48 protein-coding genes (2 of these 48 cut by a window edge) are annotated in these 57,671 nt (G+C 46.0%); 35 read left to right on the top strand and 13 right to left on the bottom strand.

The window, feature by feature from the left end; translation table 11 throughout:
* On the top strand, positions 1–815 hold the 3' portion of the coding sequence (locus tag ACO0K1_RS04015; protein ID WP_423022939.1) for a GGDEF domain-containing protein. 436 nt of this gene lie to the left of the window's left edge; only the last 815 of its 1,251 coding nucleotides appear in the window; its start codon lies off the left edge, out of view; it ends in the stop codon at positions 813–815.
* A 104-nt stretch (positions 816–919) separates the two neighbouring features.
* Here the strand turns inward: ACO0K1_RS04015 and ACO0K1_RS04020 are convergent, their stop codons facing one another.
* The 7 genes from ACO0K1_RS04020 to ACO0K1_RS04050 form a co-directional block, all read right to left on the bottom strand.
* Complete coding sequence (locus ACO0K1_RS04020; RefSeq protein WP_423022941.1) at positions 920–1,723, bottom strand: DUF2145 domain-containing protein; 804 nt, start codon at positions 1,721–1,723, stop codon at positions 920–922.
* Positions 1,723–2,163 carry a hypothetical protein gene (locus tag ACO0K1_RS04025; RefSeq protein ID WP_423022943.1) on the bottom strand — a complete coding sequence of 147 codons (441 nt, stop codon included), beginning with the start codon at positions 2,161–2,163 and terminating at the stop codon, positions 1,723–1,725. The genes ACO0K1_RS04020 and ACO0K1_RS04025 overlap by 1 nt, the downstream gene beginning before the upstream one ends.
* A 214-nt stretch (positions 2,164–2,377) precedes the next feature.
* Positions 2,378–3,274, bottom strand: coding sequence for a sulfurtransferase (locus ACO0K1_RS04030; RefSeq protein ID WP_423022945.1), 897 nt, complete (start codon positions 3,272–3,274; stop codon positions 2,378–2,380).
* A 79-nt stretch (positions 3,275–3,353) separates the two neighbouring features.
* A complete protein-coding gene (locus ACO0K1_RS04035; protein ID WP_423022947.1) occupies positions 3,354–3,890 on the bottom strand; it encodes a GNAT family N-acetyltransferase in 537 nt (178 codons plus the stop codon).
* Between the two features lie 65 nt (positions 3,891–3,955).
* Positions 3,956–4,801: a LytR/AlgR family response regulator transcription factor gene (locus ACO0K1_RS04040; protein WP_423022949.1), complete on the bottom strand. Its 846-nt coding sequence runs from the start codon at positions 4,799–4,801 to the stop codon at positions 3,956–3,958.
* 31 nt (positions 4,802–4,832) lie between these two features.
* Entirely contained in the window at positions 4,833–5,957 is a 1,125-nt protein-coding gene (locus tag ACO0K1_RS04045; RefSeq protein WP_423022951.1) for a sensor histidine kinase, read from the bottom strand.
* A gap of 185 nt (positions 5,958–6,142) precedes the next feature.
* Positions 6,143–7,384, bottom strand: coding sequence for a CaiB/BaiF CoA transferase family protein (locus ACO0K1_RS04050; protein WP_423022953.1), 1,242 nt, complete (start codon positions 7,382–7,384; stop codon positions 6,143–6,145).
* A gap of 55 nt (positions 7,385–7,439) precedes the next feature.
* On the opposite strand from ACO0K1_RS04050, the gene ugpQ reads away from it, so the two are divergent.
* The 8 genes from ugpQ (at position 7,440) to ACO0K1_RS04090 (ending at position 17,114) form a co-directional block, all read left to right on the top strand.
* Positions 7,440–8,186: a glycerophosphodiester phosphodiesterase gene (gene ugpQ, locus ACO0K1_RS04055; RefSeq protein WP_423022955.1), complete on the top strand. Its 747-nt coding sequence runs from the start codon at positions 7,440–7,442 to the stop codon at positions 8,184–8,186.
* Between the two features lie 324 nt (positions 8,187–8,510).
* Positions 8,511–11,123: an alanine--tRNA ligase gene (alaS, locus tag ACO0K1_RS04060; RefSeq protein WP_423022957.1), complete on the top strand. Its 2,613-nt coding sequence runs from the start codon at positions 8,511–8,513 to the stop codon at positions 11,121–11,123.
* A complete protein-coding gene (locus tag ACO0K1_RS04065; protein WP_423022959.1) occupies positions 11,120–11,638 on the top strand; it encodes a GNAT family N-acetyltransferase in 519 nt (172 codons plus the stop codon). Before alaS ends, ACO0K1_RS04065 begins: the two co-directional genes overlap by 4 nt.
* Positions 11,638–12,144, top strand: a complete 507-nt coding sequence (locus ACO0K1_RS04070; RefSeq protein WP_423022961.1) for an NUDIX domain-containing protein — start codon at positions 11,638–11,640, stop codon at positions 12,142–12,144. Before ACO0K1_RS04065 ends, ACO0K1_RS04070 begins: the two co-directional genes overlap by 1 nt.
* A gap of 194 nt (positions 12,145–12,338) precedes the next feature.
* Positions 12,339–12,566, top strand: a complete 228-nt coding sequence (locus tag ACO0K1_RS04075) for a sulfurtransferase TusA family protein (RefSeq protein ID WP_423022963.1) — start codon at positions 12,339–12,341, stop codon at positions 12,564–12,566.
* A gap of 685 nt (positions 12,567–13,251) precedes the next feature.
* Positions 13,252–14,004, top strand: coding sequence for an electron transfer flavoprotein subunit beta/FixA family protein (locus ACO0K1_RS04080; RefSeq protein ID WP_423022965.1), 753 nt, complete (start codon positions 13,252–13,254; stop codon positions 14,002–14,004).
* A gap of 102 nt (positions 14,005–14,106) precedes the next feature.
* A complete protein-coding gene (locus ACO0K1_RS04085) occupies positions 14,107–15,036 on the top strand; it encodes an electron transfer flavoprotein subunit alpha/FixB family protein (protein ID WP_423022967.1) in 930 nt (309 codons plus the stop codon).
* A gap of 287 nt (positions 15,037–15,323) precedes the next feature.
* The gene (locus ACO0K1_RS04090; RefSeq protein ID WP_423022969.1) at positions 15,324–17,114 is read left to right on the top strand and encodes an acyl-CoA dehydrogenase; all 1,791 of its coding nucleotides are present in this window, start codon (positions 15,324–15,326) and stop codon (positions 17,112–17,114) included.
* A gap of 253 nt (positions 17,115–17,367) precedes the next feature.
* Here the strand turns inward: ACO0K1_RS04090 and ACO0K1_RS04095 are convergent, their stop codons facing one another.
* A complete protein-coding gene (locus ACO0K1_RS04095; RefSeq protein WP_423022971.1) occupies positions 17,368–17,784 on the bottom strand; it encodes an NINE protein in 417 nt (138 codons plus the stop codon).
* A 169-nt stretch (positions 17,785–17,953) separates the two neighbouring features.
* Here ACO0K1_RS04095 and rpsP point away from each other — a divergent pair, with 169 nt between their 5' ends.
* The 7 genes from rpsP to ACO0K1_RS04130 all read left to right on the top strand — a co-directional run bounded on the left by rpsP (position 17,954) and on the right by ACO0K1_RS04130 (position 23,081).
* The gene (rpsP, locus tag ACO0K1_RS04100; protein WP_186912892.1) at positions 17,954–18,205 is read left to right on the top strand and encodes a 30S ribosomal protein S16; all 252 of its coding nucleotides are present in this window, start codon (positions 17,954–17,956) and stop codon (positions 18,203–18,205) included.
* Between the two features lie 13 nt (positions 18,206–18,218).
* Positions 18,219–18,761, top strand: coding sequence for a ribosome maturation factor RimM (gene rimM / locus ACO0K1_RS04105; protein ID WP_423022973.1), 543 nt, complete (start codon positions 18,219–18,221; stop codon positions 18,759–18,761).
* Positions 18,762–18,786: 25 nt separating this feature from the next.
* A complete protein-coding gene (gene trmD, locus ACO0K1_RS04110) occupies positions 18,787–19,536 on the top strand; it encodes a tRNA (guanosine(37)-N1)-methyltransferase TrmD (protein WP_423022975.1) in 750 nt (249 codons plus the stop codon).
* Positions 19,537–19,777: 241 nt separating this feature from the next.
* Positions 19,778–20,161, top strand: coding sequence for a 50S ribosomal protein L19 (gene rplS / locus ACO0K1_RS04115; protein WP_186912895.1), 384 nt, complete (start codon positions 19,778–19,780; stop codon positions 20,159–20,161).
* A 330-nt stretch (positions 20,162–20,491) separates the two neighbouring features.
* A complete protein-coding gene (locus ACO0K1_RS04120) occupies positions 20,492–21,160 on the top strand; it encodes a CoA pyrophosphatase (protein ID WP_423022977.1) in 669 nt (222 codons plus the stop codon).
* A 116-nt stretch (positions 21,161–21,276) separates the two neighbouring features.
* The gene (locus ACO0K1_RS04125) at positions 21,277–22,227 is read left to right on the top strand and encodes a CobD/CbiB family protein (protein ID WP_423022979.1); all 951 of its coding nucleotides are present in this window, start codon (positions 21,277–21,279) and stop codon (positions 22,225–22,227) included.
* A 515-nt stretch (positions 22,228–22,742) separates the two neighbouring features.
* Positions 22,743–23,081, top strand: a complete 339-nt coding sequence (locus ACO0K1_RS04130; RefSeq protein WP_423022981.1) for a DUF3579 domain-containing protein — start codon at positions 22,743–22,745, stop codon at positions 23,079–23,081.
* 119 nt (positions 23,082–23,200) lie between these two features.
* Here the strand turns inward: ACO0K1_RS04130 and ACO0K1_RS04135 are convergent, their stop codons facing one another.
* The gene (locus tag ACO0K1_RS04135; RefSeq protein WP_423022983.1) at positions 23,201–24,100 is read right to left on the bottom strand and encodes a LysR family transcriptional regulator; all 900 of its coding nucleotides are present in this window, start codon (positions 24,098–24,100) and stop codon (positions 23,201–23,203) included.
* Between the two features lie 174 nt (positions 24,101–24,274).
* On the opposite strand from ACO0K1_RS04135, the gene ACO0K1_RS04140 reads away from it, so the two are divergent.
* The 4 genes from ACO0K1_RS04140 to ACO0K1_RS04155 all read left to right on the top strand — a co-directional run bounded on the left by ACO0K1_RS04140 (position 24,275) and on the right by ACO0K1_RS04155 (position 29,212).
* Complete coding sequence (locus ACO0K1_RS04140) at positions 24,275–25,009, top strand: histidine phosphatase family protein (protein WP_423022985.1); 735 nt, start codon at positions 24,275–24,277, stop codon at positions 25,007–25,009.
* A gap of 9 nt (positions 25,010–25,018) precedes the next feature.
* Positions 25,019–25,783, top strand: coding sequence for an SDR family oxidoreductase (locus tag ACO0K1_RS04145; RefSeq protein WP_423022987.1), 765 nt, complete (start codon positions 25,019–25,021; stop codon positions 25,781–25,783).
* 172 nt (positions 25,784–25,955) lie between these two features.
* A complete protein-coding gene (locus ACO0K1_RS04150) occupies positions 25,956–27,188 on the top strand; it encodes an acyl-CoA dehydrogenase family protein (protein WP_423022989.1) in 1,233 nt (410 codons plus the stop codon).
* A gap of 323 nt (positions 27,189–27,511) precedes the next feature.
* The gene (locus ACO0K1_RS04155; protein ID WP_423022991.1) at positions 27,512–29,212 is read left to right on the top strand and encodes a long-chain-fatty-acid--CoA ligase; all 1,701 of its coding nucleotides are present in this window, start codon (positions 27,512–27,514) and stop codon (positions 29,210–29,212) included.
* A 392-nt stretch (positions 29,213–29,604) separates the two neighbouring features.
* Here ACO0K1_RS04155 and pstS read toward each other — a convergent pair whose 3' ends face one another.
* Positions 29,605–30,642: a phosphate ABC transporter substrate-binding protein PstS gene (gene pstS / locus ACO0K1_RS04160; protein ID WP_423022993.1), complete on the bottom strand. Its 1,038-nt coding sequence runs from the start codon at positions 30,640–30,642 to the stop codon at positions 29,605–29,607.
* 508 nt (positions 30,643–31,150) lie between these two features.
* Here pstS and ACO0K1_RS04165 point away from each other — a divergent pair.
* Both ACO0K1_RS04165 and ACO0K1_RS04170 read left to right on the top strand, forming a co-directional pair.
* The gene (locus tag ACO0K1_RS04165) at positions 31,151–31,996 is read left to right on the top strand and encodes a serine hydrolase (RefSeq protein WP_423022995.1); all 846 of its coding nucleotides are present in this window, start codon (positions 31,151–31,153) and stop codon (positions 31,994–31,996) included.
* A gap of 542 nt (positions 31,997–32,538) precedes the next feature.
* Positions 32,539–33,684, top strand: coding sequence for an ATP-grasp domain-containing protein (locus ACO0K1_RS04170; RefSeq protein WP_423022997.1), 1,146 nt, complete (start codon positions 32,539–32,541; stop codon positions 33,682–33,684).
* Positions 33,685–33,825: 141 nt separating this feature from the next.
* Here ACO0K1_RS04170 and sppA read toward each other — a convergent pair whose 3' ends face one another.
* Positions 33,826–35,682 carry a signal peptide peptidase SppA gene (gene sppA, locus ACO0K1_RS04175; RefSeq protein WP_423022999.1) on the bottom strand — a complete coding sequence of 619 codons (1,857 nt, stop codon included), beginning with the start codon at positions 35,680–35,682 and terminating at the stop codon, positions 33,826–33,828.
* Positions 35,683–35,716: 34 nt separating this feature from the next.
* Positions 35,717–36,730 carry a S1/P1 nuclease gene (locus ACO0K1_RS04180; protein ID WP_423023001.1) on the bottom strand — a complete coding sequence of 338 codons (1,014 nt, stop codon included), beginning with the start codon at positions 36,728–36,730 and terminating at the stop codon, positions 35,717–35,719.
* A 519-nt stretch (positions 36,731–37,249) separates the two neighbouring features.
* Here ACO0K1_RS04180 and ACO0K1_RS04185 point away from each other — a divergent pair.
* Positions 37,250–38,938 carry a peptide chain release factor 3 gene (locus ACO0K1_RS04185; protein ID WP_423023003.1) on the top strand — a complete coding sequence of 563 codons (1,689 nt, stop codon included), beginning with the start codon at positions 37,250–37,252 and terminating at the stop codon, positions 38,936–38,938.
* Between the two features lie 531 nt (positions 38,939–39,469).
* Here the strand turns inward: ACO0K1_RS04185 and ACO0K1_RS04190 are convergent.
* Positions 39,470–40,228, bottom strand: coding sequence for a YoaK family protein (locus ACO0K1_RS04190; RefSeq protein WP_423023005.1), 759 nt, complete (start codon positions 40,226–40,228; stop codon positions 39,470–39,472).
* A 1,084-nt stretch (positions 40,229–41,312) separates the two neighbouring features.
* Between ACO0K1_RS04190 and ACO0K1_RS04195 the strand changes: the two genes are divergently transcribed.
* The 12 genes from ACO0K1_RS04195 to ACO0K1_RS04250 form a co-directional block, all read left to right on the top strand.
* Positions 41,313–43,976 carry a TonB-dependent receptor gene (locus ACO0K1_RS04195; RefSeq protein WP_423023006.1) on the top strand — a complete coding sequence of 888 codons (2,664 nt, stop codon included), beginning with the start codon at positions 41,313–41,315 and terminating at the stop codon, positions 43,974–43,976.
* 334 nt (positions 43,977–44,310) lie between these two features.
* Complete coding sequence (locus tag ACO0K1_RS04200) at positions 44,311–46,962, top strand: TonB-dependent receptor (protein WP_423023008.1); 2,652 nt, start codon at positions 44,311–44,313, stop codon at positions 46,960–46,962.
* A gap of 219 nt (positions 46,963–47,181) precedes the next feature.
* On the top strand, positions 47,182–47,889 hold the full coding sequence (locus tag ACO0K1_RS04205; protein ID WP_423023010.1) for a DUF6445 family protein: 708 nt from the start codon (positions 47,182–47,184) through the stop codon (positions 47,887–47,889).
* Positions 47,890–48,361: 472 nt separating this feature from the next.
* Complete coding sequence (locus ACO0K1_RS04210; protein WP_423023012.1) at positions 48,362–49,306, top strand: BadF/BadG/BcrA/BcrD ATPase family protein; 945 nt, start codon at positions 48,362–48,364, stop codon at positions 49,304–49,306.
* A gap of 40 nt (positions 49,307–49,346) precedes the next feature.
* Complete coding sequence (locus ACO0K1_RS04215; protein ID WP_423023014.1) at positions 49,347–50,081, top strand: GntR family transcriptional regulator; 735 nt, start codon at positions 49,347–49,349, stop codon at positions 50,079–50,081.
* Positions 50,078–51,190, top strand: a complete 1,113-nt coding sequence (gene nagA / locus ACO0K1_RS04220) for an N-acetylglucosamine-6-phosphate deacetylase (RefSeq protein WP_423023016.1) — start codon at positions 50,078–50,080, stop codon at positions 51,188–51,190. The genes ACO0K1_RS04215 and nagA overlap by 4 nt, the downstream gene beginning before the upstream one ends.
* Complete coding sequence (locus ACO0K1_RS04225; RefSeq protein WP_423023089.1) at positions 51,183–52,193, top strand: SIS domain-containing protein; 1,011 nt, start codon at positions 51,183–51,185, stop codon at positions 52,191–52,193. Before nagA ends, ACO0K1_RS04225 begins: the two co-directional genes overlap by 8 nt.
* Positions 52,194–52,291: 98 nt before the next feature.
* The gene (locus ACO0K1_RS04230) at positions 52,292–53,644 is read left to right on the top strand and encodes an ABC transporter substrate-binding protein (protein WP_423023018.1); all 1,353 of its coding nucleotides are present in this window, start codon (positions 52,292–52,294) and stop codon (positions 53,642–53,644) included.
* Positions 53,641–54,525, top strand: coding sequence for a carbohydrate ABC transporter permease (locus ACO0K1_RS04235; protein WP_423023021.1), 885 nt, complete (start codon positions 53,641–53,643; stop codon positions 54,523–54,525). Before ACO0K1_RS04230 ends, ACO0K1_RS04235 begins: the two co-directional genes overlap by 4 nt.
* Positions 54,522–55,349: a carbohydrate ABC transporter permease gene (locus ACO0K1_RS04240; RefSeq protein ID WP_423023023.1), complete on the top strand. Its 828-nt coding sequence runs from the start codon at positions 54,522–54,524 to the stop codon at positions 55,347–55,349. The genes ACO0K1_RS04235 and ACO0K1_RS04240 overlap by 4 nt, the downstream gene beginning before the upstream one ends.
* On the top strand, positions 55,346–56,860 hold the full coding sequence (locus ACO0K1_RS04245) for a glycoside hydrolase family 3 protein (protein ID WP_423023025.1): 1,515 nt from the start codon (positions 55,346–55,348) through the stop codon (positions 56,858–56,860). Before ACO0K1_RS04240 ends, ACO0K1_RS04245 begins: the two co-directional genes overlap by 4 nt.
* 153 nt (positions 56,861–57,013) lie before the next feature.
* Positions 57,014–57,671: the 5' portion of an ABC transporter ATP-binding protein gene (locus tag ACO0K1_RS04250; protein WP_423023027.1), read on the top strand. Its footprint extends 464 nt past the window's final position; the window shows 658 of its 1,122 coding nt (coding positions 1–658); the start codon lies at positions 57,014–57,016; the stop codon falls past the right edge of the window.

A 57,671-nucleotide genomic window follows, 5' to 3' on the forward strand; every position in this document is an offset into this window, starting at 1 on the left:
TTCTTGTGACCGTGGAGGTCTTGCTGCTTGCTATTTTTATTTTGACAGCAGTGGTCGCTATTTTGCGTCGAGACCTTGAACGTCCGATGCGTCAGTTAGCCAACTATGTCAGAAATATTCAGGCCGACCAATTATCAGGAAGCTCACAGATGGATCTGCCAGAAGCGCATGCATACAGTGAAATTGATCTGGTGCTTGAAGGCTTTCAAATTATGCAAAACAGTATCAAAAAGCACATCCTTCATCAGGACGCTTTAGTCATAGAGCGTACTATGCAGCTCGAAAGAGCAATGGAGTCGCTTAAACAATTATCGATTACGGACGGTTTGACTGGCTGTTACAACCGTTTATTGTTTAATGAACGGATGCCGGGTGAAATGCAACGTGCGAAGCGCTATGACAGAACTTTGTCCATCGTATTCTGTGATATTGATTATTTTAAATCAGTCAATGACCAATACGGACATTCTACCGGTGATAAGGTTTTGATTGCTTTTGCTCAAACGCTGAAGGACGAGATCAGAACTGATATCGATTGGATCGTTCGGTATGGTGGAGAAGAGTTCGTTGTGGTGTTACCGGAGACGCGTTTATCTTCTGCGATTGACGTCGCCGAGCGCATGCGTCGCAGTGTCGAACATGATCTCGAAGTATTGATTGGCAACGGTGAAAAATTAAAAATCACGGCCAGCTTTGGCGTTGCTCAAAAAACGGCAACCGACGATCTCGATAATCTTGTGAATCGGGCAGATGAATGGTTATATGCGGCAAAGACCGGTGGCCGCAATCAGGTTCGGCCACAGAAACCGGCGTGATGGACGTCTCATGCATGTCTTATTGTTGCCTCAAGAAGGTCATTGGTGTGACTTTTTGTGACTTTTTTTGACTTGTTCTGACCCGTTCAGGCTTGGTTGTGAAATTAAAGTCCAAGTACAATTTTATCTGTCGTGCTATCACGTCCTTCCATAAAGCGAACGATGGATTCGACCGTGACGGTATCGATCAGGCCAGACATGCGACGATCAAATGGATGGTCATCAAAGCTAACGTTGGCGCGAAACATGCGTGCGCCTAAACGCGTTAAGGTATCAATGTGCAGCACGTCAGGATGATAGTCGGCGGATGTTAACCAGGCTTGCGCTTGTTGACGGTTATTGATGTTGATGCCTTGCGCCATTGCAGCCGCAAAGACTTCTAGCGCCCATTGATTCGAATTTTGATAGCGTACAGAAAATGGATAAGCCAGCATATTGTAATGAGAATCATGCAACGCTTTTGCTTTGCCATTTTCAAGAATTGTACGAAGTTTTGATTGCAATTCCGGTTTTGGAATGAGTATCAGCGTTTCAAATGCAAACATATCATCGAGAAAGAAGTTTCCCAATCCCTCATCAAATAAGCCTGAATTGGCAGTGCCGCAGTCATTAAGTTCGTGAATCACAGACCAACGTCCATCCATCTCACGTTTTGCCAGACCAAGATGAGAATAGCGCAAATGGTATTTGGACAGATCTTGACCAACACGTGCAATGAGCGCGATATCCGCTTTACTATCGATCAGTCGTAGATTGGTTTTTTGTGCCAATTCCAGCGCTTGCATGACTTTGTGCGCATCATATGAGGGCGCTTCACAAGGGCGTCCTGCAAAACTGGCTGACGTCGAGAACAAAGCAATCGCACACAAGATTGTGCGTAAGATGATTGGCATTGATTTCTTTGGCATTATTGCACCTTGTTATGATGCAAAAGCGCGTTCCCAACTTCGTTTGGAATAAAAGCAATCGCCTTTCCCGACGCAATCAATAAATATCCTGTCGTCGTGGCGCTGACTTCCACCAAGGTTCCGCTGGCGATCGCTAATTTTTCTATCGCTTTACCTGACAACTTGATCGTCGTGCTTGCCGCTTGCCCTGACGCTTTCAGTACGACAGTCATGCCCTCTGCGGCTGTTTCTACGCTCGTCACTACAACGGCGCCTGAGCCAACGACGGTGGACATCGTGCCCGCAACGACCATTCCTGCACCCATTGACAAGGTTTCCGATGCCGTTGAGGGTGTACACGACAAGCAGTCTGCTGCGTTGGTCGCTGGTGCGTAACCAATCAGTGCTGATAGCAAACTGCATACCAGCAACGTTTGGCATTTATTTGATTTGATGAGCATGTCGTCTCCGGATTTTTGTTAATGATGCTAACAATGGCGAATAAATGTAAAAATCTCAAATAGTTTTTATCAGGTCGCATTTTTTGCAAATGAAAGTCGTAAAAATTGATGCTCCGCTGTTGCATCGATGCTGAATGGTCAAAAAAAATCGCCGCGCATTTTATTCAATGCAAGGCGATTTTTAAGTCTTAATCTGAACCTAAATCAGTCAAACTCAATTTTCTTGTGCGATGTCGTTAATTGACGATTCCGTGGATTCTTTTTTGCAGTGAGGGCAGGATTTTCCGGGTACATACCACGGTGACAATTGTTCTCGTGGTGTGACGACGGCGCGACAGGCAAAACACTGTTTGGTATCGGTGGCCTCTAATTGCGGATTCAACGCAGTGCGATAATCGAAGACGAAGCAATCGCCGTGGTAGTGATCACCACCAACTTCTTCAAAATATTTCAGAATGCCACCTTCCAGTTGATAAACACTTTCATATCCAATGTTTTGCATATGAATAGCCGCTTTTTCGCAGCGAATGCCGCCGGTGCAAAAAGTGACAACAGTCTTATCATTAAGGGCTTCACGGTTCGCTTCAATGACCGCAGGAAACTCGGTAAACTTTGTGATGCGATAGTCAATCGTATTATCAAAACTACCCACGTCCACTTCAAAATCATTGCGCGTATCCACCATGACGACAGGCTTACCATTGTCATCATGACCTTGATCCAGCCAACGTTTTAAGGTTTTTGCTTCAACAAACGGCGCACGACCTTCTTCAGGTTTAATCAGCGGCATACGCATGGTGATGATTTCCGCTTTCAGTTTGACCAATAATTTGGTGAACGGTTGGCGATCGGAAAAACTTTCTTTAGCAACAATGTCAGCAAACCGTTGATCAGCATGTAGCCAATCCATATACGCATCGACTTCATGACGCAAGCCGGCCAGGAACATATTGATACCCTCGGGGGTCAATAAAATAGTACCTTTGAGATTGAGTTCTGTGCATTTATCGATGAACGCCTGCCGCTTTTCAGCGGTGTCATTGAAGGTGATAAATTTGTAAGCAGAGATATTGACGTAGGGTGTTTCTGGAGAAAGTGTTGCTACCGGCATAATAATAAATTCAGTAAGTCATTGATTTGTCAGCATTATAGTTGAAAATGCGTACTATTTGCTCAAACCTTTTTTTGATTTATGCGGCGAGTAACATGTCGACGTGTGGAATATCATCTTCCAGGTACATGTCACTGACGGTTTTAAAGCCAAAGCTGCCGTAGAATTTTTCCAGATAGGCCTGTGCGCCGATTCGAATTGGTGCTTGCGGATAAAGTTGCCGTAAATGTGCAATGCCATTGACAAGTAACAATTTACCTATGCCTGTACCGCGCCATTTTTGTGTGCTGAGGACACGGCCTATGGAGGGTTCTGCAAAGCTTAATCCCGCTGGAACGATGCGGATATAAGCCGCGACGTCGCCATTCTCATCCCAGGCAATTAAATGATGGCAATGCGGGTCTTTGCCGTCAATATCTTGATAGACACAATTTTGTTCCAAAACAAACACAGCAGAACGTGCCGCAAAAATCCGATGAAGTTGTATATTGCTGAGTTCTGCAAAAGGTAAGCATTGCCATACCAATTGAGAAAGTTGGGCAGCGTTCGTTGTTTGACTAGTTTGCGCAGTTTGAGTGGTTTGAGTAGTTTGAGGCGCCGCAGAATCTGAAGTCATTGAATATTTTTCCTGAAGGTACAACTGTAGGTGCAGCTGGAATGAAACCTGGTCTCAATTTTAGCTTACATTTGTTTGAACAAATGTGCGTAGACCCGGCTGACGCTGAGTTTGTCGTTGCTATCCTTTAATTTTAAGGTGATTTTACCGGTTTCATCTTTATGCGCCATTTGTACCCGTTTGATATTCACCACCGTACTCCGATGTATCTGCCAGAACAGAGTGCTATCGAGTTGGGGTAAGAGATCGCGCAAGCTACTGCGAATTAACGAAGAGTTGTCGGTCGTTACTACGTTAATATATTTATCTGTGGCTTCAAAATACAAGACGTCTTCGATTGGAATCAGGCGAATAGTGTTACCTACCGCCGCACGGATAACGGCCAGTTTTTCCGCATGCGGTGCGTTACGATGAATTGGATGGTGGATGTTGATTTGCTGCAACTGACGTAATTGTGCGATGACTTGTTCCAGTTGATTCCCAGAGGCTGGCTCCTCACTTTCATGTGGTGCGAGAGCTGGTATTTTTTCTTTCAAGCGCTGTATCGTTTTAGCCAGCCGTTCTTCCGTGATCGGCTTTAAAATGTAATCTGCAGCGCATTGTTCAAATGCCTGCACCGCAAATTCGTCGTAGGCCGTAACATAGACAGTCAAAGGGAAAGCTTGGTCGGAAGGCCATTCTTCAGCTAATTCTTGCACGACTTCCAAGCCAGTTTTCCCCGGCATTTTAATATCGAGAAAGAGAATGTCAGGTAAGTTTTCGAGGGCGACTTGCACAGCTTCCACACCATTCTCTACGATGCTGCACAAGCTCAGTTGAGGCCATAACTTTATTAGCATACGTTGTAAAGTCAGCGATAAGATGGGCTCGTCTTCTGCAATCAATGCTTTTATTTGGCTGTCTTGAGTCATGTTGTCTTTTGATATCAGAGGTTCGTTTCGATTATGCTGCACTAGGAATCGATAATGTCGCTAACGCACCTTCGGGTGTATTGGGCGTAAGGTTAAAGTGTGCCGCATTACCATATAGAGCTGATAAGCGTTCGCGAATATTGGCATTGCCCAGTTGCGTAGCGCTATTTTTCTCATGGTATTTTTCTTCAAAATTAAACACTAATCCCAGACCCGTATCGCGCACTTGTAGCTGCAGTTGATCGCTCATTTTGCTGGCGCTGATGTGTATTGTGCCGCCTTCCAGTTTTGGTTCTAGTCCATGCTTAATGGCATTTTCAACCAAGGGTTGCAATAGCATCGGCGGAATTTTTTCTTGTTCTAATTCAGGGGGAAGGCTTAAGGTGTAACTCAAACGTTTTCCCATGCGGATGACCAATAAATCCAGATACGCCTGGATTAATGTGAATTCGTGTTTTAAGGTGGTATTTTCTGCACGGGATGAGCTTAAGGTGGCGCGTAGATAAACGATCAATTGTGTCAGCATGTGCTGTGCACGTTCGGTATCAATCGCAATTAGTCCCTGCAGATTTGCCAGCGTATTAAACAACATATGCGGCTCTATTTGCGCCTGTAATAACTGCAATTGGGCTTGCATTGCCTGGCGTTCTATCGACGCAGTGCGGGCTTTTTCTGCTTCCGCAGTCGCGATCAATTTCGCCATGCGAACTTTGTTCAAGAAAGACGATGCAGCGACTAAACTGACCAGGCAGGTCAGTACAACAAATGCAGTGATATAGTTAGTTTGAAACCGTAAGACGTTGGCAACAGGATAAGAAAATAGTACGGCACCTATTGCTGAACCGACGATAAAACCAAGAGGTGCAAGTAACATGCTCAATAAATAAAATAGCAACATACTTGGCGGCGAATCGCGCCATAAAAAATGAATACTGCTGCGTATCAGTAAATAACAACACCCGCCAATCGCATTTGAAAATACCCAGTTTTCAAACAGATTACTGCCATTGCGCATGACAAAAGTGACTAATAATGTGCAGATCAGATTGATGATCAGTATGCGCGGGATTTCGCAAATGATCTTCTTGAGTAAACCTGGCGACATATTCTGATAAGTTTGCTGCCATCGATGTTGGATTATTTTTGCAAAGTGCATGATCGATCAACATTTCTGTAGGTGGAAGTAAAGACTAAAGACTAAAAGCTTTACTAATCTTCATCAAACAGTTCTCGACGAGTGGCGAATGTATGTCGCCAGTCGTCACTTTTATGGCGTGAAACACATCACGCTGTCTTTGAACTAGAGAACTTACGTTTTTTGGTGATGGCGTCCGGCAAGGATTAAATCACTTTTTTTTGCTTGAGTATTTGTAAGTGCTTGTCATCGTAGTTGAGTAATCTCTGTAATACAGTATCCGTATGTTGCCCTAGCAACGGTGGTGCACCTGCATAAGTGATTGGGGTGGCGGATAGTTTCATGGGGCTGGCGACGAGTTTGACCTTGCCAGCAGTTGGGTGCGGCAATTCTATTTGCATCTGGCGGGCCTGTACTTGAGGATCTTCGAAGACTTCGTTGAGCTTGTTAATGGGGCCACATGGAACGCCAGCATCTTCCAGTAAAACCAGCCACTCCGCTTTTGTTTTGCCTCTGACCATCTCCGCCAGCAAGGGCACAAGGGTGTCACGGTGCTGTATGCGTGCCGGGTTAGTGCTAAACCGCGGGTCATCGGCAAGTTCAGGGCGGCCGCCCGCGTGAACAAACTTTTTATATTGACCATCGTTGCCAGCCGCCACGATGATGTGGCCGTCAGACGTTGCAAAGGTTTGGTAGGGCACAATATTGGGGTGCGCATTACCCCAGCGTTTTGGGGGAATGCCCGTGGTCAGATAATTCATATTCATGTTTGCCAGCATTGCGACTTGTACATCGAGCAATGCCATATCGATGTATTGGCCTTCACCTGTGCGATCCCGGTGGGAGAGGGCAGCCATTACCGCTATCGTTGCATACATCCCAGTCATTAAATCGGTGATGGCGATACCGGCTTTTTGCGGTCCGCCACCCGGCAGATCGTCGCGTTCCCCCGTTAATGACATAAACCCACCCATGCCCTGTACGATGAAATCGTAACCAGCCCGATGTGCATACGGACCATTTTGGCCAAAACCTGTGATAGAGCAATACACCAGATCGGGCTTGATTTGCTTCAGTGATTCGTAGTCCAGACCGTATTTTTTGAGTTGTCCGACTTTATAGTTTTCTAGGACGACGTCTGAGATCGCCGCTAACTCGCGGATGATAGACTGCCCTTCCGCGGTCGCAATATCCACAGTGATTGCTTGTTTGCCGCGATTGGCTGCCAAATAATAAGCGGCCTCGCTGGTATTGTTGCCAGCTTCATCGCGCAAATACGGAGGCCCCCAACTACGGGTGTCGTCACCGCTCTCGGGCCGTTCTACTTTAATAATGTCAGCACCGAGATCTGCCAGATTCTGTGCACACCACGGCCCCGCCAGTACACGCGTCAAATCGAGTACTCGAACGTGCCCTAAAGCCGTTTTAGGTAATGAAGCTGTCGTCATCTTAGTTTATCCTAATCGTTATTTATTATTTATTGATTATTTTCAGGAGATCAGTATGTGGCCGTATCCAAAAGTCATTGCCCATAGAGGTGGCGGTACCTTGTCGCCAGAGAATACACTGGCTGCAATGCAATGTGGGCTGGATTATGGCTTTTCCGCAGTGGAGTTTGATGTCATGTTATCAAAAGACGGCATTCCTGTGCTAATGCATGATCCTGAATTTGGTCGAACCGTGAGCGGTAAGGGGCTGGTTGCTGAATGCGACGCAGTGGATTTGCAAAAAATGGATGCCGGACGTTGGTTTTCAGACAAATTTATCGGCGAAACAGTGCCTACCTATGAGGAGGTGGTCCGGTTTTGTCGTGTCCACGGCATTTGGATGAACGTCGAAATCAAACCATCGCCTGGCGTGGAGCAAGAGACAGGGCGGGTTGTCGCTGAGTTGACGGCCAAATTGTTTGCGGATGTCAGCGTCACGGATGTTCAGCATTTACCATTGTTTTCATCCTTCGAATTCCCAGCCTTGCTCGCAGCAAAACAGGCTGCGCCCCAGATTCCGCGCGGTTTTTTGATGGATGAAATAAATCCCGATTGGCGCGCTGATTTGCAAGAGTTGTCTGCTGTCGCATTACACACCAATCATAAGCACTTGAATCTTGATCTGGCGCGACAAGTTAAAGATGCAGGCTATGGCTTGTTTTGTTACACCGTTAACACGACGGAACGCGCAAAAGAGATTTTATCGTGGGGCGTCGATGCTTTCTGTACAGACAGGATCGACCTTATTCCCGCCGATTTTTAAGTCATCAAACTGCATTAAACAATATCAAGCAGCATTAAACGACGCACATTAATGACTAAGCAAAATGAACCGACAATGTTGTTTAGTTGTCGGTTTGCTTATTATTGTTTGGAAACTAATAACCGAAAGATGGCATATTTTGTCAATTAGTTGTATTTTTAAGCATTGAATTGCTATGCGTTGGTATCACGATACGGTCAGGGTTAATTTACAACTATTTGCAACGATGTCCTGACCTATTTGCTGCCTCATTGCTGATGTTGTACTTAATTTATACCGTATAATCGAAAATTAGACCATTTTTCAGCTTAGCCATCTCAATTTATGAACTCGTCAGAAATCCGCGATAAATTCCTTAGTTTTTTTGAATCCAAAGGCCACAGCCGTGTGCGCTCATCGAGCTTGATTCCAGGCAATGATCCAACATTGTTATTCACCAACTCCGGTATGGTGCAATTTAAGGACGTATTCCTTGGACAAGATAAGCGCGCATATAGCCGCGCCACGACGGCGCAGCGCTGCGTACGTGCTGGTGGAAAACATAATGATTTGGAAAACGTTGGTTACACCGCGCGTCACCACACATTCTTTGAAATGTTGGGTAACTTTTCATTTGGTGATTACTTCAAAAAAGAAGCGATTCACTATGCATGGGAATTGCTCACAGTAATCTATGGCTTGCCAAAAGATAAATTGACCGTCACCGTCTACCAAGAAGATGACGAAGCCTACGATATCTGGAAAAATGAAATCGGCGTGCCAGTTGAACGGATCATTCGTATAGGTGACAACAAAGGCAGTCGCTATGCCTCCGATAATTTCTGGCAAATGGCGGATACTGGCCCATGCGGTCCGTGTACAGAAATTTTTTATGACCATGGCCCGGAAATCTGGGGTGGTCCTCCGGGTTCAGCGGAAGAAGACGGCGATCGTTTTATCGAGATCTGGAATCTGGTGTTTATGCAATTCAACAAGGATGAAGCGGGTGTTTTGCATCCTTTACCTAAGCCATGTGTCGATACAGGTATGGGCTTGGAACGTTTGTCAGCGGTATTGCAGCATGTGCATTCAAACTATGAAATTGACACTTTCCAAAATCTGATCAAAGCGGCTGCGCGTGAGACTGGCTGTACTGATTTAGAAAATAATTCCCTGCGTGTTATCGCCGATCATATTCGTTGCGCAAGTTTCCTAATCGTTGATGGTGTCATTCCTGGCAATGAAGGCCGTGGTTACGTCCTCCGCCGTATTACCCGCCGTGCATTGCGGCATGGCCATAAGCTTGGTCAGAGCCAACCATTTTTCTTCAAACTTGTTGCGGACTTGGTAAAAGAAATGGGCAGTGCGTATCCTGAGTTAGCGGAAACAGCTGATCGCGTAGCAGAAGTCATCAAACAAGAAGAAGAACGTTTCGGTGAAACGCTGGAACACGGCATGAAAATTCTGGAAACAGCGCTGGCAAAAGAAAGCAATCAGCTTGATGGCGACACGGCTTTTACTTTGTACGATACCTACGGGTTCCCTTTAGATCTGACGGCCGATATTTGTCGCGAACGTCATGTCGTTCTGGATGAAGCTGGTTTCAACGCTGCGATGGAAATTCAGCGTGAAAAAGCCCGTAAAGGTGGCAAATTTAAAATGGCCGCAGCGATTGACTACAGCGGTGATAAAACCACCTTTGTTGGTTACGATCAATTGCAATACGATGCCAAAATCGTTGCACTCTACGTCGATGGTTCCGCAGTCAACGAAGTTAAAGCTGGTCAACACGCGATTGTCGTTCTCGATACCACGCCATTCTATGCCGAGTCCGGTGGTCAATGCGGCGATTCCGGTGTTTTAATCGGTAGCGATGGTGCGGTATTCGACGTTAGCGATACGCTCAAAGTACAAGCAGACGTGTTCGGACATCATGGTGTATTGAAGTCAGGAACCTTAACGATTGTGCAAAGTGTCAAAGCTGAGGTCGCCACCGATATTCGTGCTCAGACGATGCGTAATCACTCCGCCACCCATTTGATGCATAAAGCTCTGCGTGAAGTATTGGGCAGCCATGTTGCACAAAAAGGTTCTTTAGTTGACGTAGAAAAGACACGTTTCGATTTCAGTCACAATGCGCCGATGACAGCGGATGAAATTCGTCAAGTTGAAACGATCGTTAATCGCGAGATTCTGGCAAACGTCGCGACGCGTGCGCAGGTAATGGCATTTGATGATGCTGTTAAACACGGCGCGATGGCTTTGTTTGGTGAAAAATACGGTGATGAAGTGCGTGTTCTCGATATTGGTTCGTCGCGTGAATTGTGCGGCGGTACCCACGTTTCGCGCACTGGTGACATCGGTTTATTCAAAATCGTCGCCGAAGGTGGCGTCGCAGCCGGTATCCGCCGCATTGAAGCGGTGACTGGTGAAGTCGCTTTGACTCTGGTGCAAACGCTGAATACTCGCGTCAATGAAGCGGCTGCCGCTTTAAAAGCGCAGCCAGAAGAATTGACCATGCGAATTTCTCAGGTGCAGGATCACGTTAAATCTTTAGAAAAAGAATTAGCAACATTGAAGTCCAAACTGGCATCAAGCCAGGGCGATGATTTATTAGCGCAAGCGGTCGACGTTAAAGGTATCAAAGTGTTGGCTGCGGTGTTGGATGGTGCCGATGTCACAGCGCTGCGTGAAACTATGGATAAGCTCAAAGACAAGCTGAAAACTGCGGCGATTGTGCTGGCATCCGTCACTGATGGCAAGGTAAGTTTGATTGCTGGCGTTACAGCGGATAGCACGTCAAAAATCAAAGCCGGCGAGCTCGTTAATTTTGTAGCACAGCAGGTTGGTGGTAAAGGAGGCGGGCGTCCTGATATGGCGCAGGCAGGTGGTACCGAGCCTGCTGGCTTATCTCAGGCTTTGAGTAGTGTTCATGAATGGATTAACGGAAAATTATGATCCACATACGTCGCGCAGAATTTTCTGATGCGGCCCAGATCCAACGGGTCTACGCCAGTGCCGGCACTTATGGCGGCACTTTTCAACTTCCGCACCCTTCGGTAGAAATGTGGCAAGAGCGTTTGCGACAGATCGATCCCGATGACACCATGTTGGTGGCCGTCAGTGACGGGGCTATCGTCGGCAATGCGGGGTTGAAATTAGAAAAGAAGCAGCGACGTTCTCATGTGGCGACACTCAGATTAAGTGTGGCAGACTCATTTGCCGGGCGAGGTGTGGGAACAGCCTTGCTCACTGAGTTGCTCAATTTGGCGGATAATTGGTTACATGTTTTGCGGATTGAATTGACCGTTTTTTGCGATAACGCGCCAGCCGTTCATTTGTATAAAAAATTTGGTTTTGATATCGAAGGCACGCATCGCGCTCATGCATTGCGCAACGGACGGTTTACCGATTCTTATTCAATGGCAAGATTGCATCCCCGCCAGCCATTGATACCTGTGCGAGAGACCTGATGGATTTATCATTTTGCCCTGTTTGCGCAAGTCAATTGGTCACGCGAGCAGATGATCAGGATGCACAAAAAATTCGACTCGCATGCCCCGATGGCCATTGGACACATTGGGACAATCCACTACCAGTACTTGCTGCCCTCGTTGAATACGAAGGAAAAGTTTTGCTGGCACGAAATGTTGCCTGGCCTGAAAAAACCTTTGCGTTAATTACCGGTTTTATGGAGCGCGGCGAAACACCTGAACAAGGTATTGCACGTGAACTCAAAGAAGAAACTAATCTGGATGCCACTGCGATCAGTTTGATAGGGGTCTACGAGTTCATTAAAAAGAACGAAGTCATTATTGCTTATCATGTGGTAGCAACAGGTGACATCCAGTTGTCAGAAGAATTATTAGAATACCGTTTAATTGAACCTGAAAAACTTCGCCCGTGGAATGCAGGAACCGGCCACGCGATGGCTGATTGGATGCGAAAACGTGGTTATGAACCCGTATATTATGAGTGACCAACTGGCTAAATCACGACTTTTATTAATTGGGTGACAAGATTTTGCTTTGATTTGGTGCATTTAGTTTGCAGAAAATTAAGGAAATGTTGTTAGTGTGTTGCGTTGCACCATGCAGATGAAAATTCCGGTAGAATTGGTGCATCAAATGTTTTGCAAATGAACTTACATCATTTGCTGCTACAGGAAAAATCATGCAATTCAATAAAGAACTGGATGCGCGCGGACTGAATTGTCCTTTGCCTATTTTGAAGACTAAAAAAGCACTCGCTGAAATGATCGCTGGTGAGGTATTACACGTACTCGCGACTGACCCAGGTTCAGTAAGAGACTTTAAAGCGTTCTCGAAACAAACCGGTAATGAACTGTTATCGCATCAAGAAAATACCAACGAATACGAGTATTTCATCAAGCGAAAATAAGCTAATCAAACTGCCTATCGCTGATTGGCCTCAAAATTGATCTTTGCTAAAAACCCGCAATCAAAATTGCGGGTTTTTTTATGTCCCGCATTTTTCTCCTGTAATTATTCTTTCAGGGAGTCTTGTGTGGCGCAGACTTACTCACACTGAATAATTGATTTGAGGAAGAACTATTGCACTAAAAAGAAAAAGTGTGCGTTTGGGCAATGCGTAGGGTTTGCAATGTCGGAGAAAAAATATCAAAATACTAATAATATTGATTAACACTCCCTTGATAGCGGTAAGAGGAAGGTAAATAATGCACTGCGGCAATTCTGGATTTATACTTATTTCTTCAATGGCCTTTTTTATTTGCGATGATGGCTCGTTTTCTATCGAAACGGTGCATTTTGTCACACATGAGGCCTGATTTAGGTGTTTCGCTCTAGCGTCAATTAGATTAAAAAAGGAACGATCGTGCTAAATTATGCAAAATGTTCCTCATTTCGATTTATAATCGATATGATTTACGTTAACGTCAATTTGTCCACACGCTCTACTGCTACTATGCTTTAGTGCGCGCTCGCCTGATTACAGGATAGTATGCGGAGTTGGTCAGAGGTAGCGTCAACCGGTTTCGATTTAGCTTTACACTCAATCAGCAGTACCCTCAGTATCCCCAAAATTAGCTCATAAAGGCAGAACTATGAAAGTCCTGGTACCAGTCAAACGAGTAGTCGATTACAACGTCAAAGTGCGCGTCAAATCTGATGGCACAGGGATGGATATCGCCAACGTTAAAATGTCGATGAACCCTTTCGATGAAATCGCAGTGGAAGAAGCAACCCGCTTGAAAGAAGCTGGTGTTGTTACTGAAGTTGTGGCAGTTTCTTGCGGCGTAGCGCAATGTCAGGAAACCTTGCGTACAGCAATGGCGATCGGTGCGGATCGCGGCATCCTGGTGGAAAGCGATGCAGAGTTGCAACCACTGGCCGTAGCTAAAATGCTTAAAGCGTTGGCTGATAAAGAACAACCACAACTGATTATCCTCGGCAAGCAAGCGATTGACGATGATTGCAACCAAACTGGTCAGATGCTGGCAGCCCTGCTGGGTTGGCCGCAAGCAACTTTTGCTTCTAAAGTGACTGTCGCAGATGGTAAAGCGACTGTGACACGTGAAGTCGATGGCGGACTGGAAACATTGTCGTTGACGTTGCCAGCGATCATCACCACAGACTTGCGTTTGAATGAACCACGTTATGTGACTTTGCCAAACATTATGAAGGCGAAGAAAAAGCAACTGGATAACGTTAAACCAGCTGATTTAGGCGTCGACGTGGCTTCTCGCGTTAAAACACTGAAAGTGGCAGAACCAGCAAAACGCAGCGCCGGTATCATCGTGCCAGACGTGGCAACATTGGTTTCTAAACTGAAAAATGAAGCGAAAGTGATCGGCTAAGTTTTAGCGGATTTTTAGCACATTTTTAGTTTCGCTGAAAAAATTTACGAATAATTTTTCACCGGTCCAAGTTGACTGGTGATCTACCAAGTGGAAAACATCATGACTACACTCGTCATCGCTGAACACGACAACGCTGGCCTCAAGGGCAGCACTTTAAATACCATCACTGCAGCAGCTCAATGCGGCGGCGATGTTCACGTTCTGGTTGCTGGTTTCAATGCTGGCGCAGCTGCGCAAGCTGCAGCACAAGTAGCAGGCGTCAGCAAAGTATTGCACGCTGATGCTGCGCATTTTGCTGATGGTCTGGCAGAAAACGTGGCTGAGCAAGCGCTGGCTATCGCTAGTGGTTACACACATATCCTGGCACCAGCAACAGCCTACGGCAAAAACATTCTGCCACGTGTCGCGGCAAAACTCGACGTATCGCAAATCTCTGAAATCACTAAAGTGGATTCTCCAGACACGTTCGAACGCCCAATCTACGCTGGTAACGCGATCGCCACAGTGCAATCCACTGATACAGTCAAAGTAATTACTGTCCGTACAACAGGCTTTGATGCAGCTGCAACAGGTGGTTCTGCTGCTGTTGAATCCATCACTGCTGTTGCTGATTCAGGCAAGTCTGCTTTTGTTTCCCGTGAAGTTGCCAAGTCTGATCGTCCAGAATTGACTGCTGCAAAAATCATCGTTTCCGGCGGTCGCGGTATGGGTTCTGCGGATGCGTTCAAAGTATTAGAACCATTGGCCGACAAACTCGGTGCAGCAATGGGTGCATCTCGTGCTGCGGTTGACGCAGGCTTCGTACCGAATGACTGGCAAGTTGGTCAGACAGGTAAGATCGTGGCGCCACAACTCTACATCGCTGTTGGTATCTCCGGCGCGATTCAGCATCTGGCGGGTATGAAAGATTCCAAAACAATCGTTGCGATCAACAAAGATCCAGAAGCACCGATCTTCTCTGTAGCTGATTACGGCATCGTTGGCGATTTGTTTGAAATCGTTCCGCAACTGGTTGCAGAGTTGGGCTGATAGGTCACGCTTGACCAGCTCGTGGTTCGTAATGAACTTGTCGGGCTGAACGGGGCAGAATCAGTAGTTTGTCGCTTCATAAGCAGCAATGCGTTGTAGTAGTGACACATTGCTGATTCTGTCTTTTTTTACGCGCGTAAGTTTGTTGTACGTGTGTACTGTCATCATGGCCGACACAAAATCGTTTTTTGTTCATTTTTGAGGTTGATCTTGCTATTCCCGGCTGATCAGTATCAAGTTGACGCAGAATAATTTTGTTTCTGTCATATCTATTTTGGGGAAATGCTATGAGTTATGTTGCACCAGTAAAAGACATGTTGTTTGCCATTAATGAGCTTGCAGGCTTGTCTGAAGTTAACGCCTTGCCAGGTTGTGAAGATGCAACTGCAGAAACCGTGGAAGCAGTGCTCGAAGAAAACGCTAAATTTGCTGGCGAAGTTGTTGCTCCACTGAACTGGGAAGGTGATAAAGCGCCAAGCTACTGGAAAGATGGTCAGGTATTCACTACCAAAGGCTTTAAAGAAGCGTTCAAGTTATTTGGCGAAGCGGGCTGGCAAGGTGTGCAGCATCCACAAGAGTTTGGCGGACAAGGTTTGCCAAAACTGGTTGCTACGCCATGTATCGAAATGCTCAACTCTGCCAGTATTTCTTTCGCACTTTGCCCATTGTTGACTGACGGTGCGATCGAAGCCTTGTTGACGGCCGGTAGCGATGAACAAAAAGCGATTTATCTTGAAAATCTGATCTCTGGCAAATGGACAGGTACGATGAACCTGACTGAACCCCAAGCAGGTTCGGATCTGGCGATGGTACGCAGCCGTGCCGTGCCACAAGGTGATGGTACTTACAAAATTTTTGGTACAAAAATTTATATTACCTACGGTGAACACGATATGGCAGAAAATATCGTTCACCTGGTGTTGGCACGCACGCCGGATGCACCGGAAGGCGTTAAAGGCATTTCATTGTTTATTGTGCCTAAGTTTATGGTGAATGCTGATGGTAGTCTGGGTGCACGCAATGATGCGCATTGCGTATCGATTGAACACAAGCTGGGTATCAAAGCCAGCCCAACAGCGGTATTGCAATTTGGTGATCATGGTGGTGCAATCGGTACTCTGGTCGGCGAGGAAAATCGCGGCCTGGAATACATGTTCATCATGATGAATGCCGCACGTTTCGGTGTGGGTATGCAGGGTATTGGTGTGGCAGAGCGTGCATATCAAAAGGCCGTGCAATATGCACGTGATCGCGTGCAGTCGCGTGATCTGGCGGGTTCCGCAGGTCCGGTTTCCATCATCCATCATCCAGACGTGCGTCGTATGTTGATGTCGATGCGGGCACAAACTGAAGGCGCGCGTTCTTTGGCATATGTTGCCGCAGCATTGAGCGATGTCGCACATCATCATGAGAATGCTGAAACACGAAAAGCGAACCAGGCCGTGTATGAATATTTGGTGCCTATCGTAAAGGGTTGGTCCACAGAAATGTCTTTGGATGTCACTTCAACCGGTGTCCAGGTTCATGGCGGTATGGGCTTTATCGAAGAAACTGGTGCCGCGCAACATTATCGTGATGCAAAAATCCTGACGATCTACGAAGGTACCACAGCCATTCAGGCGAATGATCTGGTCGGCCGCAAAACCGTTCGCGATGGTGGCGCAACTGCGAAGGGCTTGATTGCTCAGGTGCGTGCTGTCGAAGCCGAATTGGCAGCCGCAGGTACGCCAGATTTGCTGGCGATTCAGGCGCAATTGGCTTTGGGTTCCGCCGCTCTCGAAGACGTAGTGAACTTTGTTGTTGCCAACGTCAAGCAAGATATCAAAGCCGTGTTTGCTGGTAGCGTGTTGTATCTGAAGTTGGCAGGCATTGTTTTAGGCGGCTGGCAAATGGCGCGCGCAGCTCTGATTGCACATAAAAAATTGCAAACAGGTGAAGGCGATGCTGCGTTCTATCAGGCAAAAATCGTTACAGCGCGTTTCTTCGCGGATCATATTTTGTCTGCCGCTCAAGGTTTGCGCTCTGCGATTGTGAGTGGTAGTGCAGGGGTCTTGGGCTTATCCGAAGATCAGTTCTAAGTCGTTCTTTCGAAAAAACGCTCCAGCAACGTTGCGACGCCCGGTCGCACTAAAGTGATGTCAGCGTCGTTGCACCTTGTTAGGCCGGTTTTGCTGAAGTCTGTTGGGCTAGCCACTGAGAGGTAGTCTCAGTGGAATTGCGACGGCTTGTTGAGATCGGTTTGAGACCGTAATCCACGATTGGAATGAAAAAAAACGACCCTTGAAAATTTCAATGGGTCGTTTTTTTATTGTTCAGGCTAGTGCTGTAAATTTAACCGTAAGCCCCGCCTGTATAAAACAGATCAAAGGCGCGTGCGATTGTGCCAATTAATGCAATTGCGCCAAAGCCGACGGTGAAAACTAAAATTAAGGCGAGTGGCCACGAAGATTCACTCGGGTAGTCTGCATTGGGATTATGTTGTGCATCCCATTTCTCGTCTGGCGTTAATCCAATGATTAATGCTTCGAGCAAAGAGATTAAAAAGGACAATACGAGCGGGCAATAGATGACCAATCCTGGTTGGCCAAAGAAAAAATGGCCGATGATCAACGAAATTGGTAGTGATATAAAATGCAACCAGCCCCATTTGTCATTTTTGCCATGTAAATAAAATCGATGTCCGCCTATGCTGCCCGTCAGGACAGCGAGGAGAGTTGTGATCGTTTTGTTTTTCTGTGTCGACGTCATTGAAGCGCATTTCATCATTGATAAGAGAACTGATTGTAGCGCGATGTGCAAGTTACTGGCAAAAAGCATACGCTTATCGTCGAAATCGTTGATAATCCTTGCGTGTTTTGTTTTAGGCGGGCTATAATCTACAGCTTTTTCCGCGTTTAGAACATTTTTTGGAAATATTATGGTCGTTATTCGTTTAGCTCGTGGTGGCGCAAAAAAGCGTCCTTTTTACAACATCGTTGCAACTGATTCCCGTAATCGTCGCGATGGTCGCTTTATCGAGCGTATCGGTTTTTACAATCCAGTAGCAACTGGCAATGCAGAGTCCGTACGTGTTGCAGCTGACCGTCTGGCTTACTGGCAAGGCGTAGGCGCACAATTGTCTCCGGCAGTTGCTCGTCTGGTTGCTCAAGCTGGTAAAGCAGCAGCTTAATAGTTTGCTCGCGATGTCAGTTGGAATAGATGTTCCTGATGATTTAGTCTTGGTTGGCTATGTCTCGGGAGCATTTGGTATTCATGGTTGGGTAAAGATTCGTCCTTATTCACCAGATGCCGACGCTATGCTTTCTGCCAAACACTGGTGGATAGATAAGCCTGAATTGCAAAACATTGCACGTATGGAAGCAAAAATCCATGGTGAAGATGTGGTCGCGAGACTGGCAGGTGTCACAGATAGAAATACGGCTGAAGCACTGAGAGGTGCAACGGTCAAAATTTCGCGCAAACAATTCCCGGCTTTATCTGATGGTGAATTCTATTGGGTAGATCTGGTCGGTTTGCAAGTAGATAACTTGCAAGGCGAAAGTTTGGGTATCGTCAGAGATTTGATGGATAACGGCGCGCATCCTATTTTACGGGTGGCAGCGGCCGATATTCCTGAAGCTGAGTTGCAAAAGCATGAAAGATTAATTCCTTTTGTCGATCAATTCGTCAAAGAAGTGAATCAGGAAGCGCGAAAAATACAGGTTGACTGGGGTATAGATTATTAGTCCGATGGAATCAGAAAGCATAACAATGCAGTTTGATGTCATCACGCTGTTCCCCGAAATGTTCGCAGCGATCACCCAATCTGGTGTGACGCGGCGGGCGTTTGAACAAAAGAAGTGCGAATTAAAGCTCTGGAATCCGCGTGATTTCACTGCAGACCGGCACCGGACTGTGGATGATAGACCTTACGGCGGCGGACCAGGTATGGTCATGCTGGCGAAGCCCTTACAAGATGCGATTCAGGCAGCGAAAGCGCGTCAGAATGCCTTGGGAAAGGCTGAACCCAAAGTGATTTACTTATCGCCCCAAGGCAAGCGCCTGACGCACCATCGTGTTATGCAAATGGCAGATTTATCTGGCATGGTGCTATTGTGTGGCCGTTATGAGGCAGTTGACCAGCGTTTGCTGGATTCCTGCGTGGATGAAGAAATTAGTCTTGGTGATTTTGTCTTGTCTGGTGGGGAGTTGCCCGCCATGGCATTGATGGATTCGGTGATCCGACAAATTCCAGGCGTATTGCATGACGACATGTCGGCTGTGCAAGATAGCTTTGTGAATGTATTGCTTGATTGTCCGCATTACACCAGGCCAGAAGTTTTCGAAGGGCAGGCAGTCCCGGCTGTGTTAATGGGCGGGAATCATGCTGAGATTGAAAAATGGCGGCGTCAGCGTGCATTGGAAGCCAGTGTGCAAAAACGACCTGATTTGATTCAAGCTGCGCGTGAGGCTGGGTTACTTAGTCGCACTGATGAAAAGTTTTTGAGCAGTCTACAGTAGTCTATAGCAGGACATACGCAAAACCGCCCCAGCGGTGTGATGGCTTATACAGTACAGTTATACTGTTGTCGTCGCCATGCCTTGATCGGACAATTTTGTGTAAGTTCTAAAGTTTTCTTATCTGCGTTGCAGATAAGATTGTAAAGCGCATACCTCGGTATGCATGTTAAACCCCATCCTCTACCGGGCAGAAGTCAGACCTAGTCTGCGGCGTCGGCAAGATGGTTATCGGAGTATAAAAATGGATCTGATCCAAAAATTAGAGCAAGAAGAAATTGCTCGCCTCGGCAAAAACATCCCTGACTTCGCACCTGGCGATACAGTCATCGTTAGCGTGAACGTTGTTGAAGGTACACGTAAACGTGCACAGGCTTACGAAGGCGTTGTTATTTCCCGTCGTAATCGTGGTTTGAACTCTAACTTCATCGTTCGTAAGATTTCTTCCGGCGAAGGCGTAGAGCGTACATTCCAGTTGTATTCTCCTTTGATCGCTTCTATCGAAGTGAAACGTCGCGGTGACGTACGTCGCGCTAAGTTGTACTACTTGCGTGAACGTTCAGGTAAATCTGCACGTATCAAAGAAAAATTGCCAGCACGTAAAGTGGCAGCAGCAAAAGCAGAATAATATCTGCCTGCGTTGTTCGAAAAAAGGAATGCCTTGTGCATTCCTTTTTTTGTTTGGTGATAATGAGTTTTCGGAAGTTCTGTGACGTGTGTTTAAATCAAGAGAGGAAGTGCAGCGAGTTGTTTCCGCACAAAAATGTGGGTGTCCGGTCGGACGGCTGCAGCCCGCGAACAGAAGTTACCCTTTGTATTGATAGACTGTACTGGTAAGCCATAACTAGTTCATAATATGGGGAGCGACGCCGATGTTGACGCATTTTGATCGTAATGCGACTTGCCATGATAATGCGCACATCCTCGATCTTCCTTTTTATCATCGAATTGATACCCAGTGAGCAAACTAGCCTTTGACCCGGAAATTTTACCTATTGTCTCAGTGGCCAATGAAGATGCTGTGCCACTAGACAGGTTGACGCCAGATCGCTTAAAGCAACGATTTCAGCAGGCACCAATCTGGATGCCGGAAATACAAATGGAAGAAAGCTTTTTCACGGGTCTGTCGTTTCGACCCGCTTCCGTATTGATACCCTTGGTTTTGCGTGAGCGCGGATTAACTGTGCTACTAACGCAGCGTGCCACAGGTTTGAATCACCATGCTGGGCAAATCAGTTTTCCAGGTGGGCGATTTGAAACGAGTGACGTCAACCCGATTGAAACTGCCTTACGAGAGACGCAAGAAGAAATTGGGCTAGATCGACAGCACATTGAACTCCTTGGTAACTTACCCGATTATAAAACCGGAACGGGCTATCTCGTGACGCCCGTTGTGTCGTTGGTGCATCCACCTTTTGATTTGATGACCGATCCCGCCGAAGTTGCAGCCGTATTTGAAGTGCCGCTGACGTATTTAATGAATGGAAAACACCATCAGCGCCGGGTATTTCAACTGCCAGATGGTGGCGGTCAGCGTAATTTTTATGCGATGCCCTATGAGCAGCATTTTATTTGGGGTGCGACGGCAGGGATGCTGCGTAATTTGTTTCATTTTCTGCGTGCTTAAAGAGTTTATCTTTCCATGAAGAACAAAGCTTCATAATCTGAGCAATTGCGTTTACACTTGCCGCATTAGCAAACTATTTGACGATCGTCGTCACGACGACGTTAGCCTAGCCTACCATGACATTTCTTTCGATTCTGTTTGCGTTACTGATTGAACAACTTAAGCCTTTGCGTGCTGACAATCCGATCTACATGCAAATTCAAACTCTGGCGACCAAAATAGAGGCGTCTTTTAACGCCGGTAAGGTCAAGCACGGACGTCTGGGCTGGTGGATCATGGTTGGCTTACTGACCGTTCCCACCGCTTTAATACATTGGCTATGTCTGCGCTTTAGTCCATTTGCAGCGTTTGCATGGAACGTCATCATTGTTTATTTAACCTTAGGCTTTCGACGTTACAGCCATTATTTCACGTCAATTCAGCTCGCATTGAGTTCCGGTGACGAAGAGGCTGCTCGTCGATTTTTGGCGGAATGGACGCATCGTGATACAAGCGACATGGATGTATCGGAAATTTCGCGCATTGCGATAGAACGGGCCTTAATTGCCACCCACCGGAATGTGTTTGGTGTATTTTTCTGGTTTTTAATGCCTGTCGGCCCTGCTTGCGCAGTGATGTACCGTGTTGCTGAATACCTGGCGCGCGCATGGACCGAACCTGAGCACATGAAAAATGAAGAGTTTGGTGTCTATGCAACAAAAATATTTTATTGGATAGACTGGATTCCAGCACGTTTGACTGCCGCTGCCTTTGCGGTGGTGGGTAATTTTGAAGATGCTGTTTATTCCTGGAGAAATTATGCTGATCGCTGGAAAGATGAAGTCGTCGGTATTATTTTATCCGCTGGCGGCGGTGCCCTAGGCGTACGCCTTGGTGAGCCAGAAGAAAAAGCGATGGTCTTGCAAGCAGATGCCAGCGCGGTGGACGTCGATAGTCTGGAGTTAGAAAGTCAGCCTGGTGCAGAAGCGTCGCCGCGGGCGTTGCAAAGTGCGGTGGGCCTCGTCTGGCGGGCATTGCTCCTTTGGATGTTGTTATTGCTCTTGTTATCCTTCGCAATTTGGATTTGATTTTTCGATTTGAAAAAAGCCGCTTTTAAAGCGGCTTTTTCATATCTTGACGATCTGAAAGGCGTTTTGTGTTTTTTTGTGTTCTTTTGTGTTCTTTTGTTTTTTTTGATTAAAAGTAATAAAAATAATTGCGCGCAAGGAATGTAAAGATGAATAGAGTAGTTTTATTACTATTCAATCTGATTTTATTTTTTGTTATCTTCGGTTAAACAGACGGTTCTTGTTTTCTTTTGGATGAAGTTGTTTTCTTTACTAAGCAGCAAAATACACTATATTGAGTAGGATCATTGTAAGTCCATCATCGTTTTGACGGTAGAGTTGCGTCGGTATGTGAGTTCTGTAGATTACGCCTGCATGTTGGCTCAGTAGCATTTCGCTAAGATGCTGAATTAAAATGCATATGAGGTTTCGAACCAAGTCTTCTATAAGATATAATACTCATGTATTTTGAAAGCATCGTGTCACAGAATGATATTTTTGCTTTTTTCAATTTTGCTTCACAGCGAGCCGAGCACATGGCCGATTCCAATAAAACTCATTCAAAGCCAGTTAAAGAATTTTTCATCCAGGGCATCACCAGTGATGGGAAACAGTTTCGTCCCAGCGATTGGGCGGAGCGACTTTGTGGCGCCATGTCTTGCTTTAGTCCTGATGGCGGACGGAATTCTCATTTACAGTATTCACCCTATGTTCGTCCCATTTTATTGAATGGTGTTCGATCCGTCGTGGTTAATGAGGCGATACGTGAGATCGAGCCTTTAGCATTTCATTTTGTGCTTAGTTTTGCAAAAGATAATGATTTGCAAATTATCGATGCTTGCTTATTGCCTGATGAACCGGAAAAGAAAAAATAATCTGCATCAAAAACCTATCCTCGGGTGAATTTTTTAGTCGTCGAAATAGTCCCGCCAGTTAAGATCGACCGCCACATACTAAGTCTGGCGGTTTTTTCATTTCCAGTGTTGATAAGCCCTTACCTGAACGCCTGCATGACCTGCTCTCTGAGCCAGCGATTAGCAGGGTCATTTTCTAAATTCTGATGCCAATACAGATACACATCCCAGGACGGCATCGTTAATGGCAAGGGCAAAATTTGATTATCAAATTGCTGATTGACGATACGTGCATAAGCTTCCGGCATTGTTAGTAATAAATCGGTCTGACTGACGACCCTGCAGGCGGCAAAATAATGCTGACAACGTAATCGAATACGTCGCTGAAGCCCCAGACGGCTAAGTTCGAAATCTTCCAAGCCCATTCCTTTGCGCCGCGAACTGGCAAGGATATGTTCTGCCTGCAGATACTGCTCTAAATCTAAGGCATGCTGAACCACGGGATGGCCTTTGCGTGCCAATACGACGGTCGTATCGCGTGAGATTTGCTGACGTCGAATCTCCGGCGGTAATGGTAAAAGCATATCTATGGCAACGTCCAGCGTCCCAGCCGCGAGTTCACTCACCAGCTCACGACGCTCTACTTGAATTGCCGCCAGATTGATTTCTGGCGCCTGGCGGGTAATGCTCTCCAATAAGGGAGGTAACACTGTCGATTCCAACACATCACGTAAGGCCAGATTGAATTGCTTAGTGGCAAGTGATGGGTTGAATTTTCCATTGTCGGTCAGCGCCATCTCCAATCCACGTAAAGCTTGCCTGACGGGCTCGATGATGCTGCGTGCCAGTGGTGTTGACACCATACTATTCCCTTGCCGCACAAATAGTGGGTCATCAAACATACTGCGTAAGCGATTGAGTGCATGACTGATCGCAGGTTGCGTCAGATTGAGCTGCTGACTCGCGCGCGTGACGGTCCCCTCAGTGTAGATGGCTTCAAAGACAATAAATAAATTCAGATCAACACGTGATATATGCATAGAATTAATAATATTTGATAACAACTATTCATTTGATCAATTATAGCCCCAGACTTACACTCGTATCCTTAAATAAAGACGCCCAGGTCATATACGCTTAGTTAATATCTCCAGGCGACATCAGCAGTGATAAAAAATAGGTTTGAATAGACAAATTTGGCGGAGCAATAATTAATGGCACAACTGTATCTCATCAGACATGGACAGGCTTCATTCGGAAGCCAGAACTATGATCAATTATCTGAACTTGGTGCGCAGCAGGCGCTGCAATTAGGAAAATGGTGGGCTGAACGAGATATGGGCATCCAGCGCATCGTGACTGGCGCACTGCATCGTCATCAACAAACCGCCGTGGCTTGCGTGGCTGGTTTGCGTGGACAGGAACCGAGTCAGATTGAGACGGGCAGTTGGCATACCGACGCGGGTTTCAACGAATACCATCATCATGAAGTCTTAGCCAGACATGTTCGGGAGTTTGATGATCCTGCCGTGGTAAAGCAATTTCTAATGAGCAAGCCTGATGCCGGAAGAGCGTTTCAGGATATTTTTTCGGCGGCGATTGCACGTTGGATGTCGGGTCAGTTTGATGCCGAATATACCGAGACATGGCATGCGTTTCAACATCGTTGCGTTCAGGCGTTTCAAAACCAGCTTGCGCTGCATGATGGCGCTAAAAATATTGCCATATTTACTTCTGGCGGCACGATCGCGGCGATTTGCCAGTACGTGTTAGGCATTCCGGATGCCAAATTTTCTGAGCTGAATTGGTCATTGGTGAACAGTGGCGTCACGCGTATTCATGTGCAACCCGAACGTGACCGTTTGCCACGTCGCTTAGCGCTGGCTTATCTAAATAATTTTTCTCATCTTGAAATTTTAAATAACCCGAAGTGTATTACCTACGTATAGGAATTCAAAATGAAAGACATGTTTGATTTAACCGGTAAAGTTGCCTTGGTTACCGGTGCAAGTCGTGGTATCGGAGCCTCCATCGCTAAGGTATTGGCGGCGCATGGTGCCTTGGTGATTGTTTCCAGCCGTAAAGCAGATGCCTGTGCGGCGGTGGTCGCCGAGATTGTTGCCGCTGGTGGCAAAGCCGAGGCTCGCGCTTGTCACATTGGTGAGATGGCGCAAATCAATGCGTTGTTTGCTGACATTAGCAGCGCTCATGGACGCCTGGATATTTTGGTAAATAACGCCGCTACGAATCCCCATTTTGGTCACATTCTGGACACCGATGAAGCTGCCTTTCAAAAGACTGTAGATGTGAATATTCGCGGATATTTTTTCATGTCCTCCGGTGCAGCCAAATTAATGGCCAACCACGGTGGCGGCAGCATCATCAATGTGGCGTCGGTCAATGGCGTTATTCCTGGACCTTTACAAGGCATTTATTCGATTACCAAGGCAGCGGTCATCGCTATGACCAAGTCATTTGCACATGAGTGTGCGCAAATGGGTATTCGTGTGAATGCCTTATTACCAGGTGCGACCGATACTAAATTTGCCTCAGCCTTATTCGGAAATCCTGCGATTTTAGAAAAAGCGCTCACTCGTATCCCGATGAAACGGATTGCCGAGCCGGATGAAATGGCCGGTACCGTGTTGTATTTAGCGTCTGATGCAGCGAGTTACACCACAGGTGCATGCATCAATGTGGATGGTGGTTATCTGGTTAGTTGATAGAACGATTTAAGACAACTATTTAAGACAACTATTTACGACAACTATTTCAGACAACTATTTCAGACAACTATTTAAGACAAGGTTCTAATCGAACTATCCCTTTGTCAGCGCCTCGCTTGCATTCGTGCATAGCAGGCCATTGAAATGTATTTAACCAACGAGGTTTATCATGGATTTTCAATACAGCCCTAAAGTGATCGATTTACAGTCGCGTTTAAAAGCATTTATGGATGAACATATCTATCCAAATGAAGCGACGTTTTATGGCGAAATCGCTGCTAACCGTAAAGCGGGCGATGCGTGGATTCCAACCAAGATTGTCGAACAATTGAAAGCGAAAGCACGCGACGCAGGTTTGTGGAATTTGTTCTTACCAGAATCCGGCCATGGTGCTGGGCTGACGAACTTAGAATATGCACCATTATGCGAAATCATGGGACGCGCTTTGTGGTCGGCCGAAGTTTTTAATTGCTCCGCGCCCGATACCGGAAACATGGAAGTCTTTGCACGTTACGGCACTCCGGAACAACAGGAACAATGGCTCAAACCTTTGCTGCGCGGTGAAATTCGTTCCTGCTTCGCGATGACAGAACCTGCGGTTGCCTCATCCGATGCAACCAACATTGAAGCCTCCATCGTTCGTGAGGGCGATGAGTATGTCATCAATGGTCGTAAATGGTGGTCGTCCGGTGCCAATGACCCGCGTTGTAAAGTTTTCATTTTTATGGGCAAAAGTGACGCCACCAATCCAGATCGTCACAAGCAGCAATCGATGATTATCGTCCCTCGAGATACGCCGGGTGTGACGATTTTACGTGCCTTGCCAGTATTCGGTTATGACGATGCACCACACGGCCATGGCGAAGTGCTTTTTGAAAACGTCAGGGTTCCTGCTTCCAATATGTTGCTTGGCGAAGGCCGTGGATTTGAAATTGCGCAGGGGCGCTTAGGCCCTGGTCGCATTCATCATTGCATGCGTTTGATTGGCTTGGCAGAGCGGGCGCTCGAAGATATGTGCAAGCGATCCTTGACGCGTGTCGCTTTTGGTAAGCGCGTCGCCGAGCAAGGCGTTACCTTAGAGCGTATCGCTAATGCACGGATTTTGATTGATCAGGCACGTTTCTTGGTCTTAAACGCCGCCCAAATGATGGATACGGTCGGAAACAAAGAAGCAGCAAAAGAAATCGCGATGATTAAAGTGGCTGCGCCGAACATGGCCTGTCAGGTGATTGACTGGGCTATACAAGCGCATGGCGGTGGTGGGGTTTCTGATGACTTTGGCCTTGCCTACGCGTACGCACAAGCCCGTACCTTGCGCCTCGCTGATGGACCTGATGAAGTGCACAGAAATCAAATCGGTAAGATGGAGTTGAAAAAATACACTAGCAGCAAAACTGCTTAAGGTTGATCAAAAGGTTGATCAAAAAGTTAATCAAAAAATTGATCAAAAAGTTGATCAAAAAATTGGCTGCTACAATAAGGATAGACAATGGGTTTTAAACCTCATGTTTATCCTTGTTTTGTTTCCATGAGCATCGGTTTGATGTTGGATAACAATGGAAAATATGGGGAGTATGGTCAATAAATGTCTAAAAATTGCGTATCTGAAAGGATATTTATAAATACAATAGGGAGTATAGGTTCGGTAGACATTTTATAAATGTCGAGCAGTTGATCGGTTGTGCTTAATTTCCAAAAAAAATATCAGAAGGTCAGGAGACAAAAATGAGCGAAACACCTTGGGTCAAATCTTATCCGCCTGGCGTCCGTTGGGATGCCAATTTGCCTGTTAGCGCAATACCGAAACTGTTGCATGATGCCGCTGCGTTATGGGCAGATCAACCAGTTCTTGAGTTCATGGGCAAACGAACCAGTTATCGAGAGTTGCAACAACTCGTCGATAAGGCGACAAAAGGTTTTCAGGCGCTCGGTGTCAAGCCAGGTGTTCATGTAGGTTTATTTTTACCGAATACGCCGCATTATGTGATTTGTTTTTTTGCGATTTTGCAAGCTGGCGGTACTGTCGTTAATTATTCTCCGCTCGACGCGGAAAAAGTTCTCGCACACAAAATCGAAGATAGTCATACTGATTTGTTAGTAACATTGGACATGGTGACGCTGTATCCGCAAATGGCGAGCATGTTGTCACACACACGCTTGAAAAAAATTATCGTTGGCAGCGTTGCTGAGATGTCACCTTATCCGGATGCTGTAAACGCTAATTTACAGAAAGCAGGGCAGTTGTGTCATGTACCGGCAGACGAGCATCATCAATTATTTTCCCGTCTGATCGACAACGATGGGGATTATCAAGCCATTCCCCAGACTGACCCTGCCGATACAATCGCGGTGCTGCAATACACGGGAGGCACGACTGGCTTACCTAAAGGCGCAATGCTTAGCCACGCAAATCTGACGACTGCCTGCAGTCAGATTTTGGAAACGACGCACATTGATCCACCTATTTTAGAAGAAGGCAAAGAGCGCGTTCTGGCTGTGCTGCCACTGTTCCATATTTATGCGCTCACCGTCGATATGTTATTCGGTATCCGTATGGGGGCAGAAATTGTGTTGCACACGCGTTTTGACGTCGATGCCGTTGTGAAGGACTTAGCGAACAAAAAAATCACTGTTTTCCCTGGTGTCCCCACCATGTACGCAGCGATTATTCAACATCCTCAGATTACTGAATTTGATCTGAGTTCACTCAAGTTTTGCAACTCAGGTGGTGCGCCTCTTCCGGTGCAAATATTGCAAAAATTTCAAACTCTGACCTCGTGTAATTTATTAGAGGGTTGGGGTATGACTGAGACGTCACCGACGGGTACCTTCACACCTTCAAAGGGAATGCGTAAATCAGGTTCTTGCGGCTTACCAACACCTGGCATCAGCTTCAAATTTGAAAGCATTGATGAACGCGGAAAATACGTTGCCATTGGTGAGCGTGGTGAAATATGCGTTGCAGGTGGCAACATTATGAAGGGGTACTGGAATAAACCGGAAGCGAATAAAGATGCCTTCACAGCAGATGGATATTTCCGTACGGGCGATGTTGGTTATATGGATGAAGACGGTTTTGTGTATATCGTGGATCGCACCAAAGATATGATTTTATCGGGTGGCTATAACGTGTATCCACGTAATATTGAAGAAGCTATTTATCAACACCCTGCTGTGGCAGAGGTTAGTGTTATCGGTATTCCAGACGATTATCGCGGTCAGGCGGCAAAGGCGTTTATTAAATTAAAAAATGGTGAGAGCACTTTGGCATTGGATGAGCTAAAGGATTTTTTGCGCGATAAATTAGGTAAGCATGAAATGCCGCAAGAAATAGAAATTCGTCCTGAATTACCGAAGACCCCAGTCGGTAAGCTCTCAAAAAAAGAGTTGTATGATGAGGAAGCCAAACGTCGGGCTGCGCAATGAGTTTGAGGTTAATTGGCGGATGTTTGGATCAATAATTGTCCTCAATGCGTGTCGGTACAATTTGTGCGACACGTAAAACGGGAAAGTATCTAAATTCGCTGCGCTCAGTCAAAGATACTTTCTGATCCGTTTTCTGTTAAGCACAAATTGCTTTGTCGATAGCGGTGAAAGTCAAAAGCAATATTGCACTGGCTAAGCTTACTTAATCGTAGGACGGTTGCAACCCGCCAAATGTCAGCATTTTGTCGTTGTTGATGACCGCGCTCGCTCTGCATGCGCAATGAAAAAAAGGGATTTCACCATGAAGGTAAAATCCCTTTTTATTTTCTGATTCGCTGATTCTATTTGCTTCAATCCACAACAAGAATCACAGCAAATTACGGAAACCTAGATTACCAAACGGCTTTTCCGGAACCATCTTTGATCTGTGCTTTCCAGGTTTTTTCGATCTGGTCAACAACAGAACTTGGCATTGCGATGTAATCAAGTTCGAGTGCCATTGCGGTACCATTTTTGTAGGACCAGTCAATGAATTTCAAAGTTTCTTTAATTTTCGCTGCGTCTGGTTGAGTTTTGTGTACCAATACAAAAGTCGCACCAGTGATTGGCCAGCTTGTTTTACCTGGTTGGTCAGTTGTTACGACTGCGAAACCTGGTGTTTTATCCCACGCTGCACCAGCTGCTGCAGCTTTAAATGTATCTGCATCTGGCTCAACAAATTGGCCTTCGCGGTTTTTCAATTGTGTGTAAGACAGGTTGTTTTTCTTTGCGAATGCAAATTCAACATAGCCAATAGAACCATTGATACGCTGAACGTTAGCAGCAACGCCTTCGTTACCTTTACCGCCCAAGCCTGCTGGCCACTTAACTGCGGTACTGGAGCCGATTACTTTTTTGAACTCTGGATTTACTTTAGACAGATAGTCGGAGAACAAGAACGTTGTGCCAGAAGCGTCAGAGCGATGAACGACAGTGATGTCTTCAGAAGGAAATTTAATACCTGGATTGACAGCGGCGATTTCTGGGTCATTCCATTTAGTAACTTTACCCAAGAAAATGTCAGCGATCACTTGACCTGTCAATTTCAATTGACCTGGTTTGATACCATCAATATGCACAACAGGCACAACACCGCCCATTACAACTGGAAACTGTAGCAAATCTTCTTTATCTAATTCTTCTACTGTTAATGGCATGTCGGAAGCGCCAAAATCGACAGTATTTGCTTTAATTTGTTTGATACCACCACCGGAACCGATGGATTGATAGTTTAGGCTATTACCAGTGGCTTTTTTGTATGCTTCTGCCCATTTGGAGGCAATTGGGTATACAAAGCTGGATCCTGCGCCAGTGATTTCAGCGGCGATCGCAGATGAGAATGTCAGCAGAGTTGCTGCTGTAACGAGTGTAGTTTTCAAAAAGAATTTCATTTTCATATCCTTAAACTCCAAACTTGGAGACCCGAACGTTACATGCAATTTATGACAGACTAATGACAGCTGTTTGGGCGGCGTTAATAAAAGCGTTGATTACCTACTTCGCTATGGGATAGTGACAATTTACGATCGTAAAGAGCAGAAAAATTAGAATTGATCAACGGGTAAAATTGACCCATGAATCTGCGATGTCATCGAATTTAATACGATTTATGACATCATTGATGAGAGATAAATTATCTTTTTGTTAATTATTGATGCATGTAAAAACATTTCCTGAAAAAAATGATGTCATTGCTCTTAATTAATATGGAAAATTATTCTTAATGCGTCATAATCTCAGATCTTGTGCGTACTTAGAATCCAGCGTGACATATAGAGAGTTGGGCGCAATAGTCTGATTTCGTGATTTTTCAGATGCGTTCTGTGCATCGTTACGAATAAATCGTTCATAAGCTGGTTACGCAACATCCTTCATTTAAATTTAGTCAGGTATTGAGCAATGTTGAAACGCTTGGTTGGTCTTTGCTTAGCGCTGCAAATTGGTAGCGTTGCGGCGGTGCAGTTGAATTCACAACATGCGATCGTCGTTGAAGATGGTACTGGCAAAGTACTTCTTGAAAAAAATGCCAGTGAGGTGGCGCCGATTGCTTCATTGACGAAATTAATGACGGCGATGGTGATACTGGATAGCAAACCTAATATGGACGAAATGATTTCCATAGAGAATGCTGATCTCGATACGCTCAAGCATAGTATTTCGCATGTACCTGTTGGGGCGACTTTGTCTCGGAAAGACGTCTTACAACTCGCTTTGATGTCCTCGGACAATCGCGCCGCGGCAGCGTTGGCGCGGACATATCCAGGCGGAAATGTCGCGTTTGAAAAAGCCGTGAATGTCAAAATCAAAGCGTTGGGGATGTCGAATACAGTCATGAAAGAGCCGACAGGCCTGTCTCCCGAAAATACCTCAACGGCTGCCGATTTAGTCAAAATGGCAGTTGCCGCATCACATTATCCGCAAATCACTGATATTACAACCGACAGTTCGGACACTATCGATATTAAAGGCAGGAAACGATTGTTTCATAACACCAATCGTTTGGTCGGTAAAAAAGGGTGGGATATTTTACTCTCGAAGACTGGCTTTACTAATGAAGCAGGAAACTGCCTCATTATGCGAATTAAGCTCGCCGAGAAAAAAGCAACACTGGTACTTCTTAACGCCAGCGCTAGCTCCTCGCGTTTTGTCGATGCAATGAAACTTTCACGTTTGATCAAAGGCGAAGATATCGTTCCTACGATGAACGCAACGATGCGGCGTCGTTCACGTTCAACCAAAGTGTAAACTTCCCTGTGATTGCCAGCCAGCCCAATCTGCCACGGACAGTGTTGGGCTGGTCTTCAATTCTTCTTCGTACTCTCCGTGACAAAGTACGTTTGATTTCCTTTTTTATCACCCAAGTTGTTAAAAATCCCGAATGAATATCGAGTGGTTATGCCTTTTGACGGCGTATCGACATCGTATATGTAAAGCCCGTATTGACCTGAATTTTTCATTGCAATTGGGAAATTATTATGGGAGAACCTGATGACGGTGATCAGAGTTGAAATTTATAAAAATTTCCCTGCGATTCATTAATTTTTCAAAATTTCTAATATTTGCTGGCAAGCTTCTCTCTGTCAACGCAGTGGCGAAGTTTGCATTGGTCTATATCTTCGTTGAAATATGTGGTTTTTTTAAAAAAACTTGTTGTTAAATTTTCCACATTGTTTTTCAATATTGATGAATGATTGTATAAAAAATAATTTAATTTGCTCTATAATAAATTTATGAAAAATAAAACTTTCATAAATATTTTTAAATTATTTTATTTTTGACATTAATTTATGCGTCATTTCCGGGTCTTGATTGTTTCATTTGCGCATTGGGAAGGGTTATCCCGGCTTCCCGCCTTATTACATGAAGTAGGCTGCGAAATTAGTGTCCTTGGCGTGCAGGGAAATTTTCCTGCGTCTTCGCGCTATGTAAAACAACTCTACATTTCCCCGAATGATGTTGACGCTGTGGTCGCTGATCTGAATGTGCATTTGCAAAATCAGGCAGAGAAATATGATTGGATCGTCATTGGTGATGATCCACTTCTCTATGCGTTAGAAAAACGTCGCAAAGAGCCATGGGTTCAGCAACATTTTCCTACCGTTGGAGGTGATGCAGGAATTGATTTCATTACTTCAAAAGCGGTGTTTATTGAGGCATGTCGGGCGAAAAATATGTCCGTGCCGGATTATGATTTGTGTGAAGATCAACCCCAATTACAAGCTGCCGGGCGTCGATTGGGTTTTCCATTAGTCATTAAGGAAGCACAAGGTTTTGCCGGTTTAGCCGTTCGCGTCGTTGATAGTCACGACGCATTGAAAACCATTCAAGTTAATCAGCAGGTGATAGCGCAAAAGTTTATAGACGGACGTCTTGTAAGTGCCGCGGCGATTTACCAGGCGGGCAAACCAATTGCGTGGTTTTCGTATTATCGTTCCCGCACGTGGGGCTCGTTTGGTCCTTCCGCCGCAATTGAATTGAAGATATTTCCAGAGTTACAAGGCGTTTTGCAACAGCTAGGCGAATTATCTGGATTTCATGGATTGTGCGGCATCGATTTTATCGAGAAACATGACACTGGTGAACTGGTGTTGCTGGAGCAAAATTTCAGGCCTACGCTGACCATGAATTTGGGCAAGCGCGCCGGCGTTGATTTTGTTGCTGCTGTCAGAAATTTATTGAATATTGAACCGATAAATTACAATATTGCGTTCAAGCAAAAAAATCGACCAAAAAAAATTATCCCTCTGTTCCCGCAGGATGTTTTTCGGGCCATTGATGCGCACGACTTCGGTAACTTATTGAAGTGGTTGTTTTATCCTGTATGGTGGCTCGAAATGCGCTGGCAGGAGCCAGTTATTCTATTGATGAATTTACGTCATATCTTGCAAAAATTGCGCGGCCGTAAAAAAGTGAATCAAAGAAAATATGTCTGAATCTGAAACCCTTTCAACCGACGAGATAATGTCTGCATAAATCGCATCACAAATTGCATGGTGTACTTTTGTTTTTAGGGTCAAAGGTAAAAAAAGGGCAACTGAATGACTTCAGTTGCCCTTTTTTCTTTAACGCTTATTTTATGGTGCTGAGCATAAGCAATGCGTAATGGCTGAATATCCCTGGCCATCCTTATTGACATCTGACAACCACGTAAAGTCAGAGATGATCTGTGTTGCTACGACCGGTGGGATGCCGGTAGGTACCAAGGCAACTTTGAACTGATCCTGCAAAATGTGAGCAGTTTGCGTACCAATTAAATCGAAGAGGCGGTCGAATTTGGTTAATTCCGGTTCAATATAACTGACGCGGAAATCATTTCCCAATTTGGCACGCGTCGCGGCGGATTTAATCGCGTCAGAATAGCTGCCGACGGTGTCGATCAACCCACGTTCTTTGGCTTGCGCACCGGTCCAAACACGACCTTGTGCCACAGCATCAATTTTCTCTGGCGTAGTTTTGCGTGCTGCTGCTGCCTTGCCTGTAAATTCAGCATAAATATGATTGATGCTGGATTGAACCAAATCGCCAAATTTCGGATTCAAGGGACGCAGGGGGTTAAATGGATCTGCAAGCCAGGTTGTGGTTGTGCCACCAGTATGGATGCCCAATTTTTCAATTGCTTTATCCGCTGTTGGCAAAATCGCGAAGACGCCGATAGATCCAGTCACTGTCGCTTCATCGGCAATAACTTCATCGGATGACATCGAGATCCAATAACCGCCGGAAGCAGCCACATTGCCCATTGAAATCACGACTGGCTTGCCGGCGTTCCGTGTTAGTTCCAATTCGCGGCGAATTAATTCTGAACTAAATGCACTGCCGCCAGGCGAATCAACACGTAACACGATCGCCTTGATGCTGTCATCTTCACGCGCTTTGCGGATCAGGGCAGAGGTTGATAAACCACCGATAGCACCAGGTGGCGCTGTGCCATCACCAATCTCGCCTTCGGCGACCACAACGCCGACCGCATCACCAAATAATTTGGGCTTCTGGCGCGACAGATAATCGTCAAATGCGATTTGGCGGAATGTGTGATTTTGTTCGTCGCGCGCTGCCCGTTTAAGCATCAATTCACGTAATTCATCACGCGTTTTCAATCCATCAATTAACTTCAGATTGACCGCCAGTTTTGCACTGTCGTCACCAGCCGCTTTGAGCAGCTCGGGTAATTGATCAATACCCTGCATGATGCTACCTGCGGGCAATTTACGTGCTTGTTCAACGTTGCTTGTATAGGTCTTCCACATTGCGCCATAGAGAAAACTCTCAGCTTCGGTGGCTGCCTCGGAAGGGGCGTTGGCAATATACGGTTCAGCAAAACTTTTGTAGGTGCCGACTTTGAGCAAATTAACTGTGATGCCGACTTTGTCCAGCGCATCACGATAATAGTTTCTGTACTTGCCGAATCCAGCCAATAGGACTGAACCCATAGGATGCATATACACTTCATTCGCATGAGCGGCTAAAAAATATTGACGCTGATCGTATTTTGAGCCCCAGGCAACCACTGTTTTTCCGCTCGCTTTAAAACGATCGATGGCGGCGGCAACCTCACGCAACATTGGCAAGCCGGTCGGTCCCATTTCGTCCAGTAACAACACGGCGCTGGTGATTTTGTTGTCTTTGGCTGCACTATCGAGGACGGTTAATATGTCACGAAGCTGGGTCGATTTCTTGGCATTGCCTTGTGCTTCTGCCAATAACGCGTCACGGGCATTACCAGAATGTTGTTCAACCACTGATCCTTTAAAATCGAGAATCAGCGAGGTTTTTTCTTCCAGTTTATTCTGACCGCCGCCAAAGATGCCGATCACAATGACGATCAGAACCAGCAGCGTCAAGAAATTTAAAAATATCTTGCGACTTGTATCGAGCGCGCTCCACAACCACTTGCAGCCCTTACCTATCCAGCGAAACGGCGGAAAACTCATAGTTAATTCCTTTTTATCTTAAATATCTTCAAAATTATTCAGGCCAGATGGCTTGTAATATTTGTGCCAGATGAGCACCTGCACGTGCGAGTGCGTCTTCTTTCACATTCTGCATGGTTTTTTCATATTCGAGTGGTAAACCTATAGACCAATTGCTGCCGTACTGATTTTGCGTGCTTTTACTGAACTGAGCGCCTCCAAAAACAAGAGACGCATCGCGAATCGCGTCATCTGCCCAGAGTACCGGAAGTTGATCGATGGGTGCGTTTGCCAGCCCTAGTGTACGAGCTTTCTTGGTGAGCGTGGCATTCATGCGCCCATGTTTGAAAGGACCCGGTAAATCATCCCATAAAGAATGAAAATTTCCGTAGGGACATTGTAAGGCGTTACCACCAACAGTGTTATTACTCTTATCGTTTGCAACTTCATCCGGATTGATAATTTTGCCGTCTGCATTTAAAAAAACCGAGGCGACGTGCAAAGGTTGATGAATATCGCCAATGTAGTGTGTAATCAACGCTAACGCTTCCGCTTTATCTTTAATATTGAAAGGCGAGGGCTGCGGTTTGTCCTGTAACACCAGCGCAGCAGCGCGAATTGCGTGCACAACATCATGATCACTGGTACCTGTGTAGCCAGTTTGGTAATGAGTATGTTGTAAGCTGACGTCCGCGTAGTGATATTGTTTATGGCAGCTTTCTTCCCCCGTCGCTGGATGACAAGTACTGTTATTGCGTTTCACATAATCGACCATCGCGGCGATACCGTTCGCTGTTTCAAATGATGCACATTCAGGGTAGCGACCTGCGGAAGTGTAAGCGAAATCTTTCTCTGGCGAGACGCCTTTGACGCAATCAGCCCAGACGGAGATTTTTTCAAGGTTTTGGTCCCCTGACAAGGCTTTAACTTGTGCGCCAGCCTTAGTTCCATTCAGCAGCGAGTCGGCGATTGCCCCCACGGTTTGATGACCATCTGCACCCCATGCAAAACTGAGTTGCGGAAAAGAAGTTGCGGCAAGCAATGTGCAACAGAGGAATAGCTTTTTCATGTCAAGGAATAGGGAAGAAGAGGGGGTTGATCTAAAAGGGCAAAACAAGAATTAGAAATTAGAAATCAGTATTAAAAATAAGTATTAAAAATATGTATAAGAGATAGATTTTAGAAGTAAATATTAGAAACAAGTATTAGAAATTTATTAGAAACAAGTATTAGAAACAAGTATTAGAAACAAGTATTAGAAATTTATTAGAAACAAGTATTAGAAACAAGTATTAGAAACATATTTTCTTGTAAAGATGATTAGCATATAGCAAAGCGAAGAAAAAAACTGCAGTGATTCATTTTACGCCGCCTATCCTCTATCTTTCTTGTGAGAATTAAACTAGGTAAAAATTGCCTTAGTGCATTTTTATTTGGTGTTGCTGTATAAAGTGTCATTAAGACAAGAAATTTTTGTCAGAAAAGCCCGAATTCTATGACTTAGATTGGCGCTCATTCGACTTCGGGCGCAATACCAGCTAAACTTGCACGTTTTTCCTCCATTTTTGCGGCAGCTGCAATGAACACCATGAACGAATCCTCAGGCGACAGTCCTCAATCTGCACCAGAATCAGCGGTAGACACAACGCTTGAGTCTGCGAACGCTACTCCGCCATCCAACGATCTGATTAGCCGCGAAGTAGCGCGTCGCCGCACGTTCGGTATTATTTCGCATCCGGATGCGGGTAAAACAACGCTCACTGAAAAACTACTGATGTTTTCCGGTGCGATTCAATTGGCGGGCACCGTCAAGGCGCGCAAGAGCGGTCGTCACGCTACTTCTGACTGGATGGAGATTGAAAAGCAACGCGGTATCTCGGTTGCTTCGTCAGTGATGCAGTTCGAATACCGTGATCACGTCGTTAATTTGCTTGATACACCTGGGCATCAGGATTTCTCTGAAGATACCTATCGCGTATTAACCGCGGTCGATTCGGCGCTGATGGTGATTGATGCTGCTAAAGGTGTGGAAGAGCAAACGATCAAATTGCTCAACGTTTGCCGTATGCGCAACACGCCTATTATTACGTTCGTCAATAAAATGGACCGCGAAACGCGCGATCCATTAGAACTGTTGGATGAACTGGAATCTGTGTTGAAGATTCAGTGCGCCCCAGTGACCTGGCCGATCGGCATGGGTAAGACATTCCGTGGTGTGTATCACATTCTGAAGGACGAAATTTTATTATTTACGCCGGGTAGCGAACGTGCCGATCAAGAATTTGAAGTTATCAAAGGTATTGATAATCCTCGCCTGGTAGACATGTTCCCGCTTGAAATAGAGCAGCTCAAAATGGAAGTCGAATTGGTGCATGGTGCTTCGCATCCATTTAGCCTGGAAGATTTTTTGGCTGGCGTACAAACCCCCGTATTCTTTGGTTCAGCAATCAACAACTTTGGTGTGCGTGAAATTTTGAACGCCTTGTTGGATTGGGCACCGCCACCGTGCGGTCGTGATGCGACTGTGCGTACTGTTGAATCGTGTGAATTACCATTCTCCGGTTTCGTATTCAAGATTCAAGCGAATATGGATCCGGCTCACCGCGATCGCATCGCCTTTTTGCGTGTTTGTTCTGGTCGATTCGAGCGCGGTATGAAGCTCAAGCATTTGCGCTTGAACCGCGAAATCAAAGTGTCCTCTGTGGTGACATTTATGGCGTCTTCTCGCGAGCAGGTCGAAGAGGCATACGCAGGTGACATTATTGGTTTGCCGAATCACGGGAATATGCAAATTGGCGATAGTTTTTCTGAAGGCGAGTTACTGCAATTTACTGGCATTCCCTATTTTGCGCCGGATTTTTTTCGCACAGCGCGTATTTTGAATCCGCTCAAAATCAAGCAATTGCAAAAAGGCTTACAGCAATTGGGTGAAGAGGGCGCGGTCCAGGTGTTTAAACCCGTTGTTAGTAGCGATTTAGTACTTGGCGCAGTTGGCGTGTTGCAGTTTGAAGTGGTGGCAAGTCGCCTCAAAAACGAATACGGTGTTGATGCTGTGTTTGAAGGTACCAGCATCAGCAGTGCGCGTTGGATCACTTGTGATGACAAGAAAATGATGGCTGATTTTGAGCGCTCCGCAGCGGGTGCCAATATTGCCTATGACGCTGCTGGCAACATGGCTTACCTTGCAACATCCGGGGTTAACCTGAAATTGACGCAAGAACGTTGGCCTGGCATTACTTTCCACGCGACGCGTGAACACGCTGCAAAATTAAGCTGATGGACTATTGATCGACGTTATTGTTTAAGCTGAGATGATCCAATTTTTGTAGATCCTGTTCCGCAAAGGTGTCCTAATGTTCGCTGTATTGCATCGTTATTGCGTTAGTTTTAAGTTGGTTTTGCGTTAGTTTTGCGTGATTTTTAATATGTAAAACGATCGCTCTTTATAGGGCCAAGCCGGGTGTTACCCGGCAGTCATTTAGCTTTGTTGTGTCACCAGGAAAGCTAAGCCAAAGAAGGAGACGCGCGGATACCATTACTGCGTGTCGGCACAATTTGTGCGTCACATAAAGCGGGAAAGAATTTATGCTCACTGCGCTCAGACAAAGTCACTTTCTGAGCCGATTTCCGTAAAGCACAAATTGCTTAGAGTTGCTTTGTATAAAGCGGAGAAAATCAAAAGCGATATTGCCGCGGAAACGGGTACTCAATCCTAGGGCGTGTGCATATTCCCCCGCGCTGTAAATATGCTTGCGAGAGTTTGGTGGGTTGAAACCGTCCAACTTAACGGTATCTGCTGACGATTATTTTATTTTTGGGGGTGTGACTTTAGCCATTGTTTTATATTTGGTGCTAAAGAGAGAATAATCAGGGCTATCGATAATGGCAAAGTCGAGATAAATCCTAAGTGCTTAAAGGCCGATGCCCCCAGCACACCGCCGATGAAAAATGCGCCGACCAACATCAGATGCAAACGCAATTTGTCCAGATTTGCGCCCACCTCTTCTTCTGGATGAAATTCATCCTTAGTTTTGTTCCAGTAAACTAATTTACCAAGTTCTATACCGATATCGGTGACTAATCCGGTGACGTGGGTAGTGCGGATTTCTGCGTGAGAAATTTTTGTAATCAACGCATTTTGCAAGCCCATTGTGTAACACAGTAACACAGTTGTGAACGAGACGGTAATGACTTCGTGTTCTTGTAATTCGGTGCCGATGAGACCAAATATCAGCAATAACAAAGCTTCGAATAATAAGACAGGCGTGTAAATGTATGGCAGACGATTACGCTTCGCAAAATTGACGATGAGTGCGGTACACGCAGCACCACTTGCAAAGCTGAGCAAAGAAAATAGCGCGGCCATCGCAGGTAATATTCTGCCGAGAACTAAATCATCTGTTGCAGCAGCTAGCATGCCTGTCATGTGGGAAGTGTATTGACCCACGGCTAAGAAACCACCTGCATTTAAGGCGCCTGCAACTGCTGCCAAAGTTACCCCAAGATGGAGATTGGCGCGTGCCGAACGTTTTGGTGCGGTTAATTCTGACAGGTAATTGATAGGCATACGATGGCAATCATTCATCCATGACAATTTGGACTTTAGTGTAGCCGAGATCATCTCATTCTGTGGTGGTAGAGGGGTCTTCACATTTAACTTTATTTGATTTCTCGCATACTTTCTGAGATGAGAAAGGTTCTCACTTTATGCGGAGACGCATTTAGTCGCGAAAAATTCCCAATTGAGATTGGACATTTGTTTCATAACTAGCGTGTTACCAACCTTCATACTGGCATGAGATTGTGTGCATTTATCTTCAATTCGCAAAAAACAAGTTCATAGAAGGTTTGAAAAATGCAATACCACTTAGATACTAATATTGTGATTATGTATTTGGTGCTTCGTCTTTTTTCAAGACCTTTAGCGCTCGCTTCACGATGTGAGAGTTCTCACACCAATCGATAAGTATCTCAACAATTATTTTTATTGAAATTTAAATGTTCTTCGGAGCAGGCGTGATTTTTATGACGTTTGAAGTATCGACAGAAAAATTTACAAGCATTAAATCGCCGCGATGCGGGAATCAGCAAGTTAATATGCGTTAATTGAATATGCATCCATGTTTGTTGGAAAAACTAAACAGACCACTTCATCGATGGCATGTATTTAATTTAAATAAATTCTTTTTAAAACAATGACTTAATCCATATTATTGATCAATATAATTAATACCAATGTCAGTCATGTTAATACCACGTAGATACCGCTTGACAACCACTTTTGCCATCCTTAAAGTGAGGCTCATTCGAAAGTTTGTAAGATTTTGTTTCTTGTTATCAGAATAAGAATTGAAAAACTTCGAATCAAAATGAGTAAAAAAATAGTTAAAGCTCATTTTTTATGCGGGTGCATTCAGCGGGATTTTTGGAATGTACCTGGCAGATTGAGCGGCATTTTCCATATGCTTGGTTCGCTTAACTGTTGAGCAAATTCGGGTAAAAGTACTGTTGTACTTGAGTTTGTAGTGGCATCTAAGTGGATTTGCTGGTCGTAGGAAAGCTGGTGTTTTGTGTGTCAGTGGGAACTTGTTCTTTAAGTAAATTTGAGTGCTTTGACAAAAAATTGATTTAGAAAAATCTTGGGGGAGTAAATGAAACGTAATTCAACACCTGGTTTGACGCCAATCGCGTCAGCAGTCGCACTGCTGGTAATGAGTGCATCCATGTCTGTGTACGCACAACAGGCTGACCAACCGCAGACACAAGAAGTTGTTGTGACTGGTATCCGTGCAGCGATGCAACAATCCATCAACCAAAAACGTAATGCTGAATCATTGGTTGAAGTTATTACCGCAGAAGATGTGGGCAAGATGCCCGACAAGAACGTTGCCGATTCTTTGCAACGTATTCCAGGCGTGAGCGTTGCAACTGCGGGTGGTACTGAAGGTGGCTTTGGTGAGAATGACCGCGTAGCTCTGCGTGGCACGCCTTCAGCATTGACACTGACAACCTTGAATGGTCATACCGTTTCAAGCGGTGACTGGTACGCAGCGAATATTTCTGGTGGTGGTCGTAGCGTTAGTTACTCTTTATTCCCGTCAGAATTGATCGGCCGTGTGACAGTGTATAAAACCTCCCAGGCAAATCTGGTTGAGGGTGGTGCGGCAGGTAGCGTCGACATCGAAACACGTAAGCCACTGGACTTTAAACAGCAATTGACTGTACAAGGTTCTGCTGAAGCGGTGAACTCTAGTCTGGCAAGCAAAACTAATGGTCAGTTCAGTGGCTTGGTCAACTGGAAAAACGATCAAAATAATTTCGGCTTTTTAGCGCAAGCGTTTGACGAAAAACGCAGCCTGTTGCGTGACGGCCAGGAATTCCTGTGGTGGGATAAAATGCAAGCCGGTTACGATGGTTCCGGTTGGGTTCAGGCACATCCTGAAGTTGTTGGTAAAAACATTTCTTTGCTGACTGGTACATCACAATTCCAACAAGATCGCGAACGTAAAGGCGGTATGTTCGATGCGCAGTTCAAAGTCAACTCCGGTTTGACGTTTGATCTGACGGGCTTCTATTCTCGTCTGGATGCAACGAACATCAACCGCAATATGATGTTCGCACCATACTCAGCAATGACAAATGGCTGGTCTGGTAAGGGCGGTGTAGCGCCATCTGCATGGACGATCGTTGGTAACACCATTACTTCATTGACATTGCCAGCATCTTGCCCAACAGGTTTGGATTGCTCGAGCATGTCGACAACGGTACAAGATATTGCCGTTCGCCCAGGTTCCTACAGTGATTCCAAGTTTGTTAATCTGGATGTGAACTACAAAGCCAGTGATTCTTTGACTTACAACGCAAAAGCGGGTCAAACACAGGGTACTGGTCACACTAGAGATATCGGTTACGAAGTCTGGAATGCGTACAGCGGTGGTAGTATTACATTGTTCGGCTTGAGTCAGCCAGCACAAATCGTTGTGCCAGGATCGAATCAATTGACATACCGTCCAAATGGTCCTATCGGTGGATGGGCATCGGATGTGACGTCAAAAGATAAAGAAACTTATGGTCAAATCGATGGCGCATGGAAAACTGGCAATGATATTTTGCATAGTGTTAACTTCGGTTTCCGTGCCGCATCCCACGCACGTGATTTGACGAATCTGAATGGTACGGTATCAGCAGCCGGCTCCACGATTGCTGGCGCACCAACTGGAGTGACAAGCTTTACTTCTAGTTTGCCAAATGTTTTGAATAATTCCTGGACAATGACTGGTGATTCGGTCACGGCTTGGGCGAATAAAAACGTTACATTCAATAGCCACTCCTATCAATCCGAGTTCAAGATTCAAGAAGACGTGCAAGCTGCTTATGCAATGGCGAACTTTAATACCGAAAAAGTTTCAGGTAACTTTGGTGTTCGTTTAGTGAGTACGAAAGAACATGTAGAAAATGGTTCACCAAACACTACATGGGCGCCGATTGTGACTGAAAATTCTTACACAGATATTTTGCCAAGTGCAAACTTCCGTGTTGAGTTGACTAACAATCTGGTAAGTCGTTTCGCAGTAAGCCGCACCATGGCGCGTCCTGACTTCGGTCAACTCGCTTCTCTGACATTGCTTGATACGCAAATGACTGGGTCAGGTGGTAATCCAAATCTGAAACCTGTGCGTTCAACCAACTTTGATGCTGGTATTGAATGGTATTTCGCACCTAAATCTATGTTGTCCGCAGGTGTGTTCGATATGTCGATGGATTCCTATGTCACATATGGTTCCTTTGTTCAGTCGTTCTACAACAATGCACAAAAACAAAACACCAACTACAACATGAGTGCTGCGTTGAATACGACAGCAGAAGTGAAGGGCTTGGAATTGTCTTACGTGCAGGACATCGGTCACGGCTTCGGCGCGAACGTGAACTACACCTATGCTGATGGTAAAGAAACTGGTAAAGCACCAGGATCTGCATGTGCGACAACAGGCGATTGCAGCATGGTTGGTACCTCCAAGAATTCGTACAATCTTGGCGGTTACTATGAAGATCAAAAGTTCAGTGTTCGTCTGCAATACAGCTACCGTTCTGCATTCTTGAATGGTCTGGATCGTAACAGCGCGATTTACCAAGATGCAGTTGGTACCGTGTCTGCTTCAGTGAACTACAACCTGACAGACAACATCAGCTTGTCCCTGGAAGGTAAGGATCTGAACAATCCAATGTTGAAGTCTTACGCAACGACACCAGATCAACCACGTGCTTTCTACAAGAATGGCCGTCAGGTGTATTTCGGTATCCGTGCAAAACTGTAATCTGACTACCCGTCATGATGACGGTGTAAGTTAATGTAGCCATAAATTGGCGGAGCTCACTCTGCTCCGCCAATTTTTTTTCAGAGTTTATTCCATTGGTAATTTGTTGAGCTAGCGATGGAATAGGTTTTGTAAAGTGATTTTTCTGGTTCGTTTTTTGTAAAATTGATCTTGAAAAGTGCGTACATTTGGCGTCAAGAAAATTTACTTAATGAGTAATGAGTAATGAGTAATGAGTAATGAGTAATGAGTAATGAGTAATGAGTAATGCGTAATGCGTAATGAGTAAGCGGTCGTACTTTAAAAATAATTGATAAAAATTTTGGGGGAGCAAATGCAACGTAATTTAAAACCTGGTCTGACGCCGATCGCTTCAGCAGTTGCGCTGTTGGTCATGAGCGCGTCGATGTCCGTTTCCGCGCAACAAACTGATCAACCGCAGACACAGGAAGTGGTTGTAACGGGTATTCGCGCCTCGATGCAGAACGCGATTAATATTAAGCGAAATTCTAATTCCGTCGTTGATGCTGTATCTGCAGAAGATATCGGCAAAATGCCTGATACTGATGTCGGTGAATCCTTGGGCCGTGTTCCTGGTGTTTCTGTTGGACGTGCATTTGGACAAGGCGCGTCGGTTTCTGTGCGTGGCTCAGATCCCCAAATGACATACACTACATTGAACGGTCAGACGATTGCGTCGACCGGTTGGTATGATCAGCAATCGATTGATCGTTCCTTCAATTATTCTCTATTGCCGTCAGAGTTGATCGGTGGGATGGAAGTCTACAAATCCTCTCAGGCAGATTTGACCGAAGGTGGTATCGGCGGTACCGTGATTGTCAAAACCCGCAAACCACTGGATTTGCCAGCAGGTTCAGCGTTTATCGGGACTAAGTTAGGTAAAGGCTCGGTAAGTACGCAGTTAGACAAAGATATTTCCGGTCTCTACAGCTGGAAAAATGAAGCAAACACATTTGGCGTCTTAGTTGGTGGTGCAATCGAACGTGGTGAATATATTCGTCGCGGTATTGAATCTGATACGACCTGGTCTGGCGACGTTGAACCGACCACTTTTGTGCAAGACCGCAAGCGTCAGGCATTGAACTTAAATTTGCAGGCACGCCCAACAAAAGATATCGATCTTGGACTGAATTACATGAAGTTGAAGCTCGACGGCGATAACTCCAATACCAGCCAATATATTTTCCAAAATACATTTGATCCGACAACTAATTTAGGTTTCAATAACTGCAAAGTAACGAACGCTGCAGGTGTATGTACGTCCAGCACGACGACTGCTGCGACGGCAAATGATGCATTCTTGCAGACGTGGGCGCGTAAAGCCAAGATGAGTTCGGATAGTCTAATCTTGAATGGCACTTTCAAGGGTGACGGTTTTAAACTGGATGCGGTTGCAGGCACGACAAAAGCAGATGGTGGCACATCAGAAACCACCAATTACAGCTATTACACAGGCGATACATCCGGGCCTAATTTGCCAAGATGGACTGGTAATGTCAATGCAGCAGGTAAGCAAATTATTCTGACGCCGACATCCCCACAAGGCGTTACGCTAGCGAATTTGCCGGCAACCGTGGGACCTGCTGGTGCATGGGCAACTTCCAGCGGCCCGAACAGCGACAAAGAAAATTATGCGCAAGCAGATTTGTTGTTGAATCTGGATTGGCCGAGTGGAATTTCTTCCTTCAAAACTGGTTTCCGCGTATCCGATCATACGTTTGAAAAAAGCTCCTACCGTGGTAACTTCTTAGCCAATGCGATCAATGCGCCGACAGGTAGTTTGTACAGCGGTACGATTGCGATGGGTCTGAATGGTTGGACAAGCCCTAAACCGAATATCGATGCAATGATGGCCAATACCAATCAAAACATCACTAGCTGGACTTACGACCGCAGTGGCTACGGCAAGTTAGAAGAAAAAAACACCGCACTTTACGGTATGTTCAACTTCGAAAAAGAGCAATGGCACGGCAACTTCGGCGCGCGTTATATTGGTACTGATGTAACTGGAACAGGCTACGTATTTGATGGTAGCCCTCAGGCGGCGGGCGATATTGGTAATAATGCTGGCTGGAGTAATAAACTGGCGACACAGAGTGCCAAATATCACGATATATTGCCAAGCCTGAATCTTGCCTACGATCTGAATAAAAATACGATTTTGCGTTTGGCTGCGTCACAAGCGATTACTCGTCCTAATTTTGACAACATGTTCCTCGCCAGCGAGTCGAATTACCAGGATGGCGTCGCAGGTAATGAAACGATGACTTACGGTAGTGTCGCCTTGAAGCCGATGAAATCGACGCAGTTAGATCTGAGCGTTGAGTACTACTATGGTAAAGGCAATTTAATCTCATTGACGTACTTCCATAAAGATATTAATAACTTCATCACCACAGTCACCCAAGTCAATCAGAGCATTGGTGTTGTGAGCCCAGATAGTGGCAAAGATAGCTGGACGGTGAATCATTACGTCAATGCCGGTGGTGGAAAAATTGATGGACTGGAAGCCCAGATCAATCACGCCTTTGATAACGGGTTCGGTGTGGTCGCTAACTACACCTTATCGAATGCAACGGCGCCAGCAAGTAGCTATCAAGATCAGTTGAATGTCTTTACACAGTCGTCAAAAAATAACGTGAACTTGCTCGGATACTGGGAAAGTCCAAAGTATTTTGTGCGTGCTGCTTACAACTGGCGTTCTCAATACATGATTCGTGAAACCGGTTGGTATGGTAATCGTATGCATGACGCCTATGGCACCTTGGATGCAAGTATCGGCTGGAATATCACTGACAAGGTTCGCTTGACCTTGGAAGCGACCAACCTGTTGAAAGCGGATGATATTCAATACGGTGCAGCGGCAACGACGACTACGGTGAAGCCTTCATTGCAAATTGGTTATCCAGCATGGTCTTTCATGGGTGAAACGACATACCGCGTAAGCCTGAGTGCTAAGTTCTAATTGAAGTCTGGTGCGTTAGTTTAGTGTGCTGGTTTAGTGCAATAAATAGCCTGCTAAATAGTCTTCTAAATAGTCTGCTTGCGTCGAGCAGACTATTTAACGCCGATGATTCTACCGGACGTGCACGCTGAAGGTGCTCTAGTCGCTTGGTTTTTTCTTGCGTGTGGCAATAATTTGCGTATTGCCGTTGTTGAAATTGCACCTGAATTTTGGAGTCTTATGGATCCTCTATTTGCCATTCGCATGCCCCCCGTGATTGAATCAGTCACGATTGGTGAGCATCACGCGTTGGTCATCGATGATTTTTTACAGAATCCAATGGTGATGAAAGAGATCGCGGCACGAAGTCAATTCAGCGCCTACCCTGGGGTGCCCGAACGCAAAGGTTATCCAGGCCTGCGTGCCAGAGCGCCTGAAGATTATTCTAGCGCGTTGACGGCATTGTCAGAGCAGATCATCAAAGTCAATTTTGACGTGCCGATTGAATTGGGAATCCGAAAAAGCATTTGTATGTATTCGCTGACGACGACACCACCCGATGAATTAGGACCATTGCAGTGTACGCCGCATTTTGATGCCAGTACGCCGCATCACATGGCTGTGTTGTTATATCTCTGCGATCAGCAACATGGTGGTACCGGGTTTTATCGACACAATGCAACCGGTTTTCAGCAAATTACAGCAGAAAATCGCGAGCATTATCTCGATACCTATTACGAAGAAATGAATGCAAAACGGCCGCTGCAAAGGTATTTTGATGATTCGAATGATCAGTTCACTTTTTTGGGGATGATTCCAGCAAAATTTAATCGTCTCGTTGTCTATAGAGGAAGTTTGTTGCATTCGGCATGTATTAACCCGGCGATCAGCATTAATCCTGATCCGCTGCCCGGCCGTTTAACGGTAAATACTTTTTACGATTTTTAACTTGATGCAGGACGTTTTTACGTCGGCATTGCGAACATCGGATTCAGGGTTTTGGTTTATCAGGTGTTTTTTTTGGGACTTGTTCGTCGGATGTCAGGACAGTTTATCGACAAAAAAACAGGTGAGAAGACGGTCGCTGTTGGCGCGTCATTTCTTTCATTTAAGACCAGTAGTAACCATTAGTAACCAGTGGTAATCACTGGTAATGAGACATAGAAAAAGATGTGCAGCAGCCTGGTCTTTCTGATGTTTTGTGAGCGTTGAGAACGCATTGCGTATGGAGAGTATCGGGCTGGAATTGAACCGCAATAAAAAGTAAAGAGGTATGCATCCTTCGTCTCAATTCGATACAATACCACTTAAATACCTATTGACAACCACTACTAATAAACTTTACAGTGAAGACCTTAAGTTTAACAGAACTTCATTTGTAAATTATGTTTCCGATAATTTGCACGTAATTAATATATTAATGAATAATTCATCCACCTCACAGCTAGATTTGGCCGTTTCAAAAAACACGACGCAAGACGAAAAGGCGTCAGCGATCACCTTTCTGATTGGCGTGGACGGCGGCGGTACTGGCACGCGAGTGGTGTTAGCTGATCGCAATGGGATAGAATTGGCTCGTGGCGTCGGCGGTCCATCTGGTCTGGTACATGGTCGACAAAATGCGTGGAATACGATTTTGAGTGCAATGAAGGACGCTTTTAAACTAGCGGGACTGGATTTGCCGGCATTGTCGTCATTGGCGATAGGTTGCGGTTTGGCGGGCGTGAATAATGTGCAATGGGCCGAGGAATTCATATCCTTGAATCCTGGCTTCGCGACGCTGGTCGCCGAGACCGATGCCTACACCACGTTGGTGGGGGCGCACGCGGGGCAGCCTGGTGTTGTGATTGCCCTCGGAACCGGTAGTGTTGGTGAAGTATTGCAGGCTGATGGTCAGCGCAGGGAAGTCGGTGGTTGGGGCTTTCCTGTGAGCGATGAAGCGAGCGGTGCATGGCTGGGAATGCAAGCCGTCAATCACTTGCAACGGACACTCGATGGTCGCGCCACCGTGAATCCATTTTCAGTGGCGGTTTTAGCACATTGTGGCGGTGACAAAAATGCTGTTTTTGACTGGCTGGCAAGTGCAAATCAAACCCGCTATGCAGAGCTGGCACCATTGGTGATTCGCTTTTCGACTGAGGTTGAGGTCGCACGCAATATTATGCTGGCAGCAGGTCGCGAAGTGCAGGCAATGGCAACCGCGTTGGATTCAAGCGGACAGTTGCCAATCGCTTTGTGCGGCGGCCTGGCGTCGCCATTAAGCTATTATTTACCAACGGAATTGCAGCAACGAATACAGAAGCCGCAGGGTGATTCTGCGAGTGGCGCTTTGATTTTGATTCAACATCATTTGCGAAATAAATAACAACTTCATCTGCAAAAAATATAAAACAGAGAGACAAAACATGCTGGCACAATTGAACGATTTTAAGCCTGATAGCGATAGTTCTACGCCTTTGTATCTACAACTGGCAAATAAGCTAGCCAATGGAATTCATAGTGGACAGTGGCAACCCGATGAGGCACTGCCTTCTGAACGTATGTTGTCGGAGGTGCTGCAGATTTCCCGCGTGACTGCACGCAAAGCGATTGATATGCTATGCGAACGCGGCTTACTGACCCGTAAGCATGGCTCCGGTACTTACATTACACCGAAGCTGGAACAGCCGCTGTCACGCTTAACCAACTTCAGTGAAGAACTGCGTCAACGCGGTTTTGTACCGGGGTCGCGCTGGATATCGCGTGAAACCGGGATTGCATCACCAGAAGAAATTTTGTCTTTAGGCTTGTCACCCAATACGGTGGTTTCAAGACTCAAGCGTTTGCGTACTGCAGATAATGTCGTGATGGCGATCGAAAGTACGACCGTACCAGCGATGTATATGCCAAATCCTAAATTGGTTACTGATAGTTTGTACGGCTATCTGGAATCACACAATGTCGCACCGACCCGTGCGCTCCAGCATATCCGCGCGGTGAATGCGACACCGGAACAAGCGAGACTGGCGGACATCAAGCAGGGGGCGGCAATGTTGTTCATTACCCGTGTTGCCTACTTGCCAAATGGGTCTGCGATTGAACTGTCACATTCGTATTGCCGTAGCGATTATTATGACTTCGTAGCGGAGTTGTTCAGATGAGTTTGAATCAACAATTGCAAGGAAAAATCCTGACGCCGGACGGCTGGATTGTTGGTGATATTCAGTTTGCTGACAGAATTGAGGCAATTCATCAGCGTGATTTGTCTGCCGACCCAGATTATTTTATTCTGCCAGGTTTCGTTGATTTGCATGTCCACGGCGCTGGCGGCAAAGACACCATGGAAGCTGGTGATGCCGTGCAAGTGATTGCGCGGCAACATGCGCAGCATGGCACCACGAGTTTACTCGCGACGACCATGACAGCGCCGATGGCCGATATCGAAGCCGCATTGCGTGCGATACAGCCATCGATCACAGAGCGTCCTCAGGGAGCGGCGCGCGTTTTGGGTGTGCATCTGGAAGGGCCATATATCAATCCAGGTAAGCTGGGCGCTCAGCCTGATTTTGCCGATATAGGTTCGTTGGCGCAAGTAAAGCATCTGGATGCCATCGCGCCGATTAAATTGATCACTGTTGCGCCAGAAATGGCGGGGCATTTGCAATTGATCCGCGAGTTAAGTGCGTTGGGCATGCAGGTGCAAATTGGTCATACGTTGGGAACCTATGAAGAAGGTGTGGCGGCATTAGACAACGGCGCTAAAGGATTTACGCATCTGTATAACGCGATGTCACGTCTCGATCACCGTGCTCCAGGTATGGTCGGTGCGGCGTTAGCACACGCCGAATTTTCTGAAATTATTCCTGATTTATTACACGTTCATCCCGGTGCAATTAAGGCGGCGATGCGCGCGATTCCTCATTTATATTGCGTTACTGATTCTACGGCTGCTTCAGGCATGCCTGACGGTCAATATATGTTAGGTCGTCAGATTGTGCATAAATGTCTGGGCGGTGTTCGCCTTGAAGATGGCACTCTCGCTGGCAGTACCCTGACCATGGATCAGGCCTTGCGCAATTTAGTCAGTATCGGACTCGACCTTGAAGACGCTTCTAAGCGAGTTTCTACGTATGCCGCTGATTATCTCGGATTATCTGAACGTGGCCGCTTACAAGCGGGTGCGTTTGCCGACCTCGTTGTGCTGGATCGTCAGCTCAACCTCATTGCCGTGTATGTAGAAGGAGAAAAGATTGACCTCGCAAATGCTTAAAGAAGCGTGTTCCTCAGGGGAACGTGTCGCTTATCAATTAACACAAGAACGTGATCGCTACGCGGAGCTCGGCGCGCATTTGCGTGCTAATCCGCCGTCCGCCGTGGTGACGGTCGCTCGCGGTAGTTCAGATCACGCGGCGAACTACGCCGCCTATCTGATTATGCAGCGCTTGGGTCGTATCGTCGCCTCCTTGCCAATGTCATTGATCACTTTGAATAAAGCGCCGTTGTTGGCAAAAGATGCATTGGCGATTGCCATTTCGCAGTCGGGTCAAAGCCCCGACGTGGTTGAGCCGATCTCTTATTTCTCGCAAGGTGGCGCAACGACCGTTGCTCTCGTCAATGATGCGACTTCACCATTGGCGCAAGCTGCACAATGGACGATGCCTTTGCATGCCGGCCCTGAATTAAGCGTGGCTGCAACAAAAAGTTTTATCACATCACTGGTTGCTGGTGCGCGCCTCGCTGGCCATTGGCAAAATGATGCCGCATTTTTGGATGCCATCGAACAATTGCCTGAAGCCTTGAATGCAGCCACCAAATTGGATTGGTCGCCCGCATTGGATGTGCTGACACCTGCACAACGCATTATGGTAGTAGGGCGTGGTATCAGTTTCCCGGTTGCGCTCGAATCGGCGTTGAAGTTCAAAGAAACATCGGTGATTCAGGCGGAAGCGTTTAGTGGCGCAGAAATTAAACACGGCCCGATGGCGCTGATTCATGATGGTTATCCATTGTTAATTTTTGCAACCCGTGGCCCTGCACAAGATGGCTTGATCAAATTGGCCGAAGAAATGCGTGGTCGTGGTGCGAATGTGTTGCTAGCTGCACCGGACAACATTAAAGAGCGCAATCTGACCTTGCCTGTGGCAGCGACACCTGATCTCGATCCTATCGTTGCTATCCAGGCGTTTTATGTGATGGCAGCACATTTGTCAGTCGCACGTGGTCTTGATCCTGATAAGCCACGTCATCTGAGCAAAGTGACTAAAACGAATTAAACCGGCCCGTTGTTGTCAGTTTGAATTCAAATTTTTTTAATGTTTAAAAATATACTCCCCTTAGTATAAAAAAATATCCTAATAAAGGCATTGATTAGATGGTTGTTTTTTTAAAAAATGTGGGGAGTATATTTAATACCTGCTTTTTTGCAGAGAATGATGCCAATCGCCAGCTGGTATTGCGCAAATCTCTGCAACAAATCCTGATGTGCTTCTTGTTGCTATTTGCTGTTCAGCAGCCAGCGTGCGCGGTGCAGAAAATTGAATTCTGGACCATGAGTCTGAAGCCAAAATTTATTCCCTATTTTCATGATCTGGTGCGTGACTACGAGGCTACTCATCCTGGCGTCTGGATTGAGTGGGTTGATTTTCCGTGGGATATTTTGCAGCTGAAATTAATTACGTCAATCGCTGCTGGCAAACCGCCCGCCCTGGTCAACCTGAGCGTGCCTTGGGCCGAAGAGATGGCGCGGGATGGCTTACTTGAACCGCTAGATGCCTATTTGACGGCACCAGGCCAGCTTAATCCCTACACCGATGCTGCGTTGGCAGATTTGCGTTTCAATGGCCAAGTGTACGGATTTCCGCATTACAGTAACGTTAACGTCATCGCGTATAACCGACAGCTATTGTCAGCAGCCGGCATTACTGCGGCGCCGAAAAATATGGATGAGTTATTGGCCTTGGCGGTGCAAGTTGCGGCAAAAACCGGCAAGCCGGGTTATGCGCCCGCTTTAGGGAAAATCGACGGTTTCATGATGCAGCAAGGGCTGGATTTGATACGCAATGGCAAAGCGGTATTTAACTCGCCGGCGCACGTTGCATTGATCAAAAAACTTGCTGCAACGTACAAAGCGAATGGTTTTTTAAAAGATAAATTATTTGCTGAAGATAATTTTCCGGCAGTCGTCGATGCTTACCTCGGTGGACGTTTGGCCGTGATGGTCAGCGCACCCACTGCGATTAAACGCATACAAACCGATGCGCCTGACATTTATGCGCAAACGGGTATTTTTCCTATGCCCCCAGGCCCAACAGGTATCAATGATGGTGGGTGGATGTTTCACTTCGCGATTCCAAAAGGGGTGAAGTCGCAAGATTTGCCAGCAGTCGCTGAATTTGCCCGTTATCTGACTGGTGATCAAAATCAATTGGCGTTTGCCCGCTTGGCTGGTGTTATGCCAACCACCAAAAAAGCGCTGGCAAATCCGTATTTTAAACAGTTGCCGACGAATGTAAGCGCGGCAGAATTGGCCTCTGCAGTGGCTGCTAATTCGATGAATTCCGCACGTAGTTTGTATGTTGCCGGCATCGATGATTACGATGAGTTACGCCGCTTTTTAGTGAAGGCCGTAGAGGCAAGCGTAACCGGCAAAGCCGACGTGCAAACTGCGCTAGACGAAGCCGTTACGATCTGGAATAAAAAATTAGCCAAGGTGCATAGGCCATGAAACATTCCCAAGTTGGCAATCAACATCATTCTAAATTAGCCTATGGTTTTTTAGCACCAGCATTACTTTTGCTGGCGGCTTTTTCATTTTGGCCAGTATTTTATGGCTCGTATCTAAGCTTCACCGATTTTAGTTTGATGCGGACGACCCACTGGGTTGGGCTGGAAAATTATCAGGCTTTGTTTAGTAATGAGATGTTTTTAACCGGGCTAAAAAATTCATTGCTATTTTTATTGGTGGTGCCATTCACACAGATCGGTGCAATCAGTTTGGCGGTATTAGTTAACAATCAATTGCCAGCGATACGTTGGTTTCGGGCGGCCTATTATGTGCCCGTGGTGACGACCGTTTCAGTGGTCGGCATTATGTGGGGTTTTATGTTTCATGAGCAGGGCACTTTAAATTATGTGCTCTTGCAATTGCATTTGATACGTGCGCCTTTGGGTTGGTTATCTGATGACGCCTTAGCCTTGTTTGCCATCATGTTTGTGTCGTTTTGGCGCGGCTTAGGTTGGTATATGGTGATGTATCTGGCGGCCTTGCAATCGCTGCCTTCTGAGATGCAAGAAGCGGCGATACTCGATGGTGCCAATCGCTGGCAACGCTTCTGGCGCATTACGGTGCCGATGCTGTACCCAACCATCATGGTGTGTAGCATTATGTCAGTATTGGCGGCATTAAAGGCGTATCAGGAAGTCGATGTATTGACGCAAGGTGGGCCAATGAACTCTACTTTCACAGCTTTGTATTATGCGTATGATCAAGGCTTAAAGCATTTGAAATTGCCCCGCGGTCTGGCAGCGAGTTTCGTTGTGTCTGTGTGCTGCATAGGGATCGCATTTGCGTGTCTGAAATACCTGAAGCCGAGGCATCGCGAATGAAAATCAATCGCCAAAAAATCTTAACACTATTGTCGCAATATCTTATTTTAAGCGTCATTGCGGTGATTTGTATTTTCCCTTTCTGGTGGACATTGGTCGTCGCTATTTCTACCAAAGGTAATGTGTTTGAGTTCCCGCCCACATTCTGGCCGCAAGCGATATCGATTGATAATTTTGTCGAAGTATTCCGTGTCATTCCGATACTGGCGTTTTATAAAAATTCTCTGCTGATCACGGTGGCGACGGTCATCGGTAAATTAGTGATTTGTTCGCTCGCTGCTTATCCCTTATCGCGGATGGAGTTTCGTGGCAGTAAGTTGATACTCGGCATCATTCTGGCGACGATGATTTTGCCGTCGGAAGTGAATTTTCTGGTGAATTTTATTAGCATGACTAAACTAGGTTTAGTCGATACTTACACGGGCGTGGTATTGCCGAATCTGGTGACTGCGGTCTCGATTCTTTTGTTAAAGCAGGCGTTCGATGAAGTCCCACAAGATTTGCTCGATGCAGCGCGGGTAGATGGTGCGACCGAATGGACGATTTTTTATCGCATCGTATTGCCGTTGATAACGCCCTGGCTAGCGACAGTTGGTATTTTGACGGCGGTAGAAGCCTGGAATGAATATATATGGCCTTCGATTATTATTGCGAAGCCCGACGATTTCCCTTTATCGGCCGGTGTTTTATATTTACGTGGCACTTATGGTAGCAGTACGCGGGTGATTGCCGCGGGAACAATTTTGACAGTCGCACCAATTCTGGTCGCCTTTTTATTTACTCAGCGCTTTTTTATGCGCGGTATGGATGGAGCAGTGAAATGACGCAAGACAAACAGTATGTGATGAGCCTTGATGAAGCACGACAACTGGCTGGCCAGTTGGTGATGATACGGATGCCAATCACCAGTCTGGATGAGGTATCTGCACACTATTTGAAGCAACATCACATTCGTGCGATTTGTCTTTTCCGAGGCAATATGACCGATGAAATTCAACTCAAAAAATTGACGGCTGATTTACGTGAAGTAATGGGCGCAGAGTCGTTGATCGCTATCGATCAGGAAGGCGGTGCCGTGGTTCGTGCAACATGGGTGCCACAACCACCGGCGGCGATGTCGCTTGGTGCTAGTGATGATCCTGAATTATGTTACCAGGTAGGTGCTGCAGTCGCTCGCGGTGTGAAAGCGCTAGGTTTTAACTGGAATTTTGCACCAGTCCTGGATTTAAACAATAACGTCGATAACCCGGTTATTTCTGAACGTTCTTTTGGCTCAGATCCACAGCGTGCAAGTGAATTGGCGTTGGCATGGATGGATGGCAGTTTGTCTGAGGGCGTTGCCTGTTGCGTTAAACATTTTCCTGGTCATGGCGATACGAATGTTGATTCACACCGCGATTTGCCAACGGTCGATAAAAGTCTTGAACAACTGCAAGCATTGGAGTTAGCACCATTTCAGATTGCGGTGAGTCGTAATGCGCCTGCGATGATGACAGCGCATATTGTTTATCCCGCACTGGATGCGGACAATCCCGCCACCATGTCCAAACCAATTTTGACTGGTTTATTACGCGATCAATGGAATTATCAAGGTGTGGTGATTACCGATGGTATGGATATGCATGCGATTGCTGGTCGCTACGGTGTTGGTAATGCCGCTGTAAAAGCCTTGCTTGCTGGCGCAGATTTGGTGATGGCGTTGGGAACCACAGAAACGCAAATCGAGACGCTTGAGGCATTAACCGAAGTGATCGCCAGTGGTCAGGTCACAAGAGAGGACATTGCACAACGTTTGGCGCGGGTGCGTGCGTTGACCGATGCTTATCCTTGTGGATCAGCTGCATATCAATCAGATATGGCAGATCGTATTTTGATGTCTGCCGCCTGGAAGCGTGGTTTAACGACGAGCGGAAATGCAACAGCACCCGCTAAGGGTAGCAAAGTACGTCTTGTTATCAGCGCCGACGTCGTGAGTGACGGTGTGTCGGAAGCCGGTATTCCTGCTGAAAAAGTAAGTGCTATGTTGAGCAGTTTATATGACGTAGAAACCGTGTGTTTTGATGATGCCGATAGTTTTGACTGGCGCGCATTACCGCACGATGAGCGTTTCGTGATTCTGGCGTCGACTGTCAGGATTCGTTACAGCCAACATGTGCGCGACACGTGGAAGCCTGATTTGCACCTTGTCTTATGGAATCCATTTCAGATGTTAGATATCCAGTCGCCCGCGTTAATGACTTATGGCTTTGCGCCACCAGCGGTGGATGCTGCTCGTGCATGGTTTGCTGGTGAAATTAGTGCTGATGGAAAAATCCCCGTGCATGGTTTTCATTAAGCATCCGTAAGGAAATTAATCAAGCGACCAATCAAGCGACCAATCAAGCGATCAATCAATCGTACGAACATGAAGGTCGCGGATCACGAAATAAATTCGCGCATTGTGAACCTTTATGTTTAACGATCAAGAAGAAAAAATCAGAGACAAAATATGGCCGATGTCAAACTGCAACAGCTCGCCAAATCCTATGGCAAGAATCAAGTATTAAGACAGATTGATTTGCATATTCAGAATGGCGAGTTCATGGTCTTCGTAGGACCATCCGGATGCGGAAAATCAACGCTGCTTCGTATGATCGCCGGGCTGGAATCCATCGATGAAGGCGAGCTTTTTATTGGCGGTGTGAGATCAAATGACATTCCGCCTGCACAACGCGGTTTGGCGATGGTATTTCAATCCTATGCACTGTATCCGCATATGACGGTCTTTGAAAATATGGCGTTTAGTCTTACCTTGTCAAAAATGTCTAAGGCGGAAATCGCAAGTACTGTAGAGAGAACCGCTGAGGCACTGCAGATTACACATTTGCTGGAGCGTAAACCACGGGATTTATCGGGTGGACAGCGGCAGCGGGTAGCGATTGGTCGTGCCATCGTACGCCAACCAAGTTTATTTTTATTTGACGAACCTTTATCCAATCTGGATGCCAGTTTACGGGTACAGATGCGGATCGAGCTGAGTAAAATGCATAGAGAGTTACAATCGACGATGATTTATGTCACGCATGATCAAGTAGAGGCCATGACATTGGGGCAACGTATTGCCGTGTTTAATGGCGGTATCATTGAACAGGTAGGTACGCCATTAA

This window comes from Undibacterium sp. SXout20W, from assembly GCF_049340285.1.
In the GTDB taxonomy this organism is placed as follows: Bacteria; Pseudomonadota; Gammaproteobacteria; order Burkholderiales; family Burkholderiaceae_D; genus Undibacterium.

Coding starts and splice junctions, on each gene's coding strand:
- ACO0K1_RS04020 (WP_423022941.1), bottom strand. CDS start 1,723: ATGCCAAAGAAATCAATGCCAATCATCTTACGCACAATCTTGTGTGCG.
- ACO0K1_RS04025 (WP_423022943.1), bottom strand. CDS start 2,163: ATGCTCATCAAATCAAATAAATGCCAAACGTTGCTGGTATGCAGTTTG.
- ACO0K1_RS04030 (WP_423022945.1), bottom strand. CDS start 3,274: ATGCCGGTAGCAACACTTTCTCCAGAAACACCCTACGTCAATATCTCT.
- ACO0K1_RS04035 (WP_423022947.1), bottom strand. CDS start 3,890: ATGACTTCAGATTCTGCGGCGCCTCAAACTACTCAAACCACTCAAACT.
- ACO0K1_RS04040 (WP_423022949.1), bottom strand. CDS start 4,801: ATGACTCAAGACAGCCAAATAAAAGCATTGATTGCAGAAGACGAGCCC.
- ACO0K1_RS04045 (WP_423022951.1), bottom strand. CDS start 5,957: ATGCACTTTGCAAAAATAATCCAACATCGATGGCAGCAAACTTATCAG.
- ACO0K1_RS04050 (WP_423022953.1), bottom strand. CDS start 7,384: ATGACGACAGCTTCATTACCTAAAACGGCTTTAGGGCACGTTCGAGTA.
- ugpQ (WP_423022955.1), top strand. CDS start 7,440: ATGTGGCCGTATCCAAAAGTCATTGCCCATAGAGGTGGCGGTACCTTG.
- alaS (WP_423022957.1), top strand. CDS start 8,511: ATGAACTCGTCAGAAATCCGCGATAAATTCCTTAGTTTTTTTGAATCC.
- ACO0K1_RS04065 (WP_423022959.1), top strand. CDS start 11,120: ATGATCCACATACGTCGCGCAGAATTTTCTGATGCGGCCCAGATCCAA.
- ACO0K1_RS04070 (WP_423022961.1), top strand. CDS start 11,638: ATGGATTTATCATTTTGCCCTGTTTGCGCAAGTCAATTGGTCACGCGA.
- ACO0K1_RS04075 (WP_423022963.1), top strand. CDS start 12,339: ATGCAATTCAATAAAGAACTGGATGCGCGCGGACTGAATTGTCCTTTG.
- ACO0K1_RS04080 (WP_423022965.1), top strand. CDS start 13,252: ATGAAAGTCCTGGTACCAGTCAAACGAGTAGTCGATTACAACGTCAAA.
- ACO0K1_RS04085 (WP_423022967.1), top strand. CDS start 14,107: ATGACTACACTCGTCATCGCTGAACACGACAACGCTGGCCTCAAGGGC.
- ACO0K1_RS04090 (WP_423022969.1), top strand. CDS start 15,324: ATGAGTTATGTTGCACCAGTAAAAGACATGTTGTTTGCCATTAATGAG.
- ACO0K1_RS04095 (WP_423022971.1), bottom strand. CDS start 17,784: ATGACGTCGACACAGAAAAACAAAACGATCACAACTCTCCTCGCTGTC.
- rpsP (WP_186912892.1), top strand. CDS start 17,954: ATGGTCGTTATTCGTTTAGCTCGTGGTGGCGCAAAAAAGCGTCCTTTT.
- rimM (WP_423022973.1), top strand. CDS start 18,219: ATGTCAGTTGGAATAGATGTTCCTGATGATTTAGTCTTGGTTGGCTAT.
- trmD (WP_423022975.1), top strand. CDS start 18,787: ATGCAGTTTGATGTCATCACGCTGTTCCCCGAAATGTTCGCAGCGATC.
- rplS (WP_186912895.1), top strand. CDS start 19,778: ATGGATCTGATCCAAAAATTAGAGCAAGAAGAAATTGCTCGCCTCGGC.
- ACO0K1_RS04125 (WP_423022979.1), top strand. CDS start 21,277: ATGACATTTCTTTCGATTCTGTTTGCGTTACTGATTGAACAACTTAAG.
- ACO0K1_RS04130 (WP_423022981.1), top strand. CDS start 22,743: ATGGCCGATTCCAATAAAACTCATTCAAAGCCAGTTAAAGAATTTTTC.
- ACO0K1_RS04135 (WP_423022983.1), bottom strand. CDS start 24,100: ATGCATATATCACGTGTTGATCTGAATTTATTTATTGTCTTTGAAGCC.
- ACO0K1_RS04140 (WP_423022985.1), top strand. CDS start 24,275: ATGGCACAACTGTATCTCATCAGACATGGACAGGCTTCATTCGGAAGC.
- ACO0K1_RS04145 (WP_423022987.1), top strand. CDS start 25,019: ATGAAAGACATGTTTGATTTAACCGGTAAAGTTGCCTTGGTTACCGGT.
- ACO0K1_RS04150 (WP_423022989.1), top strand. CDS start 25,956: ATGGATTTTCAATACAGCCCTAAAGTGATCGATTTACAGTCGCGTTTA.
- ACO0K1_RS04155 (WP_423022991.1), top strand. CDS start 27,512: ATGAGCGAAACACCTTGGGTCAAATCTTATCCGCCTGGCGTCCGTTGG.
- pstS (WP_423022993.1), bottom strand. CDS start 30,642: ATGAAATTCTTTTTGAAAACTACACTCGTTACAGCAGCAACTCTGCTG.
- ACO0K1_RS04165 (WP_423022995.1), top strand. CDS start 31,151: ATGTTGAAACGCTTGGTTGGTCTTTGCTTAGCGCTGCAAATTGGTAGC.
- ACO0K1_RS04170 (WP_423022997.1), top strand. CDS start 32,539: ATGCGTCATTTCCGGGTCTTGATTGTTTCATTTGCGCATTGGGAAGGG.
- sppA (WP_423022999.1), bottom strand. CDS start 35,682: ATGAGTTTTCCGCCGTTTCGCTGGATAGGTAAGGGCTGCAAGTGGTTG.
- ACO0K1_RS04180 (WP_423023001.1), bottom strand. CDS start 36,730: ATGAAAAAGCTATTCCTCTGTTGCACATTGCTTGCCGCAACTTCTTTT.
- ACO0K1_RS04185 (WP_423023003.1), top strand. CDS start 37,250: ATGAACGAATCCTCAGGCGACAGTCCTCAATCTGCACCAGAATCAGCG.
- ACO0K1_RS04190 (WP_423023005.1), bottom strand. CDS start 40,228: ATGCCTATCAATTACCTGTCAGAATTAACCGCACCAAAACGTTCGGCA.
- ACO0K1_RS04195 (WP_423023006.1), top strand. CDS start 41,313: ATGAAACGTAATTCAACACCTGGTTTGACGCCAATCGCGTCAGCAGTC.
- ACO0K1_RS04200 (WP_423023008.1), top strand. CDS start 44,311: ATGCAACGTAATTTAAAACCTGGTCTGACGCCGATCGCTTCAGCAGTT.
- ACO0K1_RS04205 (WP_423023010.1), top strand. CDS start 47,182: ATGGATCCTCTATTTGCCATTCGCATGCCCCCCGTGATTGAATCAGTC.
- ACO0K1_RS04210 (WP_423023012.1), top strand. CDS start 48,362: ATGAATAATTCATCCACCTCACAGCTAGATTTGGCCGTTTCAAAAAAC.
- ACO0K1_RS04215 (WP_423023014.1), top strand. CDS start 49,347: ATGCTGGCACAATTGAACGATTTTAAGCCTGATAGCGATAGTTCTACG.
- nagA (WP_423023016.1), top strand. CDS start 50,078: ATGAGTTTGAATCAACAATTGCAAGGAAAAATCCTGACGCCGGACGGC.
- ACO0K1_RS04225 (WP_423023089.1), top strand. CDS start 51,183: ATGCTTAAAGAAGCGTGTTCCTCAGGGGAACGTGTCGCTTATCAATTA.
- ACO0K1_RS04230 (WP_423023018.1), top strand. CDS start 52,292: ATGGTTGTTTTTTTAAAAAATGTGGGGAGTATATTTAATACCTGCTTT.
- ACO0K1_RS04235 (WP_423023021.1), top strand. CDS start 53,641: ATGAAACATTCCCAAGTTGGCAATCAACATCATTCTAAATTAGCCTAT.
- ACO0K1_RS04240 (WP_423023023.1), top strand. CDS start 54,522: ATGAAAATCAATCGCCAAAAAATCTTAACACTATTGTCGCAATATCTT.
- ACO0K1_RS04245 (WP_423023025.1), top strand. CDS start 55,346: ATGACGCAAGACAAACAGTATGTGATGAGCCTTGATGAAGCACGACAA.